We start from the raw sequence: 57,671 nt of genomic DNA, 5'->3' as shown, positions 1-57,671 counted from the left end.
CAATCTATCTGTCGGCGAAAAACAGCTGCTCTCACTATCCCGCCTGGCAGCGATCAATCCGCCAATATTCATGCTCGACGAAGCTACCGCCCATATAGATGTCGTAACTGAAGCACTAATCGAAGACAACCTGCAAAAGATCATGGAATCCCGAACCTCTATCGTCGTGGCACACCGCCTCTCCACCATCAAATCCGTCGACCGGATTATTGTTATGGACAAAGGTCGTATTGTTGAAGACGGGAAACACGAAGATCTGCTAGCCAGAAAAGGCTTCTATTATACCCTCTATAAATACCAGTACAAATTCGAAACAGCCATAGAGAGCTGAAAATCTCACTACTCCATATTACAGGGAAAACATTCGATCAAGATCATGCTGAGAATGTACCTGAAAGGCAGTTAAGGTTTCTGATTTAATTATTCCCTCGATATTAATCAACCCCGAAGTAACCAGGTCTGCCAGTTTATCCTGATCTTTTACCCGGATGATAGCAACAAGATCATATCTACCAGCCACAGAATAGACTTCACTGATTCCGTCAATATCGGCAAGTGCCCCGGCAACCTGATTGATTTTATTTCTCTCAACATTAAAAAGAATTATCGCGTTTAGCATAGGCAACCTCCATTCTCAACCTAAAAGTTGGTTACTAATTCTTGTAGCTTCATACTATTAGCTATAGTTACCAGAATATCCCCGGAACCTATATAACTTCCTTCTAAAGTAACACTAACTTTTTCTCCGACTTGAACCGTCAATGTACCGGATTTATTCTCTTTGCTATATTCCAAAACTCCGGTATACCCTTTAACTCTTACACTCTTTACCCCATTTCCGGCAGATCCACCGAACATTTTCCCCAGAGCGGACATACTCCCCATCTTGCCCATGATTCCGCCGACAGATATCTTTAAATTAATATAGGGGGCATTATAATTTTCATCAGCATTTTCTTCATCATTTTGATCTTTTTTGTTTTTCTTGTTATTGGTATCTTGTGATGGCGACAACCCAATATATCTTGCCTCAGCCATTATTGTTCCCGCACCTCCGACTATAGCACCAGCCTGCCCTAAACCCTGAGAACTTTTGCTCTCTATATTGAATCCTTTTGGAGCATCAGGAACGTATGCGACGAGTCTTTCTGCCTGTATCTCATTAATCTTTGACAAAGCGTACTCTATCTCTTCCACGGCCCTAGAATAATCCTTTTTAAAAAGTAATTCCTTGGCATTATCCAAACTATCAATCGTTTCCTGTCCGATATCTGCTATAACTGTCCCTGCTGTTATTGCTGTACCTATAACCAATGTTAATACAAGTAATTTTATTTTCATACATTAATCTCCGATTTCTAAGAATTATAAATAAAAAAATGATTTAAACCACGCTAAAAACTAATCAGAAACTGCCATACCTTTTGTAATGCCCTCACCTTTTATAACCTTACAAATTGACATTTTATCTTTAACAGTGACAACCTGTACCTCGCCTGCAATCTCCACACTCTGGTCCAGCAATTCACCGGTATCAGGATCTCTGACTTCATTCAACTCGCCCACTTTAAAAATCTTTCCGGTAGTTACGCCTTCTCGTTGTCCGCGATTGATATAGACCTTGTCGTCTTTAACCATTGCGACAGACCCTGTCCAAGGAATATCCGGCAATTTTGATATCAGGTAATCAACCCCTTCTTTAACTGCGATCTCGATTACCTTCCCTTCATTCGACTTGCTGAATGCCTCGATGTTCCCGGAGAACCCGTCTTTATAGCCATCAAAAGAAACTCCGTTGTTACTTATCTCTCCGTAACATTTCTTGGAAGCGAGAACCTGTCCGGTACTAGAATCGATAACGTATATTACAGCGTTCACTTCTGATTTACTGGCGCTCAATCCAACATTAAAACCGCCAAAACCCACTCCGGTAGAGCCACCGCTTGTGCCACTCTCAAAGTGAGTAATCTCTCCTTTAATAAGTAATTGTGCAGGTGTCATCTGTCCGGAAACTACCTTTTTTCCTCCGCCAGCCGCACGGTCACTCGCAGCAAAATCCTGTTCGGTAATTGCTGCCTGTCTCATTTCTTTTTCCCCCAGGACTATGAACCTGCCAGTCTCAGTTAAAGCATCCGTAAGTATAGCTGCCCAGGCATCCCCGAGATTCCAACTCCCTCCCCACCCTGTTTTATCCTCAAAAGTGGTAACCGCGATGGAATATCGCAACCCTTTTGCATCGGCACCAAAAACAAAAGGACACCCGCACATTAACACCACTACTAAAACAACCAGTATTTTTCTGATATTCATAACAAATCCCTCCTTAGTATATTATTCATACAATAGAGGATAAAACATAATCATGTCAAGAAATAGCGTAAAATTTACAAGTCATTGTGGGTTATTTACTAATGAAAATACCTTTAAGTTCCTTCGACAATGATAGACTATGCTCAAGATACCGGTAATTATTGGCTGGCAATTATCAATCGGATACGGGAATTTTCTTCTTGAAAAGATCTATTAGCGTGGTATTAGCTTGTGAAATGTCAGGCAATCCTTCAGGATTATTAAATATGCCAAATGCAGACTCATGATATGCATGGTAGGTATAATGAACTTTGTAGCGGTTAAACAGATCGAGCATATCGCTGACCCAGCTCTCGCCGCCTTTACCGGAACTAAAGCAATCCTGATACAATCCCCATTCGCCAACGTAAACCGGCACGTTGTTAGTTTTACCAAAGTCTATAAACCGCTTAAGCTCTGATTCTAAATATTCCTTATCCCTCGGCATGGCTTGTCTTCGGGCAGGACTCTGTTCAAATACTATCCCCAGTTGGCATTGTGCATCGCTATTAATCCTCTCGCCTTTCATCCATCCCTCGATGGAATAGGAATAATTTGTTCTTACGGCAAATCGAAACTTGTTATTATAACAATTTGCTGCTCCGGTAGTATCGGAGACCATGAGCGAAGCAGAGTCTTTATGTCCTGTAGCTTTATCAACAACAGAACATCCACTTTGATCATCACTCCATAGTTGCCAGTCGTTTTCAGGTTTAATATTAATCTCACAGGCGTTTTTGACGAAATTACCTTTTTCATCAAATTCCTTGACAACAAAATCATCAAAATAAGCATTTCCGGAATTCTTACAGGAAACAAGCAATGGTTTTCCTGCTATTATTGTTGGATCGGTAATCTTTAACTGTTTCCCTTTATAGAATGTCCAATCGCTATTGCCAACAGGCAAGTACGGACTATTAAAATTCCTGGCGACCCACGTTGCATCTTGTGGCACTTCCAGCCAATTCCTATCCGGGTATGCACCCCCCTCCCCAAAGCTTGTCCAGGAAGTATTTTGATGGGTGTACTCAATAGGGTTGTAGTAATGGAATGTATACATAGTATTTTCGTCATTCACGAGAAAAAGATTAATACTGCTATACGTCTCCCATTTACCAGCGATTCCATTAAGTCTCTCAACGATGATGAGATGATTAATATCTTCCGACCTGATAGCATCGACTGTCTCTTGTGCTAGTTCTTTCCATTGATCGATCGACTGAGAAGTCACCGGCTCGTTTAAGATATCATAGCCGGCAATAACCGGCTCATTTTTGTACTTTTTAGCGATCGCTTTCCAAAGTTTTTTGAACCGATCCTGATTCTCTTTTTTATCCCATAACTCCAGTCCCTCTCCATTGGATTGGAACCCGCCGGGCGGCACGTGCATATTCAGGATTAAATAAATGCCGTGTTGTTTTGCCATTTCAATGTTATCGTCGAGCCACGCCCAGCACTCGTTGCTATATTGTTTTTTATTATTGTCTTTGAAAAAAAATGAATAATTGAGGTAGAACCTGATAGCGTTCATATTCATATCTTTTACACGTTGATAATCACTTACTGAATGATGGAACGAGGGAATACCGGCGCCATCCCATACATAATTCCCAAAGCAGACGCCTTTAAGCCAAATAGGTTCGTCATTTTTTCCTATGACCAGTTCTGTTCCTTTTCTATGGATGAAGGATGATTTGTCGATTTCTGTAAGACTATTTTGATTAAGCGGTTCGGAACAATGGCTGATTCCAGTCAGAATAAATAAAAAAACGAAAATTAATGATTTTATTTTCATATCTACTATATTATTACAATATAATATATTAAAAATCAAGCTGGGAAAAGATTATTTTAATGGGATGCTCACTCTCCCAAACCCTGGTGATTAAGGTTGAGCTTATGTGAAATAATTGACAGTTAGATGATTACGTGACTAAAGAATGCTCTCAAGGGTTTTAAAGTGCATTTTTGCTACTTGGTTCAGGTTTTCTTTTCCTTGTTCTTTTATGAACTGCTTTCCGGTTGCGATAACCTTTGGGGATGCGCCGCCTTTGCCAAATTCAAAGCCATATTGTTTTTCATAAGCGGAAAGGGTATTTAAAAAGCGCGCCCTGGCGATAACCGATGCAGCAGCTACGGCAATATGCGATTCAGCTTTAGTTCTTTGTATCAGTTTGACTTGTTTACCTTTTTCTTTCAGGCGCGATTTGATTACGGCATCATCGGCAAATTTATCAGAGAGGACGGTATCACACGGTTGCTTTTCCAGTACCTTTTCTATGGTTGTTGCATGTGCCCAGCCCATGATCGAGTTCAGGTTTCTGGATTTTTCGTACATTTCATTATATTTGGGGTTACCGATGGCAATTATCGCATATGGACAGATTTGTTCGATTTTAATTGCCAATTCCAGAACTTGTTTGTCGCTTGTTAATTTGCAGTCTTTAACTCCAAGTATTTCCAGTATTTTGGCAATACGCTCATCGCAATATACCCCGGCAACGACTAAAGGCCCAAAAAAGTCTCCTTTTCCGGATTCATCAGTTCCGATGATCGGAAGTAAATCGTTTATATCGCTGTTTACAACCTCGTCGCATGGGTTCTTTTCTGAGCGTGGCAGCGGAAAAAGTGAGAGCGCTGATCCTATTATTTGTTTAATTGATTCGTTGGTTACTTGTGACAGATCAAGTGAAATGCCTTTTTTTTTGCTTTCATAGATCCTAAGAGTATTAGTCAAACCGTTCAGATCTACGCTAAACTGTACCCCGTAGTTGATTTCTTTATAAGGATCACAAAGCAGTCCTGCTGGTTCTAAAATAGCCTTTAGTTGCTGATAATAATCATATTTGTCTTTTGCCTGGATCATAGATGTTAGTATAGCAGTGGATAGTGAGTAATGGCTAGTTACTAGAAAAGAATTTTGCGCAGCTCACTAAAATCGATCTTTTTATCTTCCAGCGAGTCGATATCAATAATCTCTGCTAATAACTGACGTTTCTGTTCTTGCAATTCCTGGATTTTTTCTTCAATTGTGCCTTCGGTAATAAGCTTATAGACAATAACTTTATTCTTCTGGCCCATACGATGTACCCGGTCAGTGGCCTGGGATTCGATAGCCGGGTTCCACCAGGGATCAAGATGGATAACGTAGTCCGCCGCTGTAAGATTAATCCCGACCCCTCCAGCTTTTAAGGATATAATAAACAGGCCCGATCCCGCGCTGTTCTGAAACGAATCGATTATATCCATTCGCTTCTTACCGGAAACACTACCATCAATCCTGTACAGATCAATACCGGTCTCCTTTGCCCAGGCTTCAATAATATCAAGCATATTCGTAAACTGCGTAAAAAGAACGATTTTATGTCCTTCTTCCAGCAATTCGCTTATTTTTTCCTGAGCCAATTCAAACTTACTGGAAGGGATATCCTGCCCGCGCAGTTCCTGAAGTAACGCCGGATGGATACATACCTGCCGGAGCTTTAAGAGTGTGGTCAGAATATTCAGCCGCTCATTTTTACCGGTACTATTTTTAATTCCTGCCCTCCCGGCTTTTAGAACGGTTTCGTAAAGACACTTCTGAGCCTCTGTCATCGGGCATTTCATAATAATCTCAGTCTTCTCCGGCAGAGACAGGAGCACTTCTTTTTTTTCACGTCTGAGGACAAAGGGCCTGATCTTGGTTTTGAGGATATCGCGACTGCCGCCACCCAATGCTAATTCGAACTGGCGCATTGTGCCGAGATAGTCAGGCATGACAAAATCAAACAGGTTCCACAGATCTTGCAGGTGATTCTCAATTGGGGTTCCGGTCATAGCCAGTTTAAAGGTGGAGTTGAGAGATTTAACTGCTTTAGAGATTTGTGTCGCCGGATTCTTGATATATTGGGCTTCATCGATAAAAATAGCTTTAAAGGAAATTGAGCGAAACCAATCGATATCATTTTTAATAACGCCAAAGGAACTGATAATGAAATCCGTTTCCTGCAACACTTCAAGATGTTTGAACCTATCCTGCCCGGTATAAGCTATAACATTCATGTGAGGTGCGAATTTCTGTATTTCCTTTACCCAGTTATACATAACATTGGTTGGCCCGATAACTAAACATGGCCCGCTAGCTTTAAGCTGATCGGCAAAAGCAATTGTCTGAACAGTTTTGCCAAGCCCCATATCATCGGCAAGAACGCCCCCCATCCCAGCAGAGTGTAGAAAATTGAGCCAGTTCAGTCCGAACTGCTGATAATCGCGCAACTCACCCTTGAACCGGGAACTTGGTTTAATATTCGCAGTCGTGTTCATGTGCTGGATTCGATGAACCAAATCCTTTGACTGGACATCGGTTCCTTTTACTTTTGTCTCAAGTATAAGCGGTAGGATTTCAGCTTTACCGAACTTTTTCCCGGCTTTAAGAGCGCCGAATTGGGTCAGCATATTAATTTCTTCCCGTGATTTTTCCGTTACTTTAAGATACCCGGACTTTGTTTTCACATAGCCTTGGTTCTGGACCATTAATCTTGCCAGTTCCTGGAGCTGGAAGGTTTGGCCGTTAATCTCGCAGGCAGGCTCAAAATAGAACCAATCAATCGTGCCCTCTTTTATTTGTTTAATATTGAATTCAAGCTCTGCCGGCTGATCTATTATATTATAATCAGGCACATCAGAATGAATGATCCAATCCCTTTCCCTTAAAACGGGAATAAGCTTGTCCAGAAACCTGGCAATATCACTTGGGCTGCGCAGCATAAATGGCAGGTTGTGTTCCAAAAACAGGTCCATAATATCCTGCTGGTAAATATCCTCCAGGTCTTTCATGCGGTTCATTATCCTACCGGTTTTAGTGTCGGTAATAACACTCGCGGCAAAATCAGGGGTTATGATCTCTTCCCGGTATTTATAGGAAAGCAACGAAATAAGACAGCTGTCTTTCTCAGTAATGGTCAGCATAGGAAACGGCGGATCGTCCACCGGCACAAAATCCGCAAAATCAGCTTTTATCTGCCAATTGATCCGGTCTTTATTGTGTTTATAGGTATTATTTATGAAGGCTACAGCTTGCTGGCTATTGAAAATAATTTTTTCTTTGTCCAGGAACTGGTCGAGAAAATCCAATAACTGGCTAGAGGGATTATAGGTAATATGTCCGTTAGAGAAAATATATAAATCCTTCTCCGCTCGAAAAATCAGCCAGGCTAAGGGATTATTAAGCCAGGCCTGGCGGTCCGCAAGCTCACAATTCAATTGATCCCGGTTCTGATTCACATGCAGGGTGAGAGGGATTACTTCCGACCAGGTTATCGGCATATGCGTTCGATTACAATTCCAATACAAACTGATTTTATAATGACGGGCACGTTTTAAAAAAATTGCCATTTCCGCATCAGTAGTGACAGCTCTGATAATTTCGTTGTTATAGCTTACTTTTTTCAACAGCTTGCCAAGAGTATAGGAGAACTCAGCATCCGGTTCAGCTAATTCATTTTCATTTTCGGAAAGAAAAGTAAGGAACGTTGACAGGGATAGATTGATTTCTTCATCTTTCCAGGTCGCTTGTAGCCGAAGTAGCAGTCGATCGGCGCTATCAAACAAAAACTCTATACCAAAACTAATTCTTTCTTTCATTTAGAAAATTATAGCAGACTATTTCACTCAAGAGAATCACACAGTACGTTAACAGACCTCTGTGCTCAGCTAGTGTGAATGATGGAGGGGCCCTGACTCGGGACTCTCTGTATTTTTTATTTTCGTGGTATAATATTTTTACCACAAATAAGAAAGGTTTTACTATGAATATCAGCGGTATAACTCTCTATATGAATAATATGGCAGATTCGCTGGTGTTTTACCGGATGATGTGTTGACAGTTAGCTCCTAGTGCAGTACATCTAACAAAAAGCATTCAAGAATATTCTAAACCACGGGGAATAATCTGCTATGGCGGAATTCATAAAATTATTCAATAAAAATCCTGATCCAAGGCTCGTCAGCAAAGTTGTTGATTGCCTTCAAACCGGCGGAGTAATAATTTATCCGACCGATACTGTTTATGGCATTGGCTGTGACATTTATAACCGCAAAGCAATAGAAAAAGTTGCACAAATCAAAGGCTTGAAAATAGAAAAAGCCAACTTTTCTTTTATCTGCTACGATTTAAGTCATATTTCTGATTACACTAAGCAACTGGACAAAACTACTTACAAGCTGCTTAGAAGGGCCCTGCCAGGACCTTTTACCTTTATTTTAAAAGCCAGCAGTAAAGTTCCTAAAATATTTGAATCACAGAAAAAAACAGTAGGCATCAGGATTCCTGACAATAATATAATCCTGACCATTGTTAAAGAGCTGGGAAATCCGATCCTTACATCATCAATACATGACGAAGATAGCATTATTGAATATTCAACGGACCCTGAATTGATATACGAAAAATATCAGGACCTCGTCGATATAGTAATTGATGGTGGTTGCGGAGGTAGTATTGCCTCAACAGTTGTAGATTGTTCAACTGATGCCGGGCCAATGCTTATTCGTCAGGGTAAAGGCAATCTCGATGAAATACTGTGATCGCGGAGTTTGCAATTTATTATCCTGGCTTTACATTGCAGGGCGTCGGAGCTCTCATTAAGCTATTAACCGAGGTCTTTCCTACCGCTTGCGATAAATAAAACTCCAGCTGTCTTCATAGGTTTCACCATTCGCGTTACGAGCGTAAATATGAGGAATATACTGTCCGGCTTGGGTCAGTTTGACAGGAATTTCCACGTGCCCGTTTTTTGGCGACAATACTATTTTACCCCAACGCGGCTCACGCAATGCCCATTCCCCGTCCTGGAAGTTATGAACATTAGGAATGTTGATACGCAGGGTCACTTCCGGAGTTTCCACAATACTCAGATTTTGCGGGCCATGGTTGGTGGAACTCAAACGCCTGGTAACAATCCGACTGGTAAAATAACCGATCGGTTCACCAGCACCGATCATTTGTCGGTTGAGGTTCATTGGATCACTATTTTGATCGTTGTTGGAGTTATTGACATTAAAAACCAGTCGATACCCCGCTTCCCGGAGTTTATCCGATACAGTTCGGTCCCAGAGTCCAAAGGGAACGGCAAAAGTTTGCACCTGCTTGCCGATATGGCTTTCAATGGTTGCTCGGGACTGGGCTATCTGAAGATTCAACCATTTATCTGGGTTTTTTTCTTTAACATAATCAGTGAGGAACGGATGCCAATAAGAATGGCTACCTATAGTCGCTCCATGGTCGGAAACCTCTTTCACTTCAGCCCAACTCATAAACCCATGCTTCGGTCCGGCTTGAATCCCGGTAGGATACACAAACAAAGTCCAAGGAATATTGCGGGCCCGCATTATCGGATAAGCTATAGTATAAACGCTGCGATTACCATCATCAAAAGTAACTACGGCAGCCTTGGAAGGAAGAGGTTTGTTTTTATAATAATAATCATCGACCTCCTGCATTGTGACAAAACGATATCCCTGTGCTGTTAAGGTATCCAATTGCTTCTTTAAAAGCGTGTCAGAAATCGTATACGGGGTTTTCAGGGTAGAATTAATCAGATGGTAACACAACACTACCAGCTGGGTCTCCGGACGGGCGGGAATAGTTGCAGCTTTTGATATTGCCACTGGGAAGGTTAAGGTCAATACAAGTCCGAGCAGTAATAAAGACCATCGTAAAAACTTAGAAAAATGCATGGATAAAACCTTTCTATCTTTTCATGGGAAGGAACAGCCTAGTCTAAGGCTAACGTTATATATTAACCATATTATGATAAATATCAAGAAGATATTTATAGCGGACCTACAGGTTTTTTAGAAAATGATTGATATAATTATCTATAAACATCTCACCTACAGGAGAAAAAAAAATGATGGAAAATGCAAAAGCTTTTTTTGGTCTTGATCTTGATATTACCGGCAGCAAACAAACTACCAGGCCGGTTGCCCAAATAAGTATCATTGAACCCCGAAGCTTTCTTGAAGCCGAGAGTATCGCATCCTTGTTACTGGACCGCACCCCGGTCCTCATCAACCTTGCACATATTGATGATCATGAGGGTAACCGGTTGCTGGAATTTTTAGCTGGATCACTCTTTGCTATTGACGGCGAAATGGTAAGGGTATCCAAACTCATATACCTCACAAGTCCCAGCAGTACTGCCATTAATTACGTTGAGAAATCGCAATAAATAAGATTGTTATTATCTACGGAATGGAATACAGGAAGAGTTCACTAACGCATCAATTATTAGGAATATAATTAGCTCAATCTATCCGCAAGACGTGATAGATAAATCAGATCAGCTAATTTATATAGAATGAACCCAGATCAAGCCTATTGATTAAATAATTACGATTTTTGCCGGTGAAAACCCATTAAAAGCCGGAACAGCACTGGCACAGGAATAAGCACCGATATTTTTAACGTAGACAATGTTATCAACATCCAGCTCAGGCAATTCTTCATTTAACGACAAGACATCCAGTGAGTCACAAGTTGGTCCGGCAATCGTGCTCAAGAACTTTTGGCCTCGTTTTATCGCCTTGAACTCGTACTGGCAGTGATCAAAAATAATACCGGAAAAATCTTGATAAACTCCGTCATTAATATAGTAATAATTCTTATTATCTCGAAAAGCCCGGCCAACCACCTGGGTTGCCAGTATACCGGCAGGGCCAGAAAAGAACCGGCCTGGTTCAGCAATAAAATAGACATGCTTCATTTTACTGAATAGCTTGCGCATTTCACGTCTTAATCGCGAAGCCATCCCTTCAAATGAGGGGATATTCTCGTTTTCAAAATGCTTAATAGGGAACCCGCCGCCGATATCAAGCATACGTAGCGTAATCCCTTGGCTTTCCATATCAGTGAATATTGAGTGAGCTTCTACGAGCGCATTCATATAATTGCTAATATTGGCACACTGAGAACCGACATGAAAACTGATGCCTTCAGGGACCAGTCCAAGATTCTTAGCCTTTTTGATCAAAAACCTGGCTTGGTCAGGGTCGGCCCCGAATTTACGGGAAAGCTCCACTACGCTCCCGACATTGGCAACTTTAATACGCAAGATTACTTTGGAACGCGGAGCAAATTTGGCAATTTTATAGAGTTCCGGCTCATTATCAAAGGTCATCATCGTAATATTATTTTTATATGCAAAACGCAAGTCTTTTTCAGACTTTATGGTATTGGCAAAAAGAATTTTTTCTGGTGAAGCGCCGGCATTCAAGACCCATTCAATTTCGGTTCCCGAAGCCACATCAACTCCAGCGCCCAGATCTACAAAGGTCTTTATAATATCAGGATGAGGATTTGATTTAATAGCATAAAAAGGCGCAACATCAGGCAGGCATTTCTTGAACAGGTTATACTGTTGCGTAAGAGCACTACGTTGGATAATCATCAAAGGCGAACCATGTTCTTTCACCATTTTGCGAATTAATGCTTCTATGTTTTGATTAGTTTGGAGAGCTTTAGCCACTTATAAAGTTTCCTTCCCGTTATGAAATCTGAAACGTTGTAAATTGCCATCTATCATCTTCAGTATACATTGGTACACCCTTATTAAATTTACTATAAAGGTCCAAATCCTGTCGATTCTGTAATGGGTCCCAATCAGATGGACGAGATACATATGATCCCAGATAAGGCTTCGCTACAGCCAAAATTTCTTTATGCGGCAAATCATCCGGAACGTTCACCCCTTCATAAGGGTTATCAATCATCCAATACATTGCAGCCAGAACCGAACACGCAACCTGCAACGTAGTAGAGTTTTGGTTAGGAACTAATTTGCGGGTTTCATTTATATCTAGAATACTGCCAGTCCACCAGCATTTAAAATCGTGCCCCATTAATAGCACGCCAAGCTCTTCATGTCCACTGATAATCTCATCTTCTAATATACGCAGTTTATCCTGCATTTTAAACTGGCGCATTTCCAACTCGTGTAAAGAGAGAACTGCCCCGTCACTTGGGCAGTAAGCGTAATGTACCGTCGGTCGATATTCTGGTTTCCTGTCATTCCATACGGTTAAATAATCGGAAATAGTAAAGGCTTCTCCATGGCGGATAACCATACCAACAATTTCACCACAGGGCACCCACGAGCGAACCTTGGTTTTCATGCCCATTTGTGCAATACAAATCTGATTACAAGGTCCATGCGTATGAACATGTGCCCCTCTGGGCAGTGAGCGCTCATGCGTTCCCCAGCCCATTTCGGCCGGAGCGATACCTTCTTCATAGAACCCTTCAATACTCCAGGTATTAACGAATTCATTTACTCCTTTTGGTTTATCTACTATTTGGGTATCTCGCTCACTGATATGGATAACCTTGACTCCGGTCAGCTGAGCTATTTTGTTAAAATTCTTTGCAGCGAGGTGCTTTATTAATTCCGGAACGCGTGAATCTTTTGGTTTTTCACTGATAATTTTTTTCGCGATATCTTCCAGCGCGTCTTTAGTAAAGTGAGAAACCAATCCAGGGTTCGCTCCATGGTCGATAACTGCTGAAGGCCCTTTTTCTTTCCAGGCAGAAAGCATTTTGCGTAATTTCATATGGCGCACATACAGCGTGCGGTCTACAGGATGTGTATTTTCAGCATCGGTATAGGGGTCCCATTGCTCAACAGAGGTATTTACATAGCGGACATCGTTATCATGACACCACTCAAGTATTTCGTTACAGTCAATATTCCAGGCAAGATCAATTATCATATCGCCTTTGCCAACATATGAAGATAATTTTTGCTGTAAGTTATTTTTGGTTATTTTGTCTATAACGTATTTGGCTCCGGCATCAAGAACACCCTTGACCAGCGAACGGTTATCAACCATATCCATAATAACAATTTTTTCTGTTGGCATATCCAGATGTTTAACCAACATCGGCAATAGACATTGGGAGACTCCCCCGCAGCCAATTACCAGAATTTTTCCGCAAAACTTCTTTTTCATAATTGCCCTCATAAAAACGACAGGAATTTTCTACAATAGCGGTAATAACTATACCACAATTAAGCAAATATTTGTAACAAAAAAATAACGCGATCATAATCGGCCCAAAACCGGTTATTTCTTGACGCCATCCACAAAAATATTTTCATGATATTTTGATTCCTTGCCTATTCAAAACAGCCATTTATTAAAATGGCAAATATTTGTTATGATTATATTATGACAAAAGAAAAATTGTTTCATTTACCGAAACCACCATCCGTCGGATCACAACATAATGAACTGGTGATCTTTGATGTTGAGACCAATGGCCTCACTCCAGCCTGCAGTGTCTTAAGCATTTCTGCCCTCAAGGTGTCTATAGATCTTGCTCAAGGCACCTTTCATGATGAAACGTTTTTTAGCAGATATTACTACCCGAAAGAAAATTATAACTCCAGAGCCATTGCAGTTAACGGACTAACCGCTGAAAGGATTGCCAAGCACCGGGAAAACTTCGACTATCCGAACTACTTTGCAGAGGATATCGATTCGTTTAGTAACTTCATAGCAGGAGTACAGCACTTTATAGGTCATAATATCAGCTTCGATACCAGATTCCTGCCCTTCTCCCTCCCCAGGACCTTCTGTACCATGTTTTCCAACACTTCGATTGTTAAAGCAGCCTGGATGCCGCAAAAAAATGACTGGAAATGGCCATCGCTACAAGAAACTGCCAGGCATTATAATATCAACATTGATCCGGACAGTTTCCATGACAGCAATTATGATGTGCTTATAACCTACCGGATATTCAAGAAAATGTTTATGGCTGAAAATACGAGGGATATCATTACAAAGTTCATACTGACATAATTGAAGTTTTATAAATAACTTAGGTTACCCGTTCCCCCGGATTTTTCCAGTACCGCTTTGGGTATTACTTCGAGTAAAAACAATATTTGCCCGAAGCCGGCGCCCGATATCATAACAGCAATCAAAAACGGCATTAGGATTAAGATATCTTGAAAAATACTCACCAAAAAGCCACCCCAAAAGTGTGGCTTTTTGGTTAACACTCTGAATATCCTTCTACTTCTCCTTTTTAAGAAGTTCAGCAAAGCGATCCATGGTCTCTGCCGCTCCTTTTTCCATTCCTGATTTGAGCATTTCATCACGATCTTCAGTTGTCTGAAAAACAGCTCTGTCTGTCAGTGACGTCTTGCCATCCTGCCCTTCGAACGTCACTGTTTCAAGCAATACATGGCCAGGATTGCCTTCAAACTCAAATGTCTGGACAAGCCGTTCCTGCGGCACAATCTCACGATAAACACCATTAAATGCATACTCATTTCCGCGCTCATCGCGCTGAACGATCCGCCAGGAACCTCCCGGCTTAACGTCCATCTTATCGACAATTGTTGTAAGGTTTCTGGGTCCCCACCACTGATCTATATGTGCAGGATCGAGCCACATTTTGAATACAAGTTCACGCGGCGCATCGAAGACACGGGTATGAACCACTTCCCGGTCCGGATTCTCCAGTAGTTCGGCAAGTTTATCGAAAGATTCGTTCCAACCCTGCACAGCCCCCTCGATATTTGCATCCGACACAGCAGGTCCTAGCAGGGATCGCAGGGTGAGCTTGGTTTTGCCTTCATGCTCTTCGAAAGTTAACGTCACCAGCGTTTCCATCGGCCAATCTTCTCCAAGTCCGTACTGCGCAGGCGAGACTATATTGCCTGACTCGTCCGAAAAGGAATCAGTAAAGACAAGCCGTTCCGGCGAATCGATTTCGCGATAGATGCTTTTGCCCCAAAAGTCTGTTCCTTCAGGCGAACGCATACAGTAATGAAAAACACCATCCAGGCGCAGATCAATAGTACAGTAAGGCATCGAGTAGCCTCTCGGTCCCCACCAGCGCTTCACCTGCTGCGGCTCGGTCCAGGACTTGAAGACAAGCTCGCTCGGAGCATCAAACATACGTATAATGATCAATTCTTTTTCATTTTTTTCTTCCATGTGCTACCTCCTTTTTTGAAAGGAGATTATTCTTATTCGAAGAAGTCGTCAATAGTATGAACTACACGAAACAATCTCACAATTTAACCCATTTACCGCGGGACGGAATGGATTACATACCCTCGGCTACTTTTCACCGGAGAAATTATACCTGGCATACTTTAAGTCATACGCGTATTACCAGCTTACTAATAATGTTCTCGTATATATCCATATGCCTTATCAAATAGTTCCTGTTCTCTATGCAACTTATATTTAAAAAGAGTCTCTCTGAGTACTTTTTGAATAAGTTTTTGGCCACCATGAGTATTTTGCCAGCCCTGAAACCTTCTGGCTTTAACGATTTTGTCTATATCTTCAACAAGATTAGCGATAATTTGAGGGGTTGTATCACTTTTAACTTCCAGGAAAATTTCAGTCAAAGCTTGTTTGTCATCAGGTATAACTTCCTCATTTGTTTCGTTTTCCAGTCGAACCATTTCTCTGGCAGCATCCAGCAGGTCTTTTAACCAATCGATGCTACTTAAAACTCCGGCTTCATACTGTTCTTTTAGGCGTTCAAGCCGTTTTCCAAGTTCCTCAAATCGCGGATCGCTTTTTGACCGGGCTTTTGCCATCAAAGATATAGTCAGCTTCTTTGCTTTCTTTTTTCGTTCTTCTTCCGTAAGCTCAAAGATAGATTCTGCGTCCATAATTAATTCATCAATATCGTCACGAATTCTGGCAATATCAGTGTTCTCGTGGATGATCTTTATCGTTTCCGGTCCTATTGATTCCCAGAGCAACGAACCTATTCCTCCGACTGGTTTTATTGATTCATATACTTGTGCCAGCCATTTATAATCACGTCTGTGTGAATTAAGACATGGGTCTGGTGTAATTGCCTCCCAAAACCGCTTTAACACATTGAATTGGGCAGCAAAATTATCTTTCCTGTCATTCCCAACCAGACAGTCTTGCGCGGCAATCAACCCTTCGTAACCTTCAATAGTTCGGTCTATTCCATGAAAATATTTCAAACATTTATCCATTGCTTGAGGAAAAAGATTTTTAAATGCTTCTATACTTTCAACAACACCTTCAATTTCTTTGGGATCATAATCAAGCGCTTTCGCTACGTTTTCGAAAACGCCTAAATAGTCGATTATCAGCCCATGCTTTTTGGTGTCAGAGTACAACCTATTTGTCCGGCACATAGCTTGTAACAGGGTATGGTCCCGTAATGGTTTATCCATATACATTGTGTAGCAAATCGGTGCATCAAACCCTGTGAGCAATTTGGCTGTCACAATAATAACTTTAAGTGGATCAGATGAATCTCTATATCGATCCAGCAGCGCTTCCTGTACCTGCGGACTGGCATCTATGCTTTGCCAGCGTTTAAAGTCTTCTTTTTCTATGGGTAGACCAAGGGTTTTCCATTTGAGCCAATCAGGAGCAATTTTCCTGGGCTTTCCATTTTCATCTTTTTCTTCTTCAAGAGTACCTTGAGAAATGTTCATAATTGCTTCAATAGCGTCTTTACCTAATCGGTCGATTAGCAGGTAATACATTTGGACTATTGCATCCCGATCATACACAACAACCATGCCTTTAAAATGCTTAGGTTCTACATGTGAACGGAAATGCGCAGAAATATCATCTGCGATAGCAGTAATCCGCTTGGGGGCTTTGAGTAAATGTGCCAGTTTCCCGGCTTTAGCAGAAACATAAGCTTTTTCTTCTTCGCTAAGGTTATTCTGTTTTGCCAGCTCTTCAAACTCCCGGTCAATTGCTTCCCGGTCGATCCGCAGTTCTACTAACCTGGGCTCAAATTTGACTGGCAAAGTAGCTGCATCTCGTATTGATTGTTTATATGAATAACGATTCAAATATCGTCCCGGATCATCCGGAGCACCAAATAGTTTAAACGTGTTGCGCTCCAGTCCAGAAATCGGAGTGCCGGTCAGCCCAAAGAAAAAAGCATTTGGCAGAGCCCAGCGCATCTTATCTCCAAGATTTCCCTCCTGAGTCCTATGAGCTTCATCTACCAACACAATGATATTATTCCGATTATTCAGACCTTCAGTATTATTTTCATCAATTTCTACTTCATCAAACTTAAATATTGTAGTAATGAGGATTTGTCTGGAATCCTGTTTAAGTTCAAGCGCAAGTGCTTTGCAGGAGTTTACCGGCATAACGTTTTTAACCGCAGCATTGCTAAATACCCCATTGATCTGAGTATCCAGATCTACACGATCGACTACCACTATAACAGTAGGATTTTTAAGTTCCGGCGAGCTTTTAAGCATTTGAGCAGCAAATAACATCAGTAGTGATTTACCTGAACCTTGAAAGTGCCAAATAAGCCCTTGCTTAGCATCACCTGTTTTAACCCTGTTAACAATCGCTTTGGCAGCTTCATACTGAGGATATCTTGGTAAAATTTTGGTCTTATAACTTGGCTTGCCTTGCCCGGATTTAACTGTCGAATAGACTATAAATGATTGAAGGATTTCCAGTAGGGTTTTCGGGTTCAGGAGACGCTCTGCGCTCCCGAGTACAGTACGCATATCTTGTGTTATTTCATCACGATCTTCTGTGCTAAGCCAAGGCGCCCAGTCTTTGTAACGGGCACTAACAGAACCATAATAAAATGTTTTTCCTTCGGAAGCAAAGCAGAGCAGGTTCGGTACAAAAAAGGCTTTCTGGTTTTCCCAGTAATGTTTCTGTCCTCCCAGGAAATCGGCTGCACCGTCCTGCCAGCTTATAGCATCCCGGACAGGTGTTTTTACTTCGCCCACTACCAGAGGCAGCCCGTTAACATAGAGCACCAGATCAAAATAGGCATCTCGCGTCCCGGTAAATGGCACTTGTTGGCTGATAATATATTGATTGTTTGTCAGGTCATCAAAATCGATGAGATTAATAGTAATATGCTCACCATCTTTGCCAAGCGGCATAGATGTGCGTCCGAGCAACCAGTCATGAAAAATCTCATTAGCCCTGATAAGCCCGCTATAACTAGCCTCAAGCAGAACACCACGCATACGATGTATAACTTCATCAGCCAGATCAGGATTATCTGCAAGTGGCTTGTTCAAACGGCACAATGCTTCCTTGAGCCAAATATCAACGAACACATCTTGTGGCTGTTTGCCATAGAGCACCAGATTCTCGCCAGGAATGTATTTCCAGTTGTGGGCAGGCAGGGTTATAAGGGTTGCGCGAATGGCGTTTTCGATGGTGTTTTGTTCTTTGAAGGTCATTAATGTATTTCCTTAAACAGAAATGGGTATAATAATGCCAATTTGTTGCGCAACAGGTGTATATACATCCACTTCCTGTTCGGGTGTCGAAATAGAAACAACTAGCGCATATCTGGTACTCTTTTCACACTTCCCTAAGTAACTACGCTCCCGCCACCAGCCGATTCTAGGAGAAACGGCTATAATATTTGAAGCCGCAAGTTCCTGAGCTGTTCCTTGCCATATATCCGAGTGTATAGATCCTTTGTCACGAGCTTGTGAACCAAGAAGCCAATGATTGGAGGCGCTACTAGTTCCAGGATGTCCTTCGTCCTCTTCTCGAGCCGCAGCATTGATCCGTTGAACAAATTGCTCTTTTATTTCACCTGGCGAATTGATATCAAATCTTAAAGCATGGGATGCATACCGATATCTGTCTTTCCACCCGACCTCACCTGGGCCAGGTTCAATAAAATAAGAAAGCGTTATCCGCATTTGTACTGGGGTGTTATCAGGCAGACCCAAAAGAATATCACGTGGCCACGGCAATTCGTAAAGATGCATATCTTTTGTTCTATTTGCGTTATCACGATGTTCAAAAGGTTGAATCTCCGCTTGTGAAATAAGTGTAAGTGAATTAGATGCGCTATAAAGTGCACGTTCCAAATTGGGGACCCCATATCCGCATATACGTAATAGCTTTTTTAATTCTGTCTTTGAATCGTTTTGAGCAAATTGACGCTTTAATATCTCTGGCCATTCTGCTGAATGCACCATCAGTGCTCGAATTGTTTCTGGCCAGCATTCTGGATATTGTGCCTGTATTTGAGCTGCGAGCCATGCGGCTTGTGCTGTTGCTGCACTGGTCATATTAAAATACTCAAACAAACGATCATGCGGTTTATAATTAGTTGTAAGTAAAGCAAGGTCAGCACATTCAGTAGGAAATCCTAACGAATCAACCGCTACATTCCCACCCTCCATAACAATGTCTGGTTTAATCGGCCATTTATCCTCCCAAGTTGATGATGTTGTAGAAAATGGTGAAAGCTCATTTTGAAGCGCTAAAGGTCTATATCCATTAAGTGTCGGGTCTGTGATAATGTTCAACTTAGTATATGCTCCAACCGTTAGTGCATTCCATGATTGTGCAGGATCATGAATAGAATCTGTTATCTGTGTATCTGGGTAGTTAGATATTTGATTAAAATCAGAAATATTACCTGCACTAACAATTATTAGTCGCTTAGTATTGTCTTCTGCCCCAGAAATAATCTGGTCTAATGCCCCAGACCAGGAAGAAGGTCTACCTCGGTCTCGAGTATCTTCTGAAGAGATTGCCATGCAACATACTCTTTTTTGGTTGGGAGATTGTATTTCTGCACGGCTTATTCCTTGAGAAGTTATATCTCCCCACAATTCAATGTCATTTTGTCCATTTGGTGGTAGAATTTTTACTGATTCCAACTGATGCTTTTGAGTATGTTGACCAGTACCAGCAAGCAAATCCGAAAGACTACCATATGCTGCTAACCCCGCCATCCGTGTGCCATGATTAGCGTGATCATTTGTACCCCAGCTAGGATCAACCGACTGACAATCTTCAGCAATTAATAAAGGAGATAATAACGGGTGTCCGTTGTTGACCCCGGTATCCAAAATGCAAATAGAAGTTTGTGACTCACTATCAATCTGTAATCGTTCGGTCAAGTCATTAACCCAATCCGATTGGTCCTGGTTTGATAATTCTGTCCAGAATGCGGCAGTATTCTTTGCTTTTCTATACTCAGCGATGTCATCTGATAGTTTCGATAACATTTCTAATTGAATATGCGTTACATGAACAAGTTTTACAGTTCTCTCAGGAAATCTTATTACTCCTGATTTGGCATTAATGTTTTGTTGAGTTAAAAGGTTTTCAAAACGATTGATAATTTCAACATCATCTCCGGATAGCCAAACCTCACACCACTCAGGATTGTCTTGAGGAATAAGATTTCTATCGTCCTGCCAAAAAGATTCAATAAGTAATGCTTTGCGCAAGTCAGCGATGCCATTTATTAAATCGGCATGCTTAGGATTGCCCTTGTCAGTGTTTTCATTCGCATATTTTTCTATTTTTTCAAAGAAAGCCTGTCTTTTATTATTTGATACAAATACTGTAGCATATGTAACTGGAAGTTCTTCATCTCGATTAGTTATAGTATTCCGAATAACTTCCTTTTCAATTCTAACGTTACACAAACGAATTTTTTTAGAACGCATATCTTCAAGGCTTTTTGTAACGAGTTCATAACCAGGAGAGCCTTTAAATTCCAGATATACACCATGTCTATCTGCATGAGTAGCAACGAATTCGCTATCAGCATCCAGCCATGACTGCGCTAATCTGGTTTTTAAGTATGTTGCATGGCTTTGCCTATCTCTCTGAGGAATATTTTTTGAGGGACCTGTTTGCTTGGTGCTGGTAAAATTTTTTGATTCATGCCAATTAGCCCCCAATAAAATATGTGGCAATTTGTTTTGAGACATTAGTATTCTCCCCTCATACCTCTGCGCGCTTCCTGGCGGTTATTTATTGATTCCAAAAGTGATGCTGTACTTACTTTTAGTGTATCCGAAAGAATTGCTTTTTTTATTGCATCCTGACAAGCCAGATCAACTTCCGCATGGCTTAATCCTTCACTTTTGGACACAATTGTTTTCCAAGATAATTTATTCTCTTTAAAGGTACCTAAAATATTTTCAATTAATCTTTTTCGTTCGCTCGAATCTGGTGCTGTGTAATAAAGCACGTCATCAAACCTCCGAAATAATGCCTGATCTAAAAGCTTGGGGTTATTGGTTGCCGCAACAATTAAGCTATCGGAGGTATCTTGTTCTATAAATTGCAAAAACGCATTAAGAACTCTACGCATTTCTCCAACATCGTTTTCATTAGAACGTTCGCCACCTATTGCATCAAATTCATCAAAAAGATATACTCCATGCTCCTGTTGCATTAAATCAAATATTTGTCGTAATTTTGCGCTGCTTTCGCCCATGAATTTTGTAACCACGCGGTCTACCTGAATAGTATGGAGCGCCAAATGCAATTCTTTTGCTAACACTTTTGCCGTCATCGTCTTTCCGGTTCCAGGGGGACCGATTAGTAGTATTTTACGACGATGCTTAAGTCCATGAGATTTCAATTTGCTCTGTTGACGATATTCATGGATTATTTGATTAATGCGATTCTGTAGTTGTTCGGGAACTACTAAAGAAACCTTAGAAACTTCAGGTTGCTCAGTAAGAACTAACCCTAGTAAATCCTGAGGGAAAGAAAGTACCTTGGCCCCATTTTTTTTTCTTTCTGCATCAATAATTTCCCGGATATCATGAGCAAGAGCTATGTGACCTTGTTTGGCTTCATGAGCAGCAACTTGAAAAGCAATAGTATAAAACCGCTCAGGTTGGCTAGCGAAATGTGACCTGATCAAAGATTTTATTTGTTCTGCTGTTGCCATAAAATTCATCTCCTTATATACATGCGTATATTATATAACATTATACCTTTTTTTATATCACATTTTGTTTTTCTGGTTCAGTGTGAGGTTATCAATTTATCAGTTATTTTAATTAGTATATTTTTTGCATTTTCTTTTTTATTAAATAGAGTTGCTTTGTTCTGTAATATAGAATAAAAGGTACTTGCTATTTTTAACTGTTCATTTAAAGAAATAATGGGAATTAGAAAATTCTTAATAAGCCCAAGGTTTAATCCATTTCTACCTTCACCTGTAATCCCTCTGATTTCTTCATATTTGCTTCCTAAATAATGGAATAAATACTCTGGGAAGAGGATATCTTTTCTGCAAATTATTGCAGCAATTGACTGATTGCATGTAAGAGGAATTTTATTCATCGCAACCAATCCACGGGTTTTTCCTTGTCCGTTCATAGCAATTAGAACTGAATCCACAGGAAGCATTCTCACATTAGAATTATTAAGTCCTTTTTCAGTAATTTTTTCCTCAGTATTTTCGATATATATATTGTTAATTTCCCCAGAGCTCATCCAGTGAATACTTCCATTCCAGTATTCCGTCCTTCCCCGACTTGGTGTTCCTCCCGTTTGTATTTCACAACAATAACTTATAGGAACAATTTTTATTTGATTATTATCTCTATCGTTTTTGATAGATATGCTTATACTGCCGAAAAATTCTTTTTCTAACTGTGACTTAAGTATATCTATGGATTTAATGGCCTCATCAAGTTTTGATATTTGGGCATTTGTTTTCTCCAAAACCTCAAGAATCTCCTTCTGGCGCTCAATCGATGGGAGTAGGAATTCAAATGCAGCGAGTGATTTCCATTTTGTTCTTGGTGAGAGTGAGCCTGAAGAGGTCTTTTCTGCCCAGGCAAAAAACATATCTGACTGGACTATAAATGGCAGAAGCCCTGGAATGATTTTCCCGGGAATACATTCGATAACAATAATATCACCCGAACAAATACCTTCAAAATCAGCAACAGCGGCCTTCTTTTGATAGCAACGACGTTTCCCAAAAAGAATTTGCCCGGGCTTGAACAAACGTGTAAAGCTTGGATTAGCTTCAGCTATAATCCCTTTACGTTGAATTCTTAGAGATTGCGGGTCCAAGTGTTCAAGACCAACATAGTATTCCAGTCCATCTTCAATTGGATTCTTGGTGTTTTTATTTATGTCTCTGGCAATATCCCCAAACCTGGCAATCTGCCAGCCATCTTGCTTTTGTTTGTCGGTCAGAGATACTATCATTTTTGACCCCCAGCTTTTTTTGCAAGAGGTGTAATGTCATTTTGCCGCATCCACACGAGACCAGACATCCATTTTTCTCTTGGTATCCGTTTCTTGCTTTCATGCCAGTTGTTGAGCACTTCATCAATGATCAAATCATCTGTCGGACTTATTCCCTGATTAATAAAATCAAACCAGGCAGAATAGAGTGTAGCGACAATCTCACAGTGTTCAGTACCGTGTTTTTTAAATAGACTAATTACTCGGTCAAAAGTATCCGCTTCTTTGCTGAAATAACTAGTATAGTACCTTGCATGTTGTCCAGCTTTCTCCAAAGGTTCATACACATATCGGGTATCTACTTTTTTACTTTTATACCATTTCAGCTTTTTGATCTGGCTATCGATAGAGCGTAATGCTCGATTATCATACGGCCCGGCAACTTGACGATGATAAGTAGATCCGGTATCAACACCGCACAACTGTTCTGTCAAAAAAATCATTTTTGCAAACTTAACATGGCCAAATGTGAGCTCTTTATGTAGCCGATGAACAATCTCTGCTGCAAAAACAGATCTTTTGAAATGTATATTTGCAGTATTACTTTCAGGCTTCTTTTCTTCTTGTTTATCTTCAAGACCAAAGCCTAATTCACTTAACGCAGTAAATAGCTTTTTCGTTTGTTTTTTCAGCTCCACTCTACCGACTTGCCAAGCCTCAATAGTAGATTCAAGATCTTGTTCATCTTCTTTCGCAATATTGCGTATATAGAGTGGTATTGAGAGATTATGTAGGTTCTCCCGTATCTCAGAAATATCTACCATGCGAGCAATACCCTCATGTTTGTCCGGTTGAAAATATGCATCAACTAAATTTTCTAGATTCTGGTCATTTAAATAGCTAAACGCTCTTTCCCGGGTCACTTCTTTGATGCCGTTAATAAAAAGAATTTTCTTTCGGCGTTCCTTCGATTTATTGCGTCGCAGTACCACAACACAGGATTCCATTGGAGAATTATAGAATAGATTTGGGCCAAGTCCGATTACCGATTCTATCAGGTCAGCCTCTATTATTTGTTTACGTATTTCTGCCTCAGAATCACGAAACAATACGCCATGAGGCCAGAGCATGGCTGCCCGTCCGGTCTGCGAATTCAGACTTTTAATAATATGCTGAAAAAACGCATAATCAGCGCAACCTTGTGGCGGCACGCCAAATTCGTTGCGCTTAAAAGGATCAGAGCTAAATTTCGTGCGATCCCATTTCTTGATGGAATATGGAGGATTCGCAAATATTACCTCATAAGTTTTTAATCGATCATCTTCTAAAAATTTGGGTTCAGCTAATGTATCACCACGCTGGATATCAAACTCTTCTATGTCATGCAGAAACATATTCATTCTGGCGATTGCACTGGTTAGCAGGTTTACTTCCTGTCCATAGAGTTTAACAGTCCGCCACTCTTTCCCGTCAGATCTTAGATCCATCACAGCATTCAGTAACATGCCACCAGTGCCGCAGGTAGGATCATAGGCGCTTTCACCGGGCTTCAGTGTCATAATTCTGGTCATAAGGTGGACAACTGTCCGGTTGGTATAGAACTCCGCTGCTGTATGTCCGGAATCATCAGCAAATTTTTTGATAAGGTATTCATATGCGGCACCAAGATCATCTTGTTTTACAGCATTGATTCCCAGGGGAATTCGGCTGAAATGTTCTACCAGAGATGCCAGCAGATGATCGGGAAGCCGTTCTTTATTCGTCCACTGAGCATCTCCAAAAACCCCATACAATCGGGAATTGGTTTTCTCAATATTTCTTAGGGCTTTTTGAATAAACTCACCGATATTAGTAGTCGTTTCCCTGAGTTTTTCCCAGCGAGCTAAAGAAGGAATAACAAAGCGATGTTGTTCCGGCAATTCGGCATATTCTTTGTCGCCCTCAGAAAATGTCAGTGCAGCTTCGTATTCATCCTGGTAAACGTCTGAAAGCCTTTTATAGAAAAGCAGCGGGAAAATATACTGTTTATAATCGGAGGCATCGATCTGCCCGCGCAGATGTTCAGCTGCACCCCAGAGCATGCTTTCAAGTTGTTGTTGAGACAGGCTCATAACTGATCTTCTTTGCCAAGTATTTTTCTGATCTGCTTCCCTTTTGCGGTCAGCCTGTATTTCTGCAACCTGCTGTTCGGTTTGTCAGGAATGGTCATCTCGATACAACCCGCTTCCAGAGAAGGCAGCAAATAGGCCTTCCGAAAATGCTCGTCATGCTTTAATCCAAGTTTTTGCTGTAAATCATGCCTGGATAGCTCTCCATCCACTGCTTTTATTACGCTTTTGACTTCCGTGGTGACTTCCGTGGTGACTTCCGCGGCAAATAACGTCAGGGTCACACCTTTATACTTATCAGAAGTCCATTGCGGAGCAAGTAGTTGTCTGTCATCACAAGCTTTTCTTATCAGCATGCTACCGCGGCCAAGCTTTTCCATCATACCGCGCAGATAGAGAATGTGGGCAATGTCAGGGTTTCTTAAAATAGAAATGTGCCCCGAAGCCATAGTTTCTGGAGTTATTCCATCAGGAAAACTGCCGGAATTCCATATCTCGAGCCTATCCGGATAGATATTAACCGAAACACCACCGGAGAAATCGCTGTAATCCCTGTGAGCAAAAGCATTAACTAGTCCTTCTCTCACTGCATCTTCGGGATACAACGAATCATCCTGCCGCACAAGTGACGAACGAGCAAATCGGGAAACTGTTGGGGTATTCCTAATAATAAAAGTATAAACCTGTTCCAGTACTTCCCCTAACGGCCCTTCGAAGGATTTCATATCCTGATAAGCGTTATCAGTCTTGTCAGTCTTATATCTAGCAGCGCGGACTCGCACCTGGGGATATCGTGATGAAGGGTTCTTAGTAAACAGAACATCACCAGCATTAGTTAACCGACCATATTTGAAGACAGCTAGATCTTCCAAGACCATTACCAGGTTTTCCGGGTCACGAAACACTATAAGTCTTGTTTCAAATGTCGCATCGACAGTAGTGTGCAATTCATCACTATCAATATCGACTTCTATATCAGCATTAGAGAACCTTCGTTCCCAGCGTTCAGGCTCAACCTGACGGCGCATTATCATATCTTTTATAATATTCACTGATGCTTTTAGAGTTTTCTCCCCTTCACGGATATAAATACTATTGTTATAAGCATATGGAATATCTTTACCCCCCGGGACTTCTACAATAACAACATCTAGTCCCTGGATTTCCTGAACCTCAAGATAAACAATAGCTTTGGGAATAATCTTTGTTATGAGGTCTTTTTCCAGTTCCAATCTTACTTGTATGGCATTCTTAATACCTATAGGAACACCACCATTTTTTATTCCGCAGATCACATACCCGCCACCCGAATTCAAAAAAGAACATACGATGCGTCCTATGGCATCAGGTTTGCACATTTCTTTAAATTCAACGATCTGGTTTTCACCAAGAAGTAGTAATTTTGAAATTTCTTCTTTGTTCATCTGAACTTTTCCCTTTCAATACTATTAAGAACCTTATCTGGTGGAGAAAAGTTCTCTTCGATAAACCGTTCCGCTTCCTGATAACGAGAGAATTGTACCCTTGTGCGACATCCAGACTTCATATCCAAAGGAAGTAAGAATGGAGTAAATTCTTTCTAATAACTCTTCAATTCCATACACCGAAGAGGACACTAAAACTGTCATTTTTTTATTATTCATAACTCAAATCCTTCTCTCTCCAACAAAACTTCAAGCTCATTTTCAGCGATTTCCAGTTCGCCCAGTTTCATTTTGAAATCGCGTAAAGCTTCTTCAACAGTTATGGTCTCTTCTTCAAGAGGTTTTTGAACGTACCGGGCAATGTTAAGGTTGAAATCATTATCTTTTAATTCATTATATTCGACCCAACGACTCACACCTTCCAGTTCAAAAGCCTGTTGATGCTGTCCTTGATATATCCCATAGATTTCATCAGACTGAACTTCGCTTAAGGTGTTCTGGGCTCTGCCTTTTGTATAAATCTCTTCTGCATTGATGAATAGGACAGGAGCCTTTTTCGGGCTAACCTTACGAAGTATAAGAATACAAGCAGGAATTCCGGTACCGTAAAAAAGATTACCGGCAAGACCTATAACAGCTTCGATTGCACCGATATCCAGCAGTTTGTTTCTAATTTTAGCTTCTGCGCCTGACCTGAAAAGTACACCATGCGGGAGTACAACAGCCATTCTGCCAACAATCTCCTTCATAGATGTATACATATGCATAACCCAGGCGAAGTCACCATTTGTTTTTGGTGCCAGCCCTAAAACATGCCTATTATAAGGATCAGAACTCCAGTTATTGTATCCCCATTCTTTAAGACTGAATGGCGGATTAGCTATAACGCAATCAAATTGTTCCAGCCGGTCAGTAATCAGAAATTTAGGATCTCGCAATGTATCACCTCGGCGGATTACGAAATCCTCCATCCCATGCAGATAGAGATTCATTCGGGCAATGGCTTCTGTAGTTAGATTCTTTTCCTGGCCTTTTAATTTCAGTAGCCTGGGATCTCCGCCGTGCTCTTTAACATGATGTATGGTTTCCAGTAGCATGCCTCCGGTACCACAGGCCGGATCGCAGATCGTTTCTCCTGGTTGAGGATCAAGTATATTAACCATTAGCCTGATAATAGATCGTGGAGTATAAAACTCTCCGGCTTTTTTATTGGCTTTATCAGCAAATCGTTTAATGAGATACTCGTATGCCCGCCCCATATCATCATCTCGGACATTCTGTACTCCCAGTTTAATTCTGTTGAAGTGATTGAGCAATTGGAGCAGTAGATGGTCGGGGAGACGTTCTTTATTAGTCCATGGCGCATCACCAAAGATACCGTAAAGGCGATCATTAGTCTTCTCTATACCCAGAAAGGCAGCTTTAAGAACTTTCCCTATATCTTTTGTAGTAGCAATAACATTTTTCCAGTGGCATCCTTCCGGTACTTCTATTCGATGCTGGTCCGGAGCACGGGCAATTTCTTCATCCCCATAGAATTCAATAGCTGCTAAATATTCTTCATCATAAACATCGCAAATACGTTTAAAAAACAGAATTGGAAAGATATATGTTTTATAATCAGATGCATCAATTGGGCCTGTAATGATATGTGCTGCTTCCCAAAGCCGGCGTTCCAGGTCATCAAGCGAACATTCAGTTGAATTTTCGTTCATTTTTCTATCTGTTTCCCGTTGATTTATTACATTTCTTATATAGTAGTATAAAGAATGCAATTTGGGTAGCAATTTGCTGTATTTAAAACAATTTGGAGACGTTGCACAATCCGTATTGCGCTCATGAAAAAAACAAGTTCGCCCATTTTGATTGTTTTCTCAATAGGTTATCGATATAACCGGCACCCGGAACAGTCATGATTTCTATTATATCGGAACTTACTTTAAGTGAATTCCGGACCACCGTTTAACGCCATGAATTCTTGTCCCTCGATCTGGAACGTCACAGACTTAAGTGGGATTAACTCCCGGATGATTGGTGGCATACAAGCCTTCATCCCCGGTCCGGCTGGCTACTCAAAGCTAGCCATAGTTCATCGATTTTTGTCCGAATCTCTTGTATGCTCGCGGCAAGTTCCGATGGTTTATACTTTCTGCTATCGATCTCTAGATTTAAAGGTACATTCTCCAGAACTGCCCTTTCCAGATAACGCATATAACCGGGGATATGCTCCGGGGTTGGAAACGCGTGCGTGTCACAGGACTTGCCATTGGCAATGACCGTAAGATCTATACCGTTATTCTCATGAAAATGAAAGTTAGTTATGTATTTACCGTTTGCCCTGCACCATTCCACAATTCTATCGATAGTCACTAGCTCGGACAATTCCGATGCCTCATCAGCCGGATGTTTATAATAGAATTTGTCTCCATTTTTATGTGGAACGGATAGCATGCAGTGCCCGCTATCAACCGTAATCTGGATCCGGTTATTGGTACCTGCAAGCAGGATATCAAAATGGAAGATGAGGTAGCCAAGTTCATCAATTTTATAATTATTAATATTTGGGGGGGGCTGGTTCTCTATCCCTATGATAACAGGCCAGTTTTCCTGCTCGATCTGTTCCCCCAGCCTTCGATAAAAAACATTGGCATTTACCAAGGCATTTTTGATCTGTTCCTCATTTGAATGATCCGCTATTTTTGGAGGATGAACTGTTATGTTCACTTTTCCACCCGGATTAAAATCATTTATGGCAGCTGCATAGGCACCAAACACCTGCAACAACGCTTCATGATCTTTAGGATTAGCAGTATCGAGAACTCTTCCTTGAATATCTCGCAAAGGAAAATGAAATTGAATTTTTAATTGATGCAGGTCAAGCAATTGCTTTAGTCTGGAAAATACTTGAGGATCATACTTAAGGACATCACCCTCCCAGTAAAACAAGGCGTCCTTTCCCTTGAACTTCTCCGGTTTGATCTCTAAGCCATTAATAAATGGCAAAAATTCAGCATAATCCGCAAACTGATTAAACCCCAGGCAATGAATATAGAGAACAGCTGAAGCAGCTTTAACTACAGGTTTTAGCCTCTCAATAATAGTTATTTTATTAAGATGGCTGATATTATTAGTTTTTTCTGATAGCGCTAGTAGCTTTGTATTCATTTTTTATCTTAATTATATAGTATGGTTGCAATATTATTTTAATATATCGTTAACTGAGAAAAAATGTTGCACCGGACAAGGCTTGACTAAAACATGCAATAATTCAAATTTTTCATCGATAAAATTGGAGAGAACACTCTTAAAACTTATTAAAGAAAAATTTTATCTTCTCATAATCAAAAAATCCGGGGCAAAAAAATAGAGGATACAGTATTAAGGCGATTCACCGGATAAATATAAATAAAGAGGAAGGATTGAAGTGCAAAAGAAATTTATTAATTATGAAGATAAAAAAGTCGACAAACGCTCATTAACCGAAATAGCCAAAGAAGAAACAAAAACCATAAATTATGTTGAAAATAACATGGATAAATTAATCCGGTTGTATTACCAGCGGGTTAGTCAAAACTATGGCCTGCACTCTATTGTTTCCAGTGATGACGCAATTTTTCTTATTCCAGGATATTCAGTTAATGATCCGGACATTTATTATCCGGCTGCATCACTTCTCACCATGAATATCTATGAAGATATGCTGATCAACCAAAAAAACCTCAAAAACAACACGATCTTGTTCACTGCCGGCGGATCAGGCAGCGGAAAAACCACAGCTTTAAAAAATACCGGTGTCAATATGGCGGATTATGCGATGGTTTATGATTCTACGCTAGCTGATATTAATTTTGCTTCAGGGCTGATTGATAAGGCGCTGAAATTCGGATATAACGTGGAAATCATATTTACACAGAGAGATCCGGTCGAATCTTTTATTAACGGAGTACTACCCAGGGCAATTAAAGAAAGCAGACAAGTTTCAATCAATGCCCATTCTGGAATGCACAGCAAAGTTTTAAACAGTATTATCCAACTTGAGGACAAGTATAAGGACCAAATTAAAACCAGATATATTGATAATACTTCAACTGCCGGAATTAGCAGTGAAACATCGCTTACAGAGCTACCCAGATTTGATTATACTTTCGAACAACTGAAACAAAAAATATTACAGGAAATTACAAGACTTATAAAAGAAGGCCGAATTAGTTCGTCAGTAGCAGAAAGTATTGCACAACAAATTGCCTCAGGAAATTCTAAAAACCAGACCGAAGATATTGCGAAACAACCATCAGATTGGCTTGATCCGGATATATTAGTTTCTATGATCAGAAGTATGCCCTATGTTTTAAGCAAATCAAACAAAGTTTCCCTGCATTTAGGCAGGGGTAAAAGCAGCCAGGCTTTTTATTTTGCAACAAAATACCGTGATGTTAGTTTAGTCGACATCAACCCGGTTTCAAGTACGTTAGCTTATGAAAAAACCAGTAATAACCTTTCCTTTCAACGCAAAACTCTAAACGATACATCTCAGGAAAAACTGGACGGGATTATCAATTATTTAGCCCTGCATACAGAGTATTCTACTAATAATTATGATCCCGCAATTGTTAGAAATATTTTAGAAAACCAAGTGAGCCAGCTCAATGAAGATGGAACTCTGGTTATTAATTCTTTCGTTCAGCTTAATAATGGAAAACAAATAGTCAATCTGGAATTATCAGCGAAATCCAATAATGGCGGCTTATCAGATGCAGAGCTTCTGGTTTCTTTTTCACAGGACGCATATTCTAACTACAACCAGGAACGCAGAGGCTTTCTATTAACAGAAATTCCAACTGATCAGCCAGAAAAAAGAAGCTTTTCTCTACCGCTGAATGATGCAGTAGAATTCTTAATCAGGAAAGATGATCAAAGCTGTTGGAATACTAATTTAAAATACAAATTCACCTTCTGGACCAAAGATCAATTTGAACATGAATTAAGTAATCTAGGGTTAAGATTACTATCTTCCCTAGCTTTACCAAAGAAATCTATCACGGACAAAGCCGTAGACTGGCAAATTTTTGACAATCAAAATACCCCTATTGAGTTACCTGCGATTCAATGGACCGGAATAGCACAAAAAGTTTCAGGGAAAGCCGTTAAAATTATAGAGACTGACCAGAAACCCATAAAGACCCCTTATGTGCAGTTCCGTCATTTTCAAAACATTGAAACTTCTGCTATTTTTGATTTAGCCAGCAGGCCTGGTGGAGATATTGCAGATCTTTTGCCTTATTATTATGATAAAGCTAATAACAAAATATTTGTCATGGCAAAAAAGAATTTTCCCCGCCCCTTGATTAACACTGACGAAAGAGGCAGCAGCAGACTGAATCAATGGGTCAGCGGCGGATATATAATTGAGCCGATAAGTGTTGCTGATATCGATAGCTTTGATACAGAAAAAACAAAGCAGACATTACTGATTAGAGCAGGAATAAAACCCCAGAACATTTTAGCTATTAATCGTGGACCCACAATATACACGTCACCAGGGGGCCTTGATGAAATTGTCTATGCTAAACATATTCAAATCTCTGGGGACCAACCTGACAAAATCAATAATTATTCTGATCTGACTGAATCAGGAACCCTGGAATTTTTTGATATTCAGCAAATTTTAGAGTCCGCACAAACCGGTTCTCTGCCTGAAGCGAGATTAGAACTGAACTGTTATTTTTTACTTCGGTCTTTAGGATTAGTTCCGGAAAAATGGTTGGGCGAAAAAATAGTTTTAATTGAAGGCAAACTACAAGAAAAGACCAGTGTTAACGAGTTATTCGCAAAGGAACCAAAAACTGTATTTCAGAAAACCCAAAACTCCTCAGGTTTCCTGGAGCACATTAATGCAACATTTACAGAAGTTGATTCTGCAAACAATGAACTGGCTGAAGTTACCCGCGAATTTATTATTCCGAAACATCTTAGTACGAATACAATTGTTACTTTACCCGTAGTCCTGCATGACGGCGAGGTATTTATCGGGTTGGAAGAGCGGGACTTGCCGGCACCACAAATTAGAGAAGGCAACAGCAGAATTATTACCGCACCTGCATTTCGACTGCCAAAAAGCATAAATAGCGATTCAGCTGTAAATGCTTTTATAAAAGACAGTTTCGAAGGGACTTTTGACGTAAAGAACATTCACAGGCTTGCCGGGGAATATTATCCGAGTGTAGGTATTACTCCGGAACGCGTAACATCTTTTTTTATTGCAGGTAATGCCTTGAAAGATAATAATATCCAATGGGTTTCGCTAAAAGATACTTTTAGTAATCTGGAAAAGTTCCATGACGGACATCTGGCAATTTCTGTTATGCGATTAGTTCATGCGCTGGGACTGTGGGAAAAATATCTTAAATGAATGCGGGCCAAAAGTCCGCCTAAAGCTTGAGAAATTACCGGTTACATGGTCGGGTTATAAATGCTATTTGCAATTAAAACCGTTTGTTTCTCTGTAAAAGAATAGATTCGAAAACTTCGTTTAGTCTCTGCGCAGCTTTAAAAAGTTGAGATGAAGAAAAATATTCAGCGCGACTGAGGCGTTTACTGCCGTTCATGCTATTAAAACTATCATAGCTCCAATTACCTACCAATGGGTCATGAATAGCAATTACCGGTATCCCTGATCCGAATCGGCCTCCTGATACTAACGCTTTTTCTGCTTCTTTTGCCGTTTGGTCTCCTCCACCTAAGACCAACAAAACATCTGAAGAAGACAAAAATATATTGGATTCACTTCCCCATTCATTACCCCATACGACCATATTGTCACAATCCGCCAGCTTATATCCGATACCTTTACTACTCATAATTCCTGATCGGGATATGTTGTTCTCTTTAGCCATTTCATAATAAGCCCTCACTCCTCCGACATTTGTCATGCCGGAAACTGCTTCCATTTGAGTAAAAAATGACGGCCTTATATTATCTATTAGTCCTGAAAGTATTTGGTTATGAAGACCTAAATCTGTTTTTCTACCGGTATTACCGGCAAATCCAACCCTGATTTTATCATGGGTATTTTTTAAAAAATCATGAAGAGCAACCTGCCTGCCTTTAAACAACTGCTGACTTGGTATTAAGTTGTTTTCTACAAACTCAGCTATCTCATCAACCTTATCGGTATACCAGATACCGTTCTTAAACACCTGAAAAGCTTCGTCCTGCTCATTGCCCATCATAAGAGAAATTACGTGTTTCGATTGGTTTGTGGTTGCGACGGCTTCTGCCAGCGCCCCGGATCTGCCTCCCATCAGGACTAAAAAGTCCAAAGCTTTAGCAAAAATATTGGCATGATCTTCATATCCTTGCCCGGTGATAGCGAGATAATCCATTTTAGGAAAATTCTCAGGGATCTCGTCTTTGATCTTTAAAAGATCACTGATGCCTACCCACGGCATAACTCCTATAGATAACTTTTGTTTCTCTATCGCTTTTATGTGAGCGGCCCTGATGAAAGCCCACATTGTACCGCCATGGACAACAGCCCCGATCCTGTTTGATAAGCTGCCGATGATACGACTGACTGCCTCACTTTGTTCTTCTATCTTTTCTTTCGATGGATTAGTAGGTCCGGAAAACCCTATTTTAAGCAAATGATCCCCCACGTATATCCGTTTAAATTCCTCAAGAGTCAGGGCTCTGGAATTGATACCGAATTGATGGCTCATGAAGCGTCGTAACTGGAGGACTTCCGAATCGAGATATATGCGATGCGCAATTTTTCCTAAAATTGCTTTTACTTCCTTTACATCAAAAAATTCGTTAACGACTTTAATTTTAGAGACTTTGGCGTCAATTACTTTTTTATACATAACTAAGCCTTTCGGATATGTTGTTGATTTTTGGTTTAATAATATTTGGTTTAATAATATATCGAATACTTTATCTGGCTATTTCAAAAACTTCGACTATCCCTTGTAACTGAGATTAAGTGTATCGTGTGCAAATTGCCAATCATATAGCTTTGAATTATACTTAAAATATGAAAAAAATCTTAACCATCCTTGACAATATTGAAGAATTTATCAATAAAAGAGATTTAACAGAAATAGAAGCGGATAATATATATGTAGAACTATACGCCATGCTTGAACGCCTCCGGAATGGCAATTACAAATATACTGATTTTGTTAACCGGAATAAATACGATATCTACAGGCGGACCAGGGAATTCTTTATCTATTTCAAGTCATATTATAATCTGGCCAGCACTATCTCAAAAGTACTGGAAACGTTTGACCTTAAAAACTATCCGCATATCATTGACCTTTGTCCCGGATGGGCACCAAAACTGGAAATAGCGCTTAAGCAACTGGATTATACAGGTGAGGTTACAGTAATAGATTACAGTAACGAGGCTACTAATGAATTAACGGATTTTATACAACTATTCAAACCCGAATTCTCCGTTAACATAATTAATAAAAACATTTATGATTTACATAACACTAACGCAAGCCTTGTTGTTGCAAACCATATTATCGATGATCTATTAATTAACGAATATTGTATCCTGCATGAAAAAAACCTTGTTGATATATACACAACAGAGACTGTTTTTTTAGAGACTATACAGAGAATACCAGAGGAAATAAATATCATTGAATTCATAAAAAAAACAGTATTAACCTTAGATAAATATATATCGAATAACGGTTATCTGATTATTTCGCAATACGGATCACTGACAGACAAGAACCTGGGCATATCAAACTGGGTAAAGCTCATTACAGATGCTTTTCAACAGGTTATTCAGTCCCTAAAAGAAATTGGTTACAAAGATCATTCTCAATATCATTCGGCTGAATTAAATAAATATAAAGAGCGCTATTTTAACAGCAATAATATATTTATACTGAGGAAAAATGAAAGCACTAATTAAAGAAAACGGAATAACCGAATTAAAAAACATCAATTACCCGGTGATTGATAAAAATAAGTATGTTCTGGTGAAAATAATATTATCAGGTATCTGCCGGACCGATAGGCTTGTGGCTGAGAATGCAATTCTCACCCCTCATACAATTATCTTAGGGCATGAAAGTGTCGGAGAAGTCATACAATCATCCGGTCACGGAATAAGCACAGGCGAATTGGTCTGCATCTCCCCGATACAAAGTTGTAAGGATACCCCATGTGGAAACGTTGCTCACGACACCTGCCAAAATAGTCGATTTATGGGACTTAATTATAACGGGTCATTTACTGAATATATTGTTGTTCCCGAATCATCCGTATATCGTATACCTAAAAATATCAAGCACAAAAAAGCTATATTTTTTGAGCCGGTCGCAGCAGCATTGTCTATCTTAAACACCGGGATTCGCCCCAGGGACAATGTCCTTATCCTTGGTCACAGCAGGATAGCAATCCTTGCTCACAGAATATTGAAATATTTAGGATATAATAACTGCTTTCTTGAGACCAATCAGCTTACATCTGAATACGATTTTATAGTAGAAACGGATATTTCAAATGAGAATATATTTAAAGCCCTATTATTGCTTAAACAGCATGGCACACTCATCATTAAAAGTAAATTTCCGCAGGAGCTAGCATTACCTTTGCAAGAATTACAAAAAAAAGAGATAACGATAAAATTTGCCAATTACGGCAGCTTTGATCAGGCTTTGAAATTAATAATCGACGATAATTTTTTTATTGAAGACCTTTATGGTGAAATATTCGACCTGGCAGATTTTAACAAAGCTTTTTACAAAGATTCACTTGATCAGACAAAAAAAATTTTCTTAACCAGTATAGCCTAATGTGTGGAATCATCGGCATCAAATCAACAAACAATCGCATTAACCAGGATGACCTGAATACTGCATTAACTGCTCTAAAACACAGGGGGCCTGACGGGACCGGGATCTGGTTCCGTAATGATCAGATGGTTGCACTGGCCCATAGCAGGTTAGCTGTTATCGGATTAAATAACGGCAGACAACCGATTCCAAATGAAGACAATACAATATTTGTGACCGTGAACGGTGAGTTCTACGAACATAAGAGCATAAGAAAAAAACTTATCAATTCAGGGCATCATTTCCGCACTGATTCTGATAGCGAAATACTAGTACATCTTTATGAAGAATATGGACTGGAATCTCTCTCATATCTACGCGGTGAATTTGCTTTTATTATATATGACAAAAAAAAAGACACGCTCATTGCTGCTAGGGACAGGTTCGGGATAAAACCGCTTAATTATTATAATAATAACGGTATATACCTGGCATCAGAAGCAAAAGCGTTGTTTGCACTGGGAATAAAAAGAGAACTTGATGAAGAACAGCTTTTCCATTCTTTATGTTTTCAATACTGTTCTCCTGACAAAACACTCTTCAAGAATATTATGCAGATTGAACCGGGACATATTCTAATTTATGCGAATAATACGATAACTATAAAAAAATACTGGGACTTAGACTACCCGGACAAAAGCAATGGACTTTCTTTGCAGGATAATATGTCGATCCTAAAAAAAACGCTATTCAACTCAGTTAAGGTGAGGCTCGATTCGGACGTACCAGTCTGTACTTTATTGAGTGGAGGAATTGATTCGGCCTTAATTACTTCTATAGCAAATAATATTAGTGACCATAAAATTCCTGCGTTTACCTTATGTTTTGAGAAAGATACCTATAATGAATATCACCTGGCGAAAAAACAAGCCAGCGAGCTGGGCATCAAGTTTTATCCCGTTCATATTAGTAACCGTGACATCTTAAACAGCTTGTCCGATGCGGTTTTTTATGGTGAAGGCCTGGCGATTAACGGACATATCTCCGCAAAACACCTGCTTTTTAAAAAAGTAAGAGAGGCAGGGTTTAGCGTTGCCCTGACCGGTGAAGGCTCCGACGAACTATTCGCCGGATATCCGCATTTCAGGCAAGACCTTTGTACTGCCAGCCGGGATTTAAAGGCACTTTACTACAAGAACCAGGCTTCCCTTGGAGTACAGCTTCCCTTTGGTCAGGAACTGGACCTTGATTTTATTAAGACCAAACTTGGATTTGTTCCGGCCTTTTTAAGGGCCAAAGCTTCCATTGGCTATAAAATGCACGGATTGTTTACCCATGATTTTTGTCAGGGCAAAGAATACTCAACCATCCTTAATAAAATAATCGGATCTAAAAAGAAAAGCCTGAACGGTTCGATGATCGATAAGTCTTCGTATTTGTGGATCAAATTGACTCTGGCCAATTACATTTTGCATACACTGGGGGACGGGCAGGAGATGTCGGCTTCTATTGAGGGAAGAGTCCCGTTCCTGGACCATAATCTATGCGAAATAACAAAAACAATTCCGATAGATCAAAAGATAAATAGTATCGAAAAATACATTTTAAGGGAAGTAGCAAAAGAATATGTTATTGAAGACATAGCAACCAGACAAAAACATCCGCTCATGTCCCCTCCGGCAACGCTCTATCCAGCTGAATTCAGTGATTACGTCCTGGACACATTGTACTCATCAAACCTGAAAAACTATATTAGCTATACCAGTGTTGAGCGTCTGCTAACGCAGGTTAAAGATATGACAGAAACAGAAAAAACCGCCTATGAACCGGTACTCATGCTAATAACTACAGCGGCAATCCTTATGAACAGGTTTAATCTATGAAACGTGACAGACACATATTAAGCACCATTATTGATATCTCGCAAAAAAATCCTGACAAAACAGCTATTGCCGATGAACATAGGTTAATAAGCTATAAGGACCTCCTCAAAGAAGCTCAGGCTGTTGCGGCGACATTAAAAAATAATGGTCAAGGCCATAGTTCGATAATAGGGATAAGCCTTGATAAATCTGTTGACTATATTATCTCAATTTTAGCTATCTGGCTCGCGGATGCTGCTTTCACGCCTCTGGATAATAGCTACCCGGAAAAAAGAACTCAGCAGGTATTAGTTGAAGGGAATATCAACTTCATTATTTCTAAGGAAAACATATCTCTTTTGAAAGAAAGTGCTCCTGCGATAGCGCATCCATCCTTCAATCCAGACAATCTTGCTTACGTAATATATACCTCCGGATCAAGCGGAATTCCGAAAGGATCGTTGATAACACATCAGGGATTGCCTTATGTGATTAGTGAGCAAATCAAGTATTTTCACCTCAAGGATAGTAGTAAATGCATCTGGTATCTCAACAAAATGTTTGATGCATCTATGTCAGACATCCTGGTGTCGTTATGTTCGGGAGCAACGTTGTATATTCCGGAGAATACAGTATATCAGTCCTTGAATAATCTTTATGAGTTCTTACAATACAACGCTATTTCACTTATGGACATTCCGCCAAGCCTGTTATCTATAATGGATATGTCAAGTATGCCGGAATCATTAACAACTATTATTATAGGGGGAGAAATATGCCAGGCTCAAACAATCAGAAAATGGGCAAAAAAATATAGACTAATAAATGTTTATGGTCCAACGGAGGCCACTATCTGCACCAGTCTGTCGATATGCAGCACAGATTGGAATGCACCGTTTATCGGCAAGCCCTTGGACGGCATTACCTATCATATAAGTAACGAGGGCGAATTGATCATTTCCGGTAAAACCGTAGGAAAAGGCTATATAAACAAGTCTCTACCGGAAAATGACAGATTCATAACATTCAACGGCGAAGCCGCATACCTAACCGGTGACCTGGTCAAATATACAGGGAACAACTACACATTTTGCGCAAGAAAAGACAGGCAATTCAAAATAAACGGAAAACTGATCAACCCCGAAGAAATCGAAGCTGCTATCTCAGCAGTAACCCAAAAAAAATGTGCCGTAATAAAAAGTGAAGGACAGCTCATAGCTTTTATCGGCACGTTGGACGCTGATCTTCAAAAAAATCTAACAGGTATACTACCGGGTTGGATGATCCCCAGCAGAATAATTGAACTCAAAAATATTCCGATTACGCCATCCGGGAAAATTGACTTTTCTCAATTACATTCACACCCTGACTTAAGTGTGAAGCGCTCCGATTCTCTTCACTGCATAAAAAAAGTTTTTGAGAATATTTTAAAAAAACCTGTTAATGATGACGCTGACCTGATAAGCGAGGGGATAGACTCTTTTGGAGTAATTGAGGCAATCGTTAAGCTGGAACAGCTCGGAATATCAATCTCCCCTCAAGTAATTTATGAACAAAAGACTATCAAAAATATAGTCAATACCTTAAGCATAGTTAGTCCAAAAAGTATCGACGCAATTATTGAAGACATTCAAGTCTTAATTGCTGAAATAAAAAAGAATAATACCGCCAATAAAGCTACTCAAAACATCCTTCTTACTGGCGCAACAGGTTTTTTTGGTTCAAGGGTTTTGTATTATCTGCTTCAGAATAAAAGTTTCAATATATATTGCATAATCAGAGGCGGATCTCAGCAAAATATTATGGAAAGAGTTCTAACAACCTTTGAAAGGTATAATCTAAAATTCAAAAAAGAATATCTTAAGCGGATTCATGCAATTTCCGGTGATATCACAAAAAAACATTTCGATATGGACACAGATCGGTACAACACGCTCGCAACAAAAATCGATACAATATATCATCTGGCCGGAGAAGTTAATCTGATTAAAGATTATGATTCGTTAAAAGCTGCAAATGTTACAGGGACAAAAAACATTATAGATTTTTGTCTTAACGGCAATGAAAAGACCTTAAATTATGCATCTACCCTATCGGTGTTTGTAAACAGTGATATAAAAGAAACTACTTTAAAAGAAAATATTGATCTATGCAGTATTAACACGTTATATGGAGGCTATGCCCAATCTAAGTGGGCAGCAGAATATCTTATCAATAAGCTAATAGATCTAGGAATAAAGGTAAACATTTTTAGATACGGACTGCTGACAGGAGATAGCAGATATGGAATAGCCCCTAAAAATGACTTCCTGCAAATTTTCTTAAAATCTTCAGTCAAAACCGGAATAATACCCATCTCGGTTGGTGATATGAAAATGGATATAACCCCGGTTGATATCGCTGCTGGAATTACTGTAAAAATATGTCATAGCAACCATGAGAATACACACTTTCATATAGCCAATCCCGTAAGCCTGAATTACAATCAATTAATAGAATATCTGAGTGATTTTGGAGTAAGGTCCGTAGACTGCATCTTATGGAAAAAAACACTGCTTGAAGCAGAATCATTAAGTAACAGAATTAATATCATTAATCTATGCAGGATTTTTGATAATGATTTTTTTAATATCCATAAAGCAGCCGATCTTTTCCTGGCAACCGGTTTCACGTTTGATATGTCAAACACATTTAAGTTCGTGAGCAAAAAAGCTATAATAAAACCTGATAGAAACCTGATACATCTATACATCAAGGAAGCAATGAAAGTCTGATATGGAAAAAAGAAAAACAACAGGGTTAGTTCTTGGCAAGTTCATGCCGCCACATAAAGGACATTTTCATCTTATCAACTTTGCCAGGAATTACGTTGATAACCTCTATATAATTGTTGAAAAAACAAAAAACGAGCCCATCCCCAGTGAGCTTAGAATTACCTGGCTCAGATCAGCGTTCCCGGAATGTAAGATACTGCATTTAACAGACCTTAACCCGCAGGAACCCGTTGAAAATCCTGATTTCTGGAAAATATGGCAAAATAGCCTAAACAAAATCCTCCCGCAAAAAGTTGATTATATTTTTGCTTCTGAGAACTATGGACACAAACTAGCTGAGTTGTTAGATACTGAATTCATACCAGTAGACATGAATAGAGAATCTGTCCCCATATCAGCAACCCAGATCAGAAATAACCCTGACAAATACTGGGAATATATTCCTGATGCGGTAAAGCCTTATTATGTAAAAAAGGCATGTATTGTCGGACCTGAATCTACAGGCAAATCAACGTTAGCAGATAACCTGGCAAATCATTATAAAACCAAATATGTTCCCGAATATGCCAAGACTCTTATCCACTCTCAAAAAGGAAAACTCAGCTATAGAGACATGAGCAAGATAGCCAAAGGACAATTAGCCCTGGAACGTTCCGTAATTCCCTCCTCTAACCGGGTATTGATATGTGATACAGACATCTTAACGACAACAGTCTGGAGCAATTTTTTATATGGCAAATGTGATAACTGGCTCGAAAAAGCTGCAATAAACAATCACTATGATCTTTATTTACTCATGGATATAGATGTACCCTGGATAGACGATGTGCATAGGTATTCACCCGATAACAGAGACCATTTCTATACAATGATAAAGAATAAACTTATTGAAAAAAAAGCCGGCTTTGTAGAAATAAACGGCACGTGGAACGAACGCCTGCAAAAGTCTATTGCAGCGATCGATTTATTGCTGCAAATATAAAGGATTGAAAAATAATTACCATAAAAAAAACAACTAAAGGCACCATAGAATCTGATATTTTTAATCCGGATCGCAGCGATGAATTCTATACTGAATTTTATTCTGTCGCTGCCGTCGGAAGATTATGGTCCGATATCTTTAAAAAAACCGGGATTGATAACCATACCAGGATAATGGATATAGGCTGTGGAGTGTATCCAAAAGTTGAACTTGGGCTTCATTATACTGGCTTTACCGGTGAGCTATCTATGGTGGATATTGCTCCTTCGATCCTGGTTAAAGCCGTTTCTTTTCTTGATTATATAAATGCGAAATTCAAAGTAACCGCTATCGCTAACACCTTATGGGAACTTAACTGTAAACCATTTAACATAATTACGGCTAACCATTTTCTGGACGACCTGGTAATAGAAAACCATTGCACGACATTCGGAATTGAACTGCGTAACGTATATCACAATGAAAAACTGCTAGCTTCCCTATGGGATAATATCTTGTTAGAACCTGATGCCGCCTATTCATTAATGGACCGATTTGCCGAGCGTTTAGATAGTCTTCTAAATAATGACGGAATTATTGTTCTGGCAGATTATCCAAGCTATTATTATCAGACCAAAGGACTGCTAAAAGTAATTGTTTTTTTAGAAAAATTACAAAAATATTTACAGGGTTCTCTTAGTAAAAAAAGATACAAAAATATTACTTTATTTCGAGAAAAAAAACTTAAATACGGGTGGTTAGAAATATCGCCGGACAATTGCCTCTGCATGAAAAAGCCGTGCATAAAGGATAGGCAAGCATAGCCTCTGCTTGCTAACGCAGGGATTAATATTGAAGATACACAGGAAATGCACAGCCTTCCAGATGCTTTTCTACCTGGAATTTAACCCCGCCCCTGTTAACCGGATAGCTAGTTGTTCCGAGTAATTCATGCTCTTCATAGGCGCACATACTTGCCAGCTTCGTTTGGGGATAGACATAGATTCCTATTGAAGCTGATACATATTCAGGTTTTGTCTCCTTAATCAATTCACAAGTTTCTGCGATTGTTTCTATATTCTCACCCGGTCCGCCAAAAAGTACCGTGAAGGAAAAAGGAATACCGGACTTTCGACATAGTTTTGTAGCAGAAACAATATCGCTACGGGTAAAACCTTTGGAAAGAGAACTAAGAATAGTATCAGAACCGCTATCAATCGTTATTTTTACAGGATGACCCCCGTTAGTGGAGTTAACAAGATCGAGAAGCTCCTGATCGATGTACTTGGGACAAAAGAAACCGGTCCATTCCGTCGTTGATTTAGCAGCGATCATAGCTCGCAGCACTTCTTTAGCGTGATGCAGCGGGTTGTTGAATACAGCATCTACAATAAATATCTTCTTAAACCCTATTCGCTCCAACTGCAAAAATTCTTCAGCCACAACTACCGGATTACGCAAACGAATATGTGGGCCTTCGATAATCGGGTAAGAACAGTAAACGCATAACCGGTTACAGCCGCGTTTAGTTTGCAAATTGCCATCGACACCAAGTTCCAGGTACGGTTCCAGATATCCCCATGATCCGCGAATATAGGAGCTTCTGTGCAGATCAGTTCGTGATGAGATAACTGTTCCCGTTATTTCATGACCTTTATTGAGCAGCCGTATCAGCTCAGCAAATCCAGCTTCACCATCCCCGGCTATAACTGCGTCCGCATTCACCTTGCGCATTATCTGCTCAGGAGAAATACTGGCACCTGCCCCACCAATAGCAATAAGCTGGTTGCTGCCTGCTGCTAAGCGGGCATACTCAATTAGCTCTTTTAGTAATGGTATATAAAAACTACCGGCAACCGTTTGATCACATAAGTTTCTTAGATTGAAGGCAATAATATCGTATTGTCGGGTTTTTACAGTCTCTTGTAACCGTTTTTTTCTTGTTTCAGGCATGCATAGGTCCAAATCCAGGCACTCCACCCGTACATCTAAGTGCGATAAATAACTGGCAAGATAATCAAGTCCGATGGGGTATATTTTGGAGTTATTTCCAGATGGCGTGTTCACAAGAAGTATGTACATGTTCAATTGCCCTCGGTTATGGGGTAGAGATAGCTTCCTATCTTATTTTGATACCAGACGACTTTTCTTAACCATTCCTCGTTACTATCACAATATTCTGTGCTCCTTTTGATAATGTAGTTCGAGGATTTGCTTTCAAGCTGAACACGATCTCCCGAGAGCACTCCTTGATAGAACTGATAAATGTTTGAAGAAAGTTCTATTTCCATATCCTCTTGCTGGCGTGGAAGTTTCAGGGCTGACCTGGTCAGGAGTAGTGCATCACGGAGATACACTTTGTAAATGAGAAACTGAGAGTGTTTTCGGATAAAAGATTCAAGAATTTGCAGAGATTCATCATAAAAAATATCAATTTTACCTGAATAATAAAGATCAATTAAAGCATATTCATCAACCGGCCACCAGATACCCAGCCACTGAGCACTGTAGCAGTACTCCGTACCGCCTTCGGTAATTTCCCGTGCTTTTTCAGTAAAAAGCGAAGTGATCCTTGAAAGAACGGGAAATGTATTCAGATGAGAGCTCTCCATGAAAAATTCGATTATCAAGCGGTAATCAATACCGGCTGCCTCTCTGAGAATAACAATCGACAGCTGAAGTAATTTGTCGAAAAAAAGGAACGATGTCATCCAACTGAAGGCACGGGCCCGTATCCAGTCTTCAACAGGCATTGTCCGTGATCCGATTACCAAAGTTTGAACCTCGGGAACATCGCCTTCGATACTTATGAGCCCGTGCTGATTCACAATACCTACCTCAATTAGCTGAAGGTCATATTTCTCTTGATAATTTTTGTCCCCCATTTCAGAGTTAGGTAAAATACAGAGGTTATTGAACTGAATATTATGGTGTTGACCCTTATCCAAAAGTATCGACACCCCTTGGACAAAAGAATCATAACTCTCTTCCGGCAGACCGAGGATCAAATCTGTCATGGTCGTAATCCCTTCCCGGAAACAACGTTTTTGAACCTCGTGGAACATCTCAAGGGAGATATTATGGCGTTTGATCGCCTGAAGTGACTGATCATTCAATGTCTGAACCGACAGGACTGCGTATGAAGCAAAGTCAGAATGCTCGACGATATCATGGATCTTCCAGAAATTATCAGTGATCGTTTTGGAACTCTCCATCATGAATGCCCGCGGATGACCAGTCTGTCTTCGGATATTCACGCAAAATTCTGCAATTTCTACGTCCCGCGGGAAAACTCCAAAATTAGCGTCTGTGCAGTATACAAGATCTATCTTATTATCGGCGAACCATTCGAACTCACGCCGGAGCAAATCCATCTCGCGGATATAAACCTTACTGGAGAGAGCTGCGCTAAAGTCACAATAGGAACAGCTATAAGGACAACCCCTGTTGGTTTCCCAGGCGGCAAGCCATCTAACTCCAGGGTTTTCGATAAGTTGATCGAATACCCCTGACAGATATGGCGAAGGAATAGTACTAAGTTCTTTAATCTGAGCATTCGGTTTCGCTGATATAAAAGCCCCATCCTGACCAATATAACTTACCCCAGGAATGCCGCTCCATTTTTTTTGAGGAAATTTCTCAAGGATTGCACAAAAACTTGCTTCTCCTTCTCCGTGGCAGACAAGATCAATAAAAGGATTTTGCCTCAAAAAATCCTCGGGCATTTGAGGTACGTGAGGACCGCCAAAAACAATGACCGTTTGAGGTTTGAGACGCTTCAATTCCCTGGCAATTGCCAGAGTAATACGTGAGTTCCAGATATAGGAACTAAAACCAATAATATCGGCGCAGATGAGGCATTTTACCGCCTCGTCTACCGGAATCCTTTTGTAAATCTGAGGCAAAAAAATATACTGTTCAGGATAATCGAGATATTTTTGAGCATAAGCCTGAAGGCATCCGACAGCATACGGCAGATACGCTGCACCGGGGAAATTGCTGCTGATCTGGACAAACCCAACTGCTATTTTAGGATACTCTTTTTTCATGGATATACCCTTCTTATGCTGATTCGAACTTACCGAAGACCTGTGTTGAGCGGCAGTTTCCACAAGCTGACGACTGTTCCTTCAACCGTTTATTCCGAAATATTGTTTCAAGCGAATCAATATCGCTCCAATCCTTGAGTTCCTTCGAATGAACGCCATAGTCACTGGCAGTTGAACTACAGGGAGAAACCAGTCCATCTGATGATATTGTCAGAAAAGCTTTTCCGGGATTGCATTCCTGCATTTCTCCTTTTTCATTACCAGCTGTGCGAGCTATCCAGTCGAGATATTTGTCATTTCCATAAACAACCAATCCTCTTGTAAACAACTCATTTTTTATTCGTAAAAACTCTGATTTAAAAATAGTGACCTGTTCTGGCAACAGGCGATTTTCCGGATAAAACCCCGGACGCATCCGCCCGCCTAATTGGTTAAAACTTACCGCCTCAACACCCCAATCACACAGGGAGTTACAGAATCCTTCAAAATACCGGATATTTCCACGCATAAGGATAGTATTAACTTTAATGCGTAATTTTTTGTTCTGTCTCATTTTTTCTTCATGGAGCAAAAATATATTCTTTTTCACTATTTGAAAAAGTCCCTGATGATTTCTGGACCAATCGTTAAATTCTTCCGGTCCATCAAGACTTATCGTAATCTCATCAAAACAATCCAGGGCCAGTTGTCGAATTCTTTTAGCTTGAAGAGCAATTCCATTAGTAGTAGCACTCAACTGAATACCAAATTTATTAAAGAAAACATGTGACAATTCATATACTGGTTCCCAAAGCAATGGTTCGCCGCCAAGCCAGCTTACCAGTACTTCCCGGTTTGTTTTGCGGCTATAATCACATAATAACTTACCGAATCTGACTGCTTCATCTTTGTCGGTACTTCTTAGAGCTTGCGATGGGTTAACGGGGTGATTATTACTGCCATAGGAACAAAAAAGGCAAGCCCCATTGCAGTTATCAGTGACGTTCCAGACGATAACTAACCTACTCAATTTGTTGACCTTTGATAATTCCGGATAATTAACATACGCTTTCTCTTGATGAAACTATTACTACCACCCGTAAACATTTGATTAGCCGGAAACCACTATAGTTACCAACCAAAATCATAAACAAAAATAGTTATGCTAAAATGAATGAAAATTTTCAAGATTCTCTTCTCCTAATCTCATATTCTCAGTATAATGATAATTATATAATCCGCAAGTTTTAGCCCTTTAAATATAAACATTATGATAGATAAAAACACAGGAACCCAGGATAGACTATCGTTATATCTGTTACGTTCAAGTCCGTATAGCAATTGGAACGATCTGATTAATGCCAAACAAAAAAAGTATCAGCAAAATTGGTTCTATAAACCTGTAGGCATCGAGCTTGAGATCACCAGCCTGTGCAATATCGAATGCAGCGGCTGTGCGGTAACAGATTCTTTTGGCGATAAAAACTATACGCTCAGCCATGACACAATTATGAACGTGCTAGAACAAGCTGCAAAATATGGATTATTTTTCTATACTATCACCGGCGGTGAGCCATTTTTAGCCTTTGATATGATTAAGCAGTTGTTACCCTCAGCCCCACTGGACCTTATGACTCTCAGGACAAACGGTTATGCATTTTCTAATCTGGAAAAAACCAAAGCTATTCTCGGAGAACTCTCTCTCAGCATAAAAAACAAATACATGAAAACAAGTGTTTACCTCTCGCAAGGTCAGCAGAACATTGCAGGAGTGCCCATCATCAACAGCATATACATGTTGACTGGTGCCCTATCCATGCTTGATCCGGACCGTTTTACCCTAAATTTCACTCTCTTTGACAAAAATATTAAATTTGCTGAAGAAATTGATAATGAATTTTTTGAATTGTTAAAAAAATACGATATCCCATTGGACAGGATATTAACAGATTTTACCCATATCAAAGATACCAGGATCTGCTCAACAGCTATAAAGATAGGAGAGCTCAGTGACCAGATGACCGGTATAAAAACTCTTATCGATTTATACAAAAAACAAAGGACCTTGAACTGCTCACACTGTGAGTCACAACTCCAACAGGGATGGATTGGTCCAAGAATGCTCGTCAGAGCCAACGGAGATGTTTACGCTTGTTCAGGATTCTGCCACGTATTCTTGCTCGGCAATATCCATACACAATCACTCCTCGAGATTCTGGAATACGCTAACGCACTGCCAGAACTAAAAGCGGTATTTACCAGTGGCTTAGAAGGTCTGCTGGATTACACTCTTCATCGCTATCCGCAGGTGGCGGAAGAGGTGCTGTCCATATCTTTCGGTCCTTGCAATCTATGTGAGTACCTTGTTAATTTTTTGTCTCAGGGAAAAGCATATCAACTATAGGGGTCAGGATATTCCTGGGGATACCTTTGCCGGGATGGGTATGAAGTGAAAAACCAACTCTATACTCTATTTCTGAAACCACGTAATTATCTCTCTGCGCAGGCTTGGTAATATCGCGGGCAAGCAAATCGATTCCAGCGTATTTAAGTTGAGGGAAAAGATGCAGTATTTCACTTGTTAATTTCAAGTATGAAGGATGAACGCTGTCAGTTACATCTTCACACTGTCCCCCAAAGTATACATTAGAATTATTGCGTAACTGCAAAATTTTGCCCTCAGTCAGCACATCGATATAGTGATATCCGGACTGAGACAACATTCTGGCACCTTCGATGTCTTGTAACCAGATCTCGCCTTCGCATGTCCTACGTGGATACCTGCGGCGATTATTTTCTGCCTGCACCAACTCGTGAATAGAGGATACTCCGTCGCCCACTACACATGGCGGGGTACGTTTAACTATTGCCTGATAGCCTGTAACGGTGGTAAAAAAACGGTAATCATCAGCCTGGGCAAAATATTTTTCTACCAACAACTTGCCCTGTCCGGTGCTTGCTGCTTCCTTAAAAAACAGCATAAAATCCTCATCCGTCTTGATATTGGCAAAAACCCCAATACCGCAAGACCCCGCAACAGGCTTGATAACAACCGGGAATTCCAGTTTTGATTTTGCATAAAAAAGTGCCAGATCAAGCTCATTGTGATCAAACATCCGGCCTTCACAGACTGGGACATCCTTTTTTTGGAGGTACCGCTTCAAAAGGTACTTATCCGAGAGCAGGTCTGCATAATTAAGCGGCACCAAACTGGTATCGGCATTAGCAATTATTTCTACATGCCCATCATATTCAGCTTCTACAATATCCGAACCTTCAATATACTCAAGCTTTATACCCCGTTTAAGCAGTTCTTCTATCATCAGTCGAAAATTAAAATGTATAGTACCTGGGATTTCATTCATAATAGTATATTATAACATTTCCTAACCCCATGACGATCGGGAAGAAGCTGACAGGTAACCAGAGATTTTATTAGCGTATTTCAGTTTAGCTATCTCATCCTCAAGTGCTTGGTTTTTCTGTTCCAGACTGTTTACTTCTCTTTCAGCTCTATTCAGTTCGTTTTCTGTGCTGCCAAATTGCTGCCGTGACAATTTTAATTCTATAATAGCCATATCATATTTTTTCTGCAGGTCATTCATCTCTTCAATAGCTTTGGAATCTACGGTGACTTTGAGGATTTCACTGTAACATTCCAGCAGGTATTCGCAATCTTGCTTGTAAGTTTGCATTTTCCCTATTTTATCTTCCAGTTCTTTGAATCGTTCCTTTATGAGTGGTTCCTCCAATTCTTCAGGTTCATAAGTATCTTTCAAAGCCTGTATCTTTTTGTTTTGCTTCTGGAAATTTTTATCGAGTTCTTCTATCTGATCCTGTAACTCTTTAAGATGCAATTTGCCGAATGCTTCCAGCTTTCTGTCAAAATCCTTATCTTCATAGGTGTAGCCCATATCTGACAATATCTCCCTGACAACCTTTTCATCCTTAACCTGTCCGGGAAATTTCCTTGACCTGACAACCCGTTCCGTAATATCCAGTTTTTGATCTTCTGTCAATTCTTTACCGCTCTGCTGTTCGATAAAATCCGAGATCATACGTCTTGCAGCAACATATTCAGGATAGAACTCTTGCTTTGATTTAAGGTGAATAAACTGTTTTGCCAGGGATTGGACAAAAACATTATAAGCAGCTACGCCATAAGTCTGCTCCTGGCCCTGAGGCGCCGATAGCATTTGTTTTGTTTTTTTGTCGTACTTGAGATAAACAACGACTGCAATATGTTTCAGGTTCCTGTTTTTACCGGAATTTTCCTGCAAGTACTGTTCTATAGCTTCATACATCGCCTTAGCAGACTCCCCGCTGGTCAGCCTTCTTCCCGGACCGGTGTTAATCGCGGGCATGGCTATAGAAGTCAGTCCGGCAGCATCAGCCTTCTTTAGAGCATTGTAGGTTGCTTTTTTAGTTATATCGAAGGCGTCCTCATCAGGGCAATGAGCTGTGCTGACATGCACAAAAGCCTTTGGTTGTGACATATAGTTTTTCATAAGGATATCATAAACTACTGATGGCGAAACATTTAAACTGCTGAGCCCTGCAACCCCTTCTACATCTTCAAATTTACCGGAAAATCTGGATGTTATCCCGGCTTTTTCATCATCTTCTTTACCGAATCCCTCTATAATTTTTTCTTTTACTAAAACCTCCCATACTTGCCCCGCATTATCTCCTAATCTGTCAAATTCGTTTCGGGTAAGTACTCCTCTATCCCAGGGAGACATAGTGACCAAAGCATCCCCGAAAGCATTATCTGCGATTAAAGGAGAGACTACGGTATTCCAATGCTGTTCTATAGCATTTTTTTCCCAGTATGTCTTTCGTGCACCGGTTAAAACTCCTGCGGCAACAGATTCCTTAGAAACAGTATTCTCAAAATGCGGGACAACCCAGGCATCAATATTATTCATTCTCACCATATCGCCAAGGGCAACTATCACTTCCGTTCCCTGAACATTTTCTTTGGTAGCGGTAAGCACATTATAATTGCTTTTTATACCCTTAAAGATACCCGAGGTTATCTCCGACTTTAATTTATAGGTCTTTTCGACATCTTCCATAATTATTTTAAAAAACATTTCTTACTCCTTTTATTTTTTTTGTGAAGAATAATTATTCAAAAAACTTTTTCATATTGGCTTCGGTATCAGAAAGTGTATCATCAAGTTCCTCTATTTGTGCCTTAACTACCTTAACGGCTATATCATCTTTTTTCGCGTTCAGAAAACTGGCTTTTTCTTCATACATCTTCCTGATTTCAGTAATACGATCCTGCATCTTAGTTATTCCCGACTCTGTTTCCACCCAATATCTATGTGATTCCTGGGTAAGCTGGTTGCCAAGATCGGCCATAGCGCGGATCTGCTCTGTTATCTTGTCGCTGGAATCCTTCCATTCAGCCAGGTTGGCCGGGTTTACATTAATACCTTTTAATCCTTTGAACAAAGTTTCTATACCTGATTGATACTGTTTAGTCAGCAAATCGACAGCAGCTTGCCCGCTTATCAGCGGCTCGATCTCGTCAAAGGCCCAATTTTGTGCGGTAAGCCCTTTGCCTGCTAATAGGCTCCGAACCTGGTCCCGGTCAGATTGCGGCTTGGGCTTTTCATCAGAAAAGCTTTCCAGGTAAGCTTCTTCCAGAATCGAAGGAATAATTTTTCTTCGGTCATCTTTTGAACCCAGGACATTAGTAGTAATGATTTCAACTTTTCCGGAATTATTAACCCTTCTGGTCCATTCTTCGGTTTCGAGTGCCTTCAAAACACCGACTAGGTCTGTTCGTGTTACAAGAAAATTCGGGTCCTCCTTAGCAACTTTTCTTTTTCTCATTACAGGATTAACAGCCTCTGTTAGCAAATAATGGAAGTCCGCCAGCTTTTTCAGAAAATTTTCAGTGTTATTTAACCTGGACAAATTTGGATAATTACTGGCTTGATTAACCGCTTTGTACTTAATACCATTAACCTCCAGTGCAGGCTGAACTCCATAAATCAGATAATGAAGCATTTGTTCTAATTCTTTAGCTGTAACATTATTAATCTGTAAATAAAGCGGATACCTGTTAATACCTGCCGGACTAAGCACCTGTTTACCAGGATATTCAGCCGGGTTACAGGTAGCCACAACTCTGCACATATCATGCATCGTTCCATCTGATCGTTTGAAAGTCTGGTTTTGATCTTCAGAAAGAGTAAAGTTTCTATCAATATCAGAATAAGAATTGGTACGTTCAAGCGCATCACTCCCGGCTTGATTTACCTCATCCTGTATGCACAGATGGCCATGCCGCATAGTCATGACATATTCCTTTTCCAGGAACTTCCAGGAAGAAGAAGGTATCTGCAGGTTTTCCAGCGCAGCTATCTGCTGGGCTTCCTCTTGAGTCAGGGATCTTTGTTGATCTTTGGCTTTAGCCACAATTGCAGATGTTTCTTCGGTAACGATCTTATCAGGGTCACCCATGATGATCCGGGTATATACTTCGGCCAGAGTTTCATCAGAAGGGACATATTGCCCAATAATGCTCATGGCATCGGATTGGCCATTATAGTTGACCTGATGCGTAGGCCAACCCAAGTTAGCTCCAAGGAAGTTAAAGCCGGCAGTTTTAGTAGTAGCCGGTAACCCTTCCACCAGCGTGCAGATATCATACTTCAAACCAATAGCCATGTTAGTCAATAGTTTGACAGTTTTCTCATCCATACATAGGTTATTGGTATCCTCAAGCTTCGGGATATACTTGCGGTCCTCTTCCGGAATGTCTTTCATGATATCTAATTTAATATCATGGATATAGAAATACCTGCCATCAGCTGAAGTCTCCACAACCGACGGCAAATATTGATCGATCATACGTTGTTTTGCCTGACTGGCATAATATTGAGCTGATGTTGGCGAAGAGGTATTCGCAGGATCAATTTTCGCTTTTACAGAATCCCTTATCAAATTTTTCACTATAGTCTTATGTGCAGCGGCGTTAAAACTAATATTATTTATTAATGTTTCGGCATTTGCTTTGAATACAAGATTATCATTATAGGGGTTTTCAAAGAGTTCCTTAATCGTATTAATATCCCTGCCGAAAGTTTCTTCCAGATAGAACTCTTTGTCAACAACACCCAATATTTCCAGTTTTAGATTCGCAACAACTTTGCGGTCTTCTTCATCGAGAATAAACCTGTTGGTATAGAACAGATCTATTGCCCTCAAAAAAGTATCCGTAGGGTTGTTCTGGAAGTTGGTAGTTTCACCCGAAGCCCGGTTATAACTTTCAAAATTAGCCAGAAAGTTCAGGAAAGCATGAATATCACGGCGGGTATAGACAAGTTTCTGTTTGCGGTTGCGGCATAAAACATTGGCTTCACAATTAGCCTGCATGGCATGATGGAATCTGGAATAAAGCACAAAGTATTTCTGCAGGTCAGCATTCGTTCCCAATTGGGGAAACAGAGGTTTTACCTGTTCTGCCTTATAGAGTGACCCTTTATGTACCGTATTCGGGTTGTTTCCATAAATAAGAAACTCTATCATTTCGTTAATCTGCTTCTGGTCAGGAGACTTGATGGTATATTTCTTTACCCGGCGCATTAAATCAGGAGAACCCTCTTTACGGCCAGCGTAAGTCATATCATTCTGCGCCATGCCCTGAAAAAATTTAGGGTCGACTTTTTCATTTCCTTCACCATGGATTGACATATTCATGGCTAATTCCGCCAAGCGTATCTTGCGACCCGGTTCCAACGGTGCATTCAGGGAAGATCTTGTCTTCATCGAAGATGTATTAGCTTCATCGTGAAGCAACCAGCCTCCATGGTAAGCTGCCTCCGGCAATGCACCTCTTACGAAAGTAAAGGGCTTATCAGAAATCTGCAAGTTCTCAAGTTCGATAATCTTTTTTACATCAGGTTCGGAGATCTGTCTCTGAAAAACCACCATACCTTTCTTATAACGGTATTTGTTGATTATCTCCTGTGTCCCTAAAGTATATCCGCTGATATCAGGAGAATGCATTATTTCATAGAGCTTCTTCTGTTCACCAGCTGAATTAGGCACAAACCTGCCAAAAATATCAGCAGTGCTGGTACGGTTGGAATAATTAATTTTCCAGAGCGGCGCTCCGACTAAAGCCGCTGCAAGAGTGAATCCTAGCGTTTTTGCCGCACCGGTTACACCTTCCAGCAACGGGTTAGTTTTCCTGACATAGGCTGATAATATTTTGTAAACAATATCAATTGTATTATCGTCAAGACAAATATTCTTCAATAAATTACGTAGGTTTGGTATCTTATTTTTTAATTTTGGGTCGGTCACTTGCATTCTCGGAACACATTTGTCCAGAAAATATAGTAACTTACCATCCTCTGATATGCTAAAAGGGGTATCAGCATTAAAGGACAAAGGACTCTCAAACATACTGATTAATTTTGACAACATAAAAAATCTCCTTCACTTTAAACTATTATTATTCCTTAAATCCAAGCCTATATTTTCGGCTACTCGTATTATTGGGTTAGGTTGGGTAAAAACCTGTTCCCCGGTATAATAATATGGATTATCAAGAATATCCTTGATGACTGCCGGATAGAGCATGTTAAAATCAGTGGGCTCAAGACAACCGATTGATATCGGATAATTCCCGGTTATCCCGGAAGTAGCTGATCCGATGCCAAAAGCTACCGGCAAGGGCAAAAGCCCTTCTTTTGCTAACCCAAACATTAACCTGGAAAGCTCTGTTGGCTGCCCGGAATCTCCATCAGTAATAACAGTTAAAAACTTGAAATATTCTGTCCGGGCCTTGAGACTGTCATAACAGTATTCTATAGCCGTTGCGTCGTTAGTTCCGCCGGAACACATATGTAATATGGCACTCAGTCGCTTACGGGTTTCATCTCTTAGGTCTTCTTCATAATCCTTAAGGGTCCGCGGACTGTAATTAAAGACAGTCAAGGCATTCTTGATGCCCATCCTCTGTAAGCCCCAGATAATTTTACTCACTCCGTTAAAAGCATGATCGATCTTACTGCCATCCTTATCGGCAGGCTCATCCATAGAAGCAGATATATCCACTACCTGATGAAAGGCATAATCATAGCCTTGCGGCAAATCCCTGTCCCCAAAAACTTTGTATTGCGAAGGATTGGCTTCCATCTGCATTGCCAGGTCCATGCTCACATAAGGACCTGTGTCCAACCCGTACTCAACCTCATTATCATCATTTTTCTCCAGAGCCTGGCCCATCAGATTAACAAAGGTACTTATGTCATCGGAATAGAAGGTATTTACCGCTTCAAAAGCATTTAAGCTTATATGAACCTCATCGGCAATATTATTCAGCGTTCTGGACAACGCTTCACCTTTATCCTTAAGGTCCTTGAGTTCTTCAGGTGTCAACTTGTCCTGTTCATCCTGAGCTGTTAAATCATTTCTATTTTCTTGAGTTATTTGATTATTAACAGTATTGTCGGTATTCACGTTATTGTCTGTATCATTACCAGCTTCTTTACCCGAAGCATTCTGATTTGCCGGTGCCTGATTACTTTTTTCCTCCATTTTCTGCACCCAGGCCTCCTCGTCAAAGGAAAACTCATCGCTCCCGCTGCCGCCCTGCTGAGAATTGTCGCTACTCTGAAGTTGCTGATCAGCTTGCGGTTTCCCGTCCTGCGATTGCTGCTTAAACTTGCTTTTTGAAGCAGCTTGGACTTCTTTAGTTGCTTTTTTAATTTGTTCCTTGGCTTTGTTCTCTATTTCTTCTTTTTTAGTTTTATCCAGATTTTGCTTAGCTTTTTCCAGTTTCTCTTTGATCTCCGGAGAAAGCTTATCCATATCGAGCTGACCGTTCCAGTCTTTAGGGATAGCAGCCTTGTCATTGGTTGCGGGATCCTGGTCGCCTGGCTGCTGATTCTGTTCGTCCTGGTTTTGTCCGGCTTTACCTGCGGACTCACCAGCTCCTTGTCCATCCTCTTCTTCAGTCTGGTCATTCTGGACTGACTCTCCCGTTCCACCTGGCTGCTGATTCTGTTTGCCCTGGTTTTTCCCGGCTTTACCGGCGTCACTGCCAGAGCTGCCGCCATCCTGAGATGAAGCATCCTCATCAGATTGGTCAGCACCGCTACCGCCACCGCCAGTCATCTGCTGTCCCTGCTGTCCTTGTTGGCCTTGTTGGCTCTGTTGCTGTTGCATTGCATCATTGATCTGTTCAAGAAGCTCTTGTAACTGGTCAGATGTCAACTGGTCCAGCACTTGCTGCTGAGTATCTTCATCCATCATCATCTGTCGGGATTCTTCAAGTTTTCTGGCATCTTCCAGCATTTCTTTGTAGCCATTTTTCCCATCCCAGATTTCTTTAATCACGATTTCGAAAGATGCTCTGGCCGAGCGGTATATTTCGTCTTCGTAGTATTCTTTCGGCCTTTCCTCGTAAGCCCGGACAAAAGCATCTTTGGTCCGGTCCAGAAGCGACTGGACTTCAGGTTCCAACTTGGAAGAAAACTTACCGGTATGCCAAAACCTGATTATCTCCGAAGTATACTTAATAAATTTGGGTACGTAGCCCAGTACCTGTTTCATTTGTTCTAATAAGACCGGCTGCCCGAAAAGGTCAGTATTTTCCTGCGTAAACATGGGATCGTAAAAATCTTTGACCCAAGTTTTGAAACCTGGGAACAAGTCTTTCAAACAATCATTATCTTTGGGGTCTTCTATTGCATTGCCCAATGTGCTTAAACCAAGAACTTCAATACCATCTTCTATTTGTTTGGAATCTAACATTTCATTAATAAAATCAGTATATTTAGTTATAACATCATGAATTTCTTCATGGCCTGCAACAAAATACATATTTTTTATATTTTTATCCAGATTGGCTGCGTCAAAAGGGATCATTGCCGGATCAAAAGTTATCCGATGATTATTGGGGTCCTGAAAAGACCCTCCTCCATAGTTGCCCCAGCGCACATCAGATATTTTTCCCATGCCTACTGAGCGGACGATTGTTTTAAGCTGACCCAGCAACCACTGCCCGAAAGAGGAGGTTTCCGGATTGTGATAAAAATCCATCAGCATTTGCTCGATAAGTGCCTGTTTTTTAATATTCTCTGATGATGCTATAAGCTTATACATACAGCTTGATTTCCGTTCAAACAGAATTATTATGAGATCCTCGTATTTGTCACAAATAAACTTGACTGATTATCGTGTGGTTTAAGTGAACTTTGCAAACAAACTTATCTAGTTATCGTGTGGCACAAGTGAAAGTTGCAAAATATATATCGGCCCCAACTCCTAAATAGAAAATTCACACAAAGATATAGGAATGTATAGGACAGATTTTTGCCAAAAAATTTACTAAACCCTGGATGGTTTTGATTTTTTA

41 protein-coding genes (1 of these 41 running past the window's edge) are annotated in these 57,671 nt (G+C 40.3%); 12 read left to right on the top strand and 29 right to left on the bottom strand.

Annotated elements, in window-relative coordinates; translation table 11 throughout:
* Nucleotides 1-331: the 3' end of an ABC transporter ATP-binding protein gene (locus tag DKM50_05610; GenBank protein PZM80241.1), read on the top strand. The gene continues 1,427 nt to the left of window position 1, outside the view; the window shows 331 of its 1,758 coding nt (coding positions 1,428-1,758); its start codon lies off the left edge, out of view; it ends in the stop codon at nucleotides 329-331.
* Nucleotides 332-349: 18 nt separating this feature from the next.
* Here the strand turns inward: DKM50_05610 and DKM50_05605 are convergent, their stop codons facing one another.
* The 6 genes from DKM50_05605 to DKM50_05580 all read right to left on the bottom strand — a co-directional run bounded on the left by DKM50_05605 (nucleotide 350) and on the right by DKM50_05580 (nucleotide 7,971).
* Nucleotides 350-619 (bottom strand): Lrp/AsnC family transcriptional regulator, encoded by a 270-nt coding sequence (locus DKM50_05605; protein ID PZM80240.1) that lies wholly within the window; start codon nucleotides 617-619, stop codon nucleotides 350-352.
* Between the two features lie 20 nt (nucleotides 620-639).
* On the bottom strand, nucleotides 640-1,341 hold the full coding sequence (locus tag DKM50_05600; GenBank protein PZM80239.1) for a hypothetical protein: 702 nt from the start codon (nucleotides 1,339-1,341) through the stop codon (nucleotides 640-642).
* A gap of 60 nt (nucleotides 1,342-1,401) precedes the next feature.
* Nucleotides 1,402-2,310: a hypothetical protein gene (locus tag DKM50_05595; GenBank protein PZM80238.1), complete on the bottom strand. Its 909-nt coding sequence runs from the start codon at nucleotides 2,308-2,310 to the stop codon at nucleotides 1,402-1,404.
* Nucleotides 2,311-2,485: 175 nt separating this feature from the next.
* Nucleotides 2,486-4,183, bottom strand: coding sequence for a retaining beta-glycosidase (locus DKM50_05590; protein PZM80237.1), 1,698 nt, complete (start codon nucleotides 4,181-4,183; stop codon nucleotides 2,486-2,488).
* A gap of 99 nt (nucleotides 4,184-4,282) precedes the next feature.
* A complete protein-coding gene (gene rnhC / locus DKM50_05585; GenBank protein ID PZM80236.1) occupies nucleotides 4,283-5,215 on the bottom strand; it encodes a ribonuclease HIII in 933 nt (310 codons plus the stop codon).
* A 41-nt stretch (nucleotides 5,216-5,256) separates the two neighbouring features.
* Nucleotides 5,257-7,971 (bottom strand): hypothetical protein, encoded by a 2,715-nt coding sequence (locus tag DKM50_05580; GenBank protein ID PZM80235.1) that lies wholly within the window; start codon nucleotides 7,969-7,971, stop codon nucleotides 5,257-5,259.
* Nucleotides 7,972-8,283: 312 nt separating this feature from the next.
* Between DKM50_05580 and DKM50_05575 the strand changes: the two genes are divergently transcribed.
* Nucleotides 8,284-8,913 (top strand): threonylcarbamoyl-AMP synthase, encoded by a 630-nt coding sequence (locus DKM50_05575; protein PZM80234.1) that lies wholly within the window; start codon nucleotides 8,284-8,286, stop codon nucleotides 8,911-8,913.
* Nucleotides 8,914-8,994: 81 nt separating this feature from the next.
* Here the strand turns inward: DKM50_05575 and DKM50_05570 are convergent, their stop codons facing one another.
* A complete protein-coding gene (locus tag DKM50_05570; GenBank protein PZM80233.1) occupies nucleotides 8,995-10,065 on the bottom strand; it encodes a hypothetical protein in 1,071 nt (356 codons plus the stop codon).
* Nucleotides 10,066-10,238: 173 nt separating this feature from the next.
* Between DKM50_05570 and DKM50_05565 the strand changes: the two genes are divergently transcribed.
* Entirely contained in the window at nucleotides 10,239-10,559 is a 321-nt protein-coding gene (locus DKM50_05565) for a hypothetical protein (GenBank protein PZM80232.1), read from the top strand.
* A gap of 153 nt (nucleotides 10,560-10,712) precedes the next feature.
* Here the strand turns inward: DKM50_05565 and DKM50_05560 are convergent, their stop codons facing one another.
* Nucleotides 10,713-11,855 (bottom strand): type III PLP-dependent enzyme, encoded by a 1,143-nt coding sequence (locus DKM50_05560; protein PZM80231.1) that lies wholly within the window; start codon nucleotides 11,853-11,855, stop codon nucleotides 10,713-10,715.
* 19 nt (nucleotides 11,856-11,874) lie between these two features.
* Nucleotides 11,875-13,335: a homospermidine synthase gene (locus DKM50_05555; GenBank protein ID PZM80230.1), complete on the bottom strand. Its 1,461-nt coding sequence runs from the start codon at nucleotides 13,333-13,335 to the stop codon at nucleotides 11,875-11,877.
* 192 nt (nucleotides 13,336-13,527) lie between these two features.
* Between DKM50_05555 and DKM50_05550 the strand changes: the two genes are divergently transcribed.
* Nucleotides 13,528-14,190 (top strand): 3'-5' exonuclease, encoded by a 663-nt coding sequence (locus tag DKM50_05550; protein PZM80229.1) that lies wholly within the window; start codon nucleotides 13,528-13,530, stop codon nucleotides 14,188-14,190.
* Between the two features lie 8 nt (nucleotides 14,191-14,198).
* On the opposite strand, the gene DKM50_05545 is transcribed toward DKM50_05550, so the two are convergent.
* The 12 genes from DKM50_05545 to DKM50_05490 all read right to left on the bottom strand — a co-directional run bounded on the left by DKM50_05545 (nucleotide 14,199) and on the right by DKM50_05490 (nucleotide 30,025).
* Entirely contained in the window at nucleotides 14,199-14,393 is a 195-nt protein-coding gene (locus tag DKM50_05545; protein ID PZM80228.1) for a hypothetical protein, read from the bottom strand.
* A 13-nt stretch (nucleotides 14,394-14,406) separates the two neighbouring features.
* Nucleotides 14,407-15,297: a hypothetical protein gene (locus DKM50_05540; GenBank protein PZM80246.1), complete on the bottom strand. Its 891-nt coding sequence runs from the start codon at nucleotides 15,295-15,297 to the stop codon at nucleotides 14,407-14,409.
* Between the two features lie 227 nt (nucleotides 15,298-15,524).
* On the bottom strand, nucleotides 15,525-18,587 hold the full coding sequence (locus DKM50_05535) for a DEAD/DEAH box helicase (GenBank protein PZM80227.1): 3,063 nt from the start codon (nucleotides 18,585-18,587) through the stop codon (nucleotides 15,525-15,527).
* Nucleotides 18,451-18,699 carry a hypothetical protein gene (locus tag DKM50_05530; protein PZM80245.1) on the bottom strand — a complete coding sequence of 83 codons (249 nt, stop codon included), beginning with the start codon at nucleotides 18,697-18,699 and terminating at the stop codon, nucleotides 18,451-18,453. The genes DKM50_05535 and DKM50_05530 overlap by 137 nt, the downstream gene beginning before the upstream one ends.
* Complete coding sequence (locus DKM50_05525) at nucleotides 18,600-21,098, bottom strand: peptidase S8 (protein PZM80226.1); 2,499 nt, start codon at nucleotides 21,096-21,098, stop codon at nucleotides 18,600-18,602. The genes DKM50_05530 and DKM50_05525 overlap by 100 nt, the downstream gene beginning before the upstream one ends.
* Nucleotides 21,098-22,072 (bottom strand): ATPase, encoded by a 975-nt coding sequence (locus tag DKM50_05520; protein ID PZM80225.1) that lies wholly within the window; start codon nucleotides 22,070-22,072, stop codon nucleotides 21,098-21,100. Before DKM50_05520 ends, DKM50_05525 begins: the two co-directional genes overlap by 1 nt.
* Before the next feature lie 77 nt (nucleotides 22,073-22,149).
* Entirely contained in the window at nucleotides 22,150-23,349 is a 1,200-nt protein-coding gene (locus DKM50_05515; protein PZM80224.1) for a hypothetical protein, read from the bottom strand.
* Nucleotides 23,346-25,439 carry an SAM-dependent DNA methyltransferase gene (locus DKM50_05510; protein PZM80223.1) on the bottom strand — a complete coding sequence of 698 codons (2,094 nt, stop codon included), beginning with the start codon at nucleotides 25,437-25,439 and terminating at the stop codon, nucleotides 23,346-23,348. Before DKM50_05510 ends, DKM50_05515 begins: the two co-directional genes overlap by 4 nt.
* Nucleotides 25,436-26,860 carry a transcriptional regulator gene (locus DKM50_05505; protein ID PZM80222.1) on the bottom strand — a complete coding sequence of 475 codons (1,425 nt, stop codon included), beginning with the start codon at nucleotides 26,858-26,860 and terminating at the stop codon, nucleotides 25,436-25,438. Before DKM50_05505 ends, DKM50_05510 begins: the two co-directional genes overlap by 4 nt.
* A gap of 33 nt (nucleotides 26,861-26,893) precedes the next feature.
* The gene (locus tag DKM50_05500) at nucleotides 26,894-27,079 is read right to left on the bottom strand and encodes a hypothetical protein (protein PZM80221.1); all 186 of its coding nucleotides are present in this window, start codon (nucleotides 27,077-27,079) and stop codon (nucleotides 26,894-26,896) included.
* The gene (locus DKM50_05495) at nucleotides 27,076-28,575 is read right to left on the bottom strand and encodes a DNA methylase (GenBank protein PZM80220.1); all 1,500 of its coding nucleotides are present in this window, start codon (nucleotides 28,573-28,575) and stop codon (nucleotides 27,076-27,078) included. The genes DKM50_05500 and DKM50_05495 overlap by 4 nt, the downstream gene beginning before the upstream one ends.
* 334 nt (nucleotides 28,576-28,909) lie before the next feature.
* A complete protein-coding gene (locus DKM50_05490; protein ID PZM80219.1) occupies nucleotides 28,910-30,025 on the bottom strand; it encodes a hypothetical protein in 1,116 nt (371 codons plus the stop codon).
* Nucleotides 30,026-30,284: 259 nt separating this feature from the next.
* On the opposite strand from DKM50_05490, the gene DKM50_05485 reads away from it, so the two are divergent.
* Nucleotides 30,285-33,269, top strand: coding sequence for a hypothetical protein (locus DKM50_05485; GenBank protein ID PZM80218.1), 2,985 nt, complete (start codon nucleotides 30,285-30,287; stop codon nucleotides 33,267-33,269).
* Between the two features lie 73 nt (nucleotides 33,270-33,342).
* On the opposite strand, the gene DKM50_05480 is transcribed toward DKM50_05485, so the two are convergent.
* Entirely contained in the window at nucleotides 33,343-34,722 is a 1,380-nt protein-coding gene (locus tag DKM50_05480) for a hypothetical protein (protein PZM80217.1), read from the bottom strand.
* Between the two features lie 170 nt (nucleotides 34,723-34,892).
* Here DKM50_05480 and DKM50_05475 point away from each other — a divergent pair, with 170 nt between their 5' ends.
* The 6 genes from DKM50_05475 to DKM50_05450 all read left to right on the top strand — a co-directional run bounded on the left by DKM50_05475 (nucleotide 34,893) and on the right by DKM50_05450 (nucleotide 43,078).
* A complete protein-coding gene (locus DKM50_05475) occupies nucleotides 34,893-35,792 on the top strand; it encodes a hypothetical protein (GenBank protein ID PZM80216.1) in 900 nt (299 codons plus the stop codon).
* The gene (locus DKM50_05470; protein PZM80215.1) at nucleotides 35,776-36,678 is read left to right on the top strand and encodes a hypothetical protein; all 903 of its coding nucleotides are present in this window, start codon (nucleotides 35,776-35,778) and stop codon (nucleotides 36,676-36,678) included. Before DKM50_05475 ends, DKM50_05470 begins: the two co-directional genes overlap by 17 nt.
* Nucleotides 36,678-38,540, top strand: coding sequence for an asparagine synthase (glutamine-hydrolyzing) (gene asnB / locus DKM50_05465; GenBank protein PZM80214.1), 1,863 nt, complete (start codon nucleotides 36,678-36,680; stop codon nucleotides 38,538-38,540). The genes DKM50_05470 and asnB overlap by 1 nt, the downstream gene beginning before the upstream one ends.
* Nucleotides 38,537-41,293 carry a hypothetical protein gene (locus DKM50_05460; GenBank protein PZM80213.1) on the top strand — a complete coding sequence of 919 codons (2,757 nt, stop codon included), beginning with the start codon at nucleotides 38,537-38,539 and terminating at the stop codon, nucleotides 41,291-41,293. Before asnB ends, DKM50_05460 begins: the two co-directional genes overlap by 4 nt.
* Before the next feature lies 1 nt (nucleotide 41,294).
* On the top strand, nucleotides 41,295-42,275 hold the full coding sequence (locus DKM50_05455) for a transcriptional regulator (GenBank protein ID PZM80212.1): 981 nt from the start codon (nucleotides 41,295-41,297) through the stop codon (nucleotides 42,273-42,275).
* Between the two features lie 173 nt (nucleotides 42,276-42,448).
* Complete coding sequence (locus DKM50_05450) at nucleotides 42,449-43,078, top strand: hypothetical protein (GenBank protein ID PZM80211.1); 630 nt, start codon at nucleotides 42,449-42,451, stop codon at nucleotides 43,076-43,078.
* Nucleotides 43,079-43,100: 22 nt separating this feature from the next.
* Here the strand turns inward: DKM50_05450 and DKM50_05445 are convergent, their stop codons facing one another.
* The 3 genes from DKM50_05445 to DKM50_05435 are packed head-to-tail and all read right to left on the bottom strand — an operon-like array spanning nucleotide 43,101 to nucleotide 47,312.
* Nucleotides 43,101-44,336, bottom strand: a complete 1,236-nt coding sequence (locus DKM50_05445; protein ID PZM80210.1) for a hypothetical protein — start codon at nucleotides 44,334-44,336, stop codon at nucleotides 43,101-43,103.
* A gap of 2 nt (nucleotides 44,337-44,338) precedes the next feature.
* Nucleotides 44,339-46,303: a hypothetical protein gene (locus tag DKM50_05440; GenBank protein PZM80209.1), complete on the bottom strand. Its 1,965-nt coding sequence runs from the start codon at nucleotides 46,301-46,303 to the stop codon at nucleotides 44,339-44,341.
* 13 nt (nucleotides 46,304-46,316) lie between these two features.
* Nucleotides 46,317-47,312, bottom strand: coding sequence for a hypothetical protein (locus DKM50_05435; protein ID PZM80208.1), 996 nt, complete (start codon nucleotides 47,310-47,312; stop codon nucleotides 46,317-46,319).
* A gap of 240 nt (nucleotides 47,313-47,552) precedes the next feature.
* Here DKM50_05435 and DKM50_05430 point away from each other — a divergent pair, with 240 nt between their 5' ends.
* Nucleotides 47,553-48,686, top strand: coding sequence for a hypothetical protein (locus DKM50_05430; GenBank protein PZM80207.1), 1,134 nt, complete (start codon nucleotides 47,553-47,555; stop codon nucleotides 48,684-48,686).
* Here the strand turns inward: DKM50_05430 and DKM50_05425 are convergent.
* The 4 genes from DKM50_05425 to DKM50_05410 are packed head-to-tail and all read right to left on the bottom strand — an operon-like array spanning nucleotide 48,649 to nucleotide 57,418.
* Complete coding sequence (locus DKM50_05425) at nucleotides 48,649-49,647, bottom strand: cyanophycin synthetase (protein PZM80206.1); 999 nt, start codon at nucleotides 49,645-49,647, stop codon at nucleotides 48,649-48,651. The genes DKM50_05430 and DKM50_05425 overlap by 38 nt on opposite strands.
* Nucleotides 49,648-49,668: 21 nt before the next feature.
* Nucleotides 49,669-51,378 carry a hypothetical protein gene (locus DKM50_05420; GenBank protein PZM80205.1) on the bottom strand — a complete coding sequence of 570 codons (1,710 nt, stop codon included), beginning with the start codon at nucleotides 51,376-51,378 and terminating at the stop codon, nucleotides 49,669-49,671.
* 34 nt (nucleotides 51,379-51,412) lie between these two features.
* A complete protein-coding gene (locus DKM50_05415) occupies nucleotides 51,413-54,733 on the bottom strand; it encodes a hypothetical protein (protein PZM80204.1) in 3,321 nt (1,106 codons plus the stop codon).
* A 12-nt stretch (nucleotides 54,734-54,745) separates the two neighbouring features.
* Entirely contained in the window at nucleotides 54,746-57,418 is a 2,673-nt protein-coding gene (locus DKM50_05410) for a hypothetical protein (protein ID PZM80203.1), read from the bottom strand.
* Nucleotides 57,419-57,671: the final 253 nt, after the last annotated feature.

Source organism: Candidatus Margulisiibacteriota bacterium, assembly GCA_003242895.1.
Classification (GTDB): domain Bacteria; phylum Margulisbacteria; class Riflemargulisbacteria; order GWF2-39-127; family GWF2-39-127; genus GWF2-39-127.
Note: the sequence above shows the minus strand (reverse complement) of the source record. Positions and strands in the feature narration are given on the sequence as shown.

Excerpts from the sequence above, each read along its gene's own strand:
- DKM50_05605 (PZM80240.1), bottom strand. The coding sequence starts at position 619 with ATGCTAAACGCGATAATTCTTTTTAATGTTGAGAGAAATAAAATCAAT.
- DKM50_05600 (PZM80239.1), bottom strand. The coding sequence starts at position 1,341 with ATGAAAATAAAATTACTTGTATTAACATTGGTTATAGGTACAGCAATA.
- DKM50_05595 (PZM80238.1), bottom strand. The coding sequence starts at position 2,310 with ATGAATATCAGAAAAATACTGGTTGTTTTAGTAGTGGTGTTAATGTGC.
- rnhC (PZM80236.1), bottom strand. The coding sequence starts at position 5,215 with ATGATCCAGGCAAAAGACAAATATGATTATTATCAGCAACTAAAGGCT.
- DKM50_05580 (PZM80235.1), bottom strand. The coding sequence starts at position 7,971 with ATGAAAGAAAGAATTAGTTTTGGTATAGAGTTTTTGTTTGATAGCGCC.
- DKM50_05575 (PZM80234.1), top strand. The coding sequence starts at position 8,284 with ATGGCGGAATTCATAAAATTATTCAATAAAAATCCTGATCCAAGGCTC.
- DKM50_05570 (PZM80233.1), bottom strand. The coding sequence starts at position 10,065 with ATGCATTTTTCTAAGTTTTTACGATGGTCTTTATTACTGCTCGGACTT.
- DKM50_05565 (PZM80232.1), top strand. The coding sequence starts at position 10,239 with ATGATGGAAAATGCAAAAGCTTTTTTTGGTCTTGATCTTGATATTACC.
- DKM50_05555 (PZM80230.1), bottom strand. The coding sequence starts at position 13,335 with ATGAAAAAGAAGTTTTGCGGAAAAATTCTGGTAATTGGCTGCGGGGGA.
- DKM50_05550 (PZM80229.1), top strand. The coding sequence starts at position 13,528 with ATGGCAAATATTTGTTATGATTATATTATGACAAAAGAAAAATTGTTT.
- DKM50_05540 (PZM80246.1), bottom strand. The coding sequence starts at position 15,297 with ATGTTTGATGCTCCGAGCGAGCTTGTCTTCAAGTCCTGGACCGAGCCG.
- DKM50_05535 (PZM80227.1), bottom strand. The coding sequence starts at position 18,587 with ATGACCTTCAAAGAACAAAACACCATCGAAAACGCCATTCGCGCAACC.
- DKM50_05525 (PZM80226.1), bottom strand. The coding sequence starts at position 21,098 with ATGTCTCAAAACAAATTGCCACATATTTTATTGGGGGCTAATTGGCAT.
- DKM50_05520 (PZM80225.1), bottom strand. The coding sequence starts at position 22,072 with ATGGCAACAGCAGAACAAATAAAATCTTTGATCAGGTCACATTTCGCT.
- DKM50_05515 (PZM80224.1), bottom strand. The coding sequence starts at position 23,349 with ATGATAGTATCTCTGACCGACAAACAAAAGCAAGATGGCTGGCAGATT.
- DKM50_05510 (PZM80223.1), bottom strand. The coding sequence starts at position 25,439 with ATGAGCCTGTCTCAACAACAACTTGAAAGCATGCTCTGGGGTGCAGCT.
- DKM50_05505 (PZM80222.1), bottom strand. The coding sequence starts at position 26,860 with ATGAACAAAGAAGAAATTTCAAAATTACTACTTCTTGGTGAAAACCAG.
- DKM50_05500 (PZM80221.1), bottom strand. The coding sequence starts at position 27,079 with ATGAATAATAAAAAAATGACAGTTTTAGTGTCCTCTTCGGTGTATGGA.
- DKM50_05495 (PZM80220.1), bottom strand. The coding sequence starts at position 28,575 with ATGAACGAAAATTCAACTGAATGTTCGCTTGATGACCTGGAACGCCGG.
- DKM50_05490 (PZM80219.1), bottom strand. The coding sequence starts at position 30,025 with ATGAATACAAAGCTACTAGCGCTATCAGAAAAAACTAATAATATCAGC.
- DKM50_05480 (PZM80217.1), bottom strand. The coding sequence starts at position 34,722 with ATGTATAAAAAAGTAATTGACGCCAAAGTCTCTAAAATTAAAGTCGTT.
- DKM50_05475 (PZM80216.1), top strand. The coding sequence starts at position 34,893 with ATGAAAAAAATCTTAACCATCCTTGACAATATTGAAGAATTTATCAAT.
- DKM50_05470 (PZM80215.1), top strand. The coding sequence starts at position 35,776 with ATGAAAGCACTAATTAAAGAAAACGGAATAACCGAATTAAAAAACATC.
- asnB (PZM80214.1), top strand. The coding sequence starts at position 36,678 with ATGTGTGGAATCATCGGCATCAAATCAACAAACAATCGCATTAACCAG.
- DKM50_05460 (PZM80213.1), top strand. The coding sequence starts at position 38,537 with ATGAAACGTGACAGACACATATTAAGCACCATTATTGATATCTCGCAA.
- DKM50_05455 (PZM80212.1), top strand. The coding sequence starts at position 41,295 with ATGGAAAAAAGAAAAACAACAGGGTTAGTTCTTGGCAAGTTCATGCCG.
- DKM50_05450 (PZM80211.1), top strand. The coding sequence starts at position 42,449 with ATGGATATAGGCTGTGGAGTGTATCCAAAAGTTGAACTTGGGCTTCAT.
- DKM50_05445 (PZM80210.1), bottom strand. The coding sequence starts at position 44,336 with ATGTACATACTTCTTGTGAACACGCCATCTGGAAATAACTCCAAAATA.
- DKM50_05440 (PZM80209.1), bottom strand. The coding sequence starts at position 46,303 with ATGAAAAAAGAGTATCCTAAAATAGCAGTTGGGTTTGTCCAGATCAGC.
- DKM50_05430 (PZM80207.1), top strand. The coding sequence starts at position 47,553 with ATGATAGATAAAAACACAGGAACCCAGGATAGACTATCGTTATATCTG.
- DKM50_05425 (PZM80206.1), bottom strand. The coding sequence starts at position 49,647 with ATGAATGAAATCCCAGGTACTATACATTTTAATTTTCGACTGATGATA.
- DKM50_05420 (PZM80205.1), bottom strand. The coding sequence starts at position 51,378 with ATGTTTTTTAAAATAATTATGGAAGATGTCGAAAAGACCTATAAATTA.
- DKM50_05415 (PZM80204.1), bottom strand. The coding sequence starts at position 54,733 with ATGTTGTCAAAATTAATCAGTATGTTTGAGAGTCCTTTGTCCTTTAAT.
- DKM50_05410 (PZM80203.1), bottom strand. The coding sequence starts at position 57,418 with ATGTATAAGCTTATAGCATCATCAGAGAATATTAAAAAACAGGCACTT.